This window comes from Conyzicola sp. (assembly GCF_057073975.1).
This window is the reverse complement of record NZ_JBXMIS010000032.1, coordinates 1-57,024: the sequence shown is the minus strand read 5'-3', so window position 1 is coordinate 57,024 and position 57,024 is coordinate 1. Positions and strand designations below refer to the sequence as shown.

Genomic DNA, 57,024 nt, shown 5'->3' with positions numbered 1-57,024 from the left:
ACGGGCACCGTGCTGCGGGTACGAGCGGGCATGAAGCCGATCTCCACCGTGCCCAACGCCCTCCGCACCGTGGATGTCGCGACCGGCGCCGCCGCGGAGGCCCACCACCAGCGCTCCGACGTCTGCGCCGTGCCTGCAGCGGGAGTCGTCGCAGAGGCGATTGTCGCCCTCGTGCTCGCCAACGCCGTGCTGGAGAAGTTCGGCGGCGACTCCGTCGAGGAGACGGCACGCAATTTGCGCGGCTACCTCGACGCCATCCCCGCCTCCCAGCGCACCGAGCTGCGCACCGACGATCGTGGCTGATCCGGTCGTCGTTCTCATCGGCGCTCCTGGTGCAGGCAAGAGCCGCATCGGAAAGCGCGTGGCCAGACTCCTCAAGGTGCCCTTCGTCGACACCGACAAGCGGATCGTGGCAGCCCACGGCCCGATCACCGAGATCTTCGCGCAGCACGGCGAGCCGCACTTCCGGGTGCTGGAGCGTGAGCAGGTAGCCATCGCCCTCCGCGAGCACGCGGTGGTCTCACTCGGTGGGGGTGCCGTGCTCGACCCCGATACCCGGGCCGACCTTGCCCCCCTCACCGTCGCCCAGCTGAGCGTCACAGAAGAGGCACTCGCCGGCCGCAACCTCGGTGCCAAGCGCCCGCTCCTCGTCAACGGCCTCGACTCCTGGCGCGCCCTCGTGGCCGTGCGGGCCCCGCTGTACGACGCCCTCGCCGACCGAACCTTCGACACCTCGGTGGTGCCGGCAGAACGAGTAGCTGAGCAGATTGCCGACTGGCTCAAGGAAGACACCAATGACTGACACCACGACGATCCCGGTTCCCGGCGTCGACCCCTACGACGTGATCATCGGCCGCGATCTGTTCGGCTCGATCGCCGACCGGCTCGGGCCGACGGTGTCGAAGGTGCTGATCGTGCACCCGCCGACTCTCGGGGCGAAGGCCAACGCGCTGCGGGAGCGGCTCCTCGACGCGAAGTACGAGGTGCTGCTCGCGGAGGTTCCCGATGCAGAGGACGCCAAGCGGGTCGAGGTCGCGGCGTTCTGCTGGCAGATCATGGGACAGACCGACTTCACGAGAACCGACGCCGTCATCGGCTTCGGCGGGGGAGCCACCACCGACCTGGCCGGCTTCGTCGCGAGCACGTGGCTGCGGGGGGTCACGCTCATCCAGGTGCCGACAAGCGTGGCAGGAATGGTGGATGCCGCCATCGGCGGCAAGACCGGCATCAACACCGCGGAGGGCAAGAACCTCGTCGGCGCCTTCTATGCGCCGGCCGCGGTCGTGGTGGACTTCGACACCCTGGATACCCTTCCGCGCAACGAGATCCTCGCCGGCTTCGCCGAGATCGCGAAGTGCGGGTTCATTGCCGAGCCGCGCATCCTCGATGTCATCGAGGCATCCGTCGAGCGGGTGATCGACCCGAGCACTGCGGAGTTCCGTGAGGTCGTCGAGCTCTCCATCGGCCTGAAGGCACGCGTCGTGGGGGAGGACTTCAAGGAGGCCGGACTTCGCGAGATCCTCAACTACGGCCACACCCTCGGCCATGCCATCGAGCACTACGAGCGCTACCGCTGGCGCCACGGTGCTGCGATCTCGGTCGGCATGGTGTTCGCGGCAGAGCTCGGGCGCCTCACCGGCCCGCTCAGCGACACGGCCGTCGACCGGCACCGCAGCATCCTCGAGTCGCTGACCCTGCCGATCGACTACCCGGTCGGCCGCTGGAAGAGCCTGCTCGCGACGATGCAGCGCGACAAGAAGGCCCGCGCGGGCATGCTGCGATTCATCGTGCTCGACGACATCGGACGCCCCTCCACCCTCACGGGGCCGGAGGAGCCGCTGCTCTTCGCCGCCTACCAGGAGGTCGGCGTCTAGATCGCCCCGAGGATGCGGATGCGGGCCGCCTCGCGCTCATCCGCGCTGATCGTGCCGGCCGCGAACAGACGCTCGACCTCAGCCAGCTTCTCCTCGGTAGAGCGCTCCGGCGCGAGAGCCTCGCTCGAGAGGGCCTTGAGGGCGAGGTCGTACTCCACCGTGAGGGGATTCTGCCCGGCCTCCACGGCCTTGGAGGCGTTGCGCACCGAGATGACGATGCCGACGATGAGCCCGATGACGACAAGGGCCGTCACGAGGCCGAACAGTCCGTCGAAGCCGGGCATCGCTGGGTTCACCGGTTCAGGAATCATGAGCAGACACTATCGGCTCGCTAGGGTGGTCGCATGGCTCGCATCCTCGTACTCAACGGACCCAACCTCGGCCGCCTCGGCAGCCGGGAGCCCGATGTCTACGGCAACCAGGACCTGCCGGCTCTGGCCGCGCTGCTCGAGTCGGAGGCTCCGGCAGGCACAGAGATCGACCTGCGCCAGACAGACGACGAGGCGACACTGCTCGGATGGCTGCACGAGGCCGTCGATACCCGCACCCCGGTCATCCTCAATCCCGCGGCCTTCACGCACTACTCCTACGCGCTGCGCGATGGTGCCGCCCAGGTGACCAAAGCGGGCATCCCGCTCATCGAGTTGCACATCTCCAACCCGCACGCGCGGGAGCAGTTTCGCCACACGAGCACGATCTCCGGTGTAGCCACCGGCGTCATCGCCGGCTTCGGATTCGACTCCTACGTGCTCGCCCTCGCCGCCATTGGTCGCCTGAAGAACTGAGCAGGTAGACTCACCGGGGCTCGAAAACGCCCATCGAACTTGAAAAAAGGACTACACGCATGGCTGACTCCACCGCCGACATCAAGAACGGCGTCGTTCTCAACATGGACGGCCAGCTCTGGACCGTCATCGACTTCCAGCACGTCAAGCCAGGCAAAGGCGGCGCCTTCGTGCGCACCAAGGTCAAGAACGTCATGAGCGGCAAGGTCGTCGACCGCACCTTCAACGCTGGCGCGAAGATCGAGACAGAGGTCGTCGACCGCGCCGACTACCAGTACCTCTACGCCGATGGCGAGAACTTCGTCTTCATGGACCTCGGCAACTACGACCAGATCACCCTCTCCGAGGCGCAGGTCGGCGATGCCAAGAACTTCATGCTCGAGAACCAGAACGTGACCATCGCGCTGCACAACGGCAACCCGCTCTACGTCGAGCTGCCCGCATCTGTCACGCTCGAGATCACGTACACCGAGCCTGGCCTGCAGGGCGATCGCTCGAACGCCGGCACCAAGCCGGCCACCGTCGAGACCGGCTACCAGATCCAGGTTCCGCTTTTCGTCGAGCAGGGCACGAAGGTCAAGGTCGACACCCGCGACGGCTCCTACCTGGGTCGCGTCAACGACTAGTGGGCGCTCGCACCAAGTCGCGCAAGCGCGCCCTCGACATCCTGTACGGAGCCGACGTGCGCGGGGAGTCGATCAACTCGGCTCTCGCCACAGAGACTGCCCGCGCTATCGCAGACACCAAGCGCGCGAGCTCCTGGGACTACGCCCGTGAGATCGTGGTCGGCATCACGGAGCACGGCGATGAGATCGACGAGCTCATCGAGACCTACTCGCAGGGCTGGAAGATCGACCGCATGCCCGCCGTCGACCGCGCTATCGTGCGCATCGGCATGTGGGAGATCCTCTACAACGAGAACGTGCCAGACGCCGTGGCGATCGCCGAGGCAGTGGAGTCGGCGACCGTGCTCAGCACCGAGGATTCGGCCGGATTCATCAACGGACTTCTCGGCACGGTGGCCCAGACCCGCGCCTGAGCGTCCCCAGGTTTCGCTACGTTACGACGCGTTCAATGACGCGGTGGCCCGGCCAATAGGTTCGATCTATGTCGATCACCGCCGCACCGGGCACAACGAGCGCGCCTGCGCTGTCGGTGACCCTCGACGGTGTCGGTCGCAGTTTCGGGGAACGCCGAGTTCTCCGCGATATCGATCTTGAGATCGGTGCCGGAGAGATCGTCGCGCTGCTCGGCCCCTCCGGCTGCGGCAAGTCGACGCTGCTTCGCCAGATTGCCGGACTCGACGCACCCGACGCCGGAGCCGTGCTGATCGACGGCACGCCCGTGCGCGGCATCGACCAGCGCTCCGCGGTGGCCTTCCAGGAGCCGCGACTGCTGCCGTGGCGCTCTGTCACCCGCAACGTCGAGGTCGGGCTGCGGCGCGGCACAGCGCGCGAGGACGGCAAGGCCAGAGTCGCAGAGCTGTTGAAGCTCGTTCAACTGTCCGATGCCGCATCCCTCCGTCCGCGGGAGATCTCCGGCGGCATGGCACAGCGCGCCTCCCTTGCGCGCGCCCTCGCCCGCGGCCCTGGCGTGCTGCTGCTCGACGAGCCCTTCGGTGCGCTCGACGCGCTCACGCGGTTGACAATGCAGGACCTGCTGCTCGACATCCACGCGACCGAGCCGGCCACCATCCTGTTCGTCACCCACGACGTCGAGGAGGCGCTGTACCTGGCCGACCGCGTCGTGCTGCTGGGCGTCGAGTCCGGCTACAAGGCGTCATCCGGAGCCGTTATCCGCTCCGTGATCACCGTTCCTGGCAAGCGCCCGCGCGACCGCGGTAACGCGGCTCTTGCCCACCTCCGCGCCGAGCTGCTCGAAGGGCTCGGCGTTTCCACCCATCACCCTGCACACACCCTCTGAGAGAAGAAATGACCCGCAAAATCACCCTCGCAGCAGTCGCCACAGCAGCGCTGCTCGTCCTCACCGGTTGCGTCGCCGGCGAAGGCTCCAACGTCGCACCAGAGCCAGAGCCGAAGGAGACCCTTCCGGGCAGCTGGAGCAGCGACGTGCTCAACATCGACTTCGCCACCTACAACCCGCTGAGCCTCATCATCAAGGACCAGGGCTGGCTCGAGGACACGTTCGGCGACAAGGTCACCGTCAACTGGATCCAGTCGGCCGGTTCCGCTGCGGCCAACGACGCCCTCCGCGCCGGCTCGATCGACGTCGGCTCCACTGCCGGCTCCGCGGCGCTGCTCGCCCGCTCGAACGGCTCGCCGATCCAGGCCATCGACATCTACTCGCAGCCGAACTGGGCCGCGATCCTCGTCGGCGCCAACTCCGGCATCAAGACGGTCGACGACCTCAAGGGCAAGAACATCGCTGCCAACGCCGGTACCGACCCCTACTTCTTCCTCCTGCAGTCGCTCGAAGAGGCCGGCGTCGGCCTCGACGAGGTCACCATCACGCAGCTCGCGCACGCGGATGGCAAGACGGCCCTCGAGGCCGGCACCGTCGACGCGTGGGCCGGTCTCGACCCGCTGCTCTCCGCGAGCGTGGTGAACGCTGGATCGAAGATCATCTACGACAACCCGGACTTCAACAGCTACGGGTTCCTCAATGCGACCGAGACCTTCCTCGAGGCGTCTCCGGACCTCGCGCAGGTCGTCGTGAGCGCCTACGAGAAGGCCCGCGCCTGGGCTGCGGAGAACCCGGATGAGGCCGCGCAGATACTCGCAGACGTTGCCGGCATCGACATCGCAATCGCCGAGTCCGTGCTGCTCGACCGCACCGCTCTCGACATCGACCCGAAGCCGGGAGCGAAGCAGGAGAAGGTGCTGAAGGTCATCGGCCCGGTATTCGTCGCCTCCGGTGCTGTCGCCTCGCAGGACCAGATCGACGACGCCCTCGCGTCGCTGTTCAACACCGACTACATCGACAACGCAAACCCCGACCTGATCGGCTGACTTGCTTTCCACTGAACCGCTTCGGACGGACGACCTCGCACTCGTGAGGTCGTCCGTTCCGGCGCGCCCGTCACGCTGGAAGCAGCTCCCGTTGGGAGCGCGTGTGGCGATCGGCGCCATCCTGCCGCTTGCAATCCTCGGTCTCTGGCAGTTCATCATCGTTCTCGATGTCGTCCCGTCGTACCGACTCCCGTCTCCGACCGCTGTCGTGTTGGCCGGCGTCGACCTGTACGAGCGCGGTCTGCTCGGCATTCACATCGCGATCTCGACCCAGCGCGTGCTCATCGGATTCGCGATCGGGTCGCTCATCGGACTCGTCGTCGCGTCGTTCGTTGGGCTGTCGCGTTTCGGAACACTGCTGCTCGCTCCGACGCTCAGCGGCATCCGGTCTATTCCGTCGCTGGCATGGGTTCCGCTCCTCGGCCTCTACATGGGCATCAACGAGGACTCGAAGGTCACCCTCATCGCGATCGGCGCCTTCTTCCCGGTCTACACCGTCGTCTCCCACGCCCTCCGCAACGTCGACCCCCAGCTTCTCGAGGCGGGACGCGCGTACGGCTACACGGGTCCACGGCTCCTCTCGCTCGTGCAGCTGCCCGCCGCCGTGCCATCGGTGATCTCCGGCCTCCGCCTCGCTCTCGCCCAGTCCTGGCTGTTCCTCGTGGCGGGTGAGCTTCTCGGGGCGTCGATGGGGCTCGGGTTCCTGCTGACGGACTCGAACAACAACGGCCGGATCGATCGCCTGTTCCTCACGATCCTGCTGCTCGGCATCCTCGGCATCCTGACGGACGCGCTCGTCGGTGTACTCGAGCGCTGGCTGCTGAAGCGCTGGGGCTGACCCGCTATAGTTGAGCCAACAGACACCCTTTAATTCCGTCCAGAGAGGCGGGGAAGGAGGTCAGAATGACTGCACGCACGGTCTTGCAGCAGGCTGATATCACCAGAGCGTTGACTCGCATCTCGCACGAGATCCTCGAGTCCGCGAAGGGGTCGACCGATCTCGTGCTCCTCGGCATCCCGACGCGCGGTGTGATTCTCGCGGAGCGCATCTCGGCGATCCTCAACGACATCGAGCCAGGATGCGCCCGCGCCGGAGCGCTCGACGTCACGATGTACCGAGACGATCTCTCCCGCAATCCCACGCGCACCCCGTCGCCGACGCAGATTCCCGACGGTGGCATCGACGGCACGACCGTCGTGCTGGTCGACGACGTGCTCTACTCCGGGCGCACCATCCGCTCGGCTCTCGACGCGATCAACGACATCGGGCGCCCCCGCGTCGTGCGTCTCGCCGCCCTCGTCGACCGCGGCCACCGCGAGCTGCCGATCCGCGCCGACTTCGTCGGCAAGAACCTCCCGAGCTCGACCGACGAGCGAATCAACGTGCGGCTCGTCGAGATCGACGGACTGGATGAGGTGACGATCGAATGAGGCACCTCCTGTCGACGAAAGACCTCAGCCGCGACGAGGCCATCGCGATCCTCGATCTCGCCGAGGACATGGCGCAGGCGCAGACCCGCGAGGTCAAGAAGCTGCCGGCACTGCGCGGCAAGACGATCGTCAACCTGTTCTTCGAGGACTCCACCCGCACCAAGACGAGCTTCGAGGCGGCGGCGAAGCGACTGAGCGCCGACGTCATCAACTTCAGCGCGAAGGGCTCGAGCGTCTCGAAGGGCGAGAGCCTCAAGGACACCGCGCAGACCCTCGCCGCGATCGGGGCTGACGGCGTCGTCATCCGCCACCACTCCTCTGGCGCCCCGCGCGTGCTCGCGACGAGTGGCTGGATCGACGCCGGTGTGGTCAACGCGGGCGACGGCACCCACGAGCACCCGACCCAGGGGCTGCTCGACGCCTACACGATGCGCAAGCGCCTGCACGGGGATGCGAGCCGCGGCAAGGCGCTCGACGGTGTGACCGTGACGATCGTTGGCGACATCCTGCACTCCCGCGTCGCGCGCTCGAACGTCTGGCTGCTCTCGACCCTTGGCGCCGACGTCAGCCTTGTCGCCCCCGGCACGCTGCTGCCGGTCGGCGTCGAGACCTGGCCAGTCACCGTCGGCTACGACCTCGACGCGGCGATCGCCGCGAAACCGCAGGTGCTCCTTATGATGCGCATCCAGAGCGAGCGCATGAACGCGGCCTTCTTCCCCAATGCCCGCGAGTACTCGCGCCAGTGGGGCTTCGACGACGAGCGGCTCGCGCGGCTGCCCGAGGATAGTCTGGTGATGCATCCTGGCCCGATGAACCGGGGACTCGAGATCTCGTCGGGGGCAGCCGACTCTGCTCGCTCGACGATCATCGAACAGGTTGCGAATGGTGTCTCGATAAGGATGGCTGTGCTGTATCTGCTACTGACCGGCGGTGCCGCATGAGCGCCTTCACCATCACGGGAGCAGCGCTTCCCGACGGAACACGCACTGACCTGTTCGTCAGCGACGGTGTCTTCGTCGACTCCGCGGTGTCGGGTGCACGCACCATCGACGCGGCGGGGCTCACCGCGCTTCCCGGCCTCGTCGACCTGCACACCCACCTTCGGGAGCCCGGCTTCGAGCAGAGCGAGACCGTGCTCACCGGCTCCCGCGCAGCCGCGATCGGCGGGTTCACCGCCGTGTTCGCGATGGCGAACACGAGTCCCGTCTCTGACACGGCCGGCGTCGTCGAGCAAGTCAAGGCGCTCGGCGACCAGCACGGCTACGTGACCGTGCGTCCGATCGGTGCGGTGACAGTCGGGCTCGAGGGCCAGCGCCTGAGCGAGATCGGCGCCATGGCGCAGTCCCGCGCACAGGTGCGCGTCTTCTCCGATGACGGCAAGTGCGTCTCTGACGCACTGCTCATGCGTCGTGCGCTCGAGTATGTGAAGACCTTCGGGGGAGTGATCGCCCAGCACTCGCAGGAGCCGCGACTCACCGAGAACGCCCAGATGAACGAGGGCGCCCTGAGCGGCGAGCTCGGACTCGCCGGTTGGCCCGCTGTCGCGGAAGAGGCGATCATCGCGAGGGATGTGCTGCTCGCCCAGCACGTCGGAGCGCGCCTCCACGTCTGCCACGTCTCGACCGCGGGCAGTGTGGATGTCATCCGCTGGGCGAAGGCCCGCGGCATCGATGTCACGGCCGAGGTCACCCCGCACCATCTGCTGCTCACCGAGCAGCTGGCATCCGGATACGACGCCCGGTTCAAGGTCAACCCGCCGCTGCGCCGCGATGAGGACGTGCTCGCTCTGCGCGCGGCCCTCGCCGACGGCACGATCGACATCGTCGCGACCGACCACGCACCGCACCCGCTCGAGGCGAAGGAGTGCGCGTGGGACGAGGCGGCCTTCGGCATGGTCGGCCTCGAGTCGGCGCTGAGCGTCGTGCAGGCCTCCGTTGTCGACACAGAGCTGCTGAGCTTCGCGGATGTCGCCCGCGTGCTGTCGACAAAGCCGGCGGAGATCGGCCTGCTGGCCGGCTACGCCACGCCATTCGCTCTGGGAAGCGCAGCGAACTTCACTCTCTACGACGCGGCCGCACGGTCGGTCTTCGGAACTGAGCATCTGCACGGCAAGAGCGTCAACTCGCCGTACCTCGGTCGCGAGCTGCCCGGTCGCGTGGTCGCGACGCTGCACGAAGGACGTGCAACCGTGCTCGACGGCGCGCTGCTGCCTCCCGCGGAGGTGGCACATGGATAAGGCGCTGCCGACCGTCGTCATCGTCGTGGCTGTTGCCGCCATCCTGTCGCTCCTCGCGCTCAGCTGGCGTCGACGTGGTCGCTCGCAGGCCCACCTGCCGGCGCTCGACGCGGCACCGGACCAGGTCGACACACTGCTGGGCAGCTTCGACGGCCTCTACCTTGCGACGACGCCACGGGGCGACCGCCTCAACCGCATCACCGTGCACGGGCTCGGATTCCGCCAGCGCGGGCCGATCGCCGTCACCACCGACGGCTTCGTGCTTCTCGACGACAGGTTCATCCCTCTCGGCGCGGTCGACAGCGTCTCCCGCGCGTCATGGACCATCGACCGCGGGGTCGAGCCCAACGGCCTCAGCGTCGTCTCGTGGACTCTCGGCGACACCGCCGTCGACTCGTACTTCCGCCTCGACGACCCAGAGGGATTCCTCTCGGTGGCGAGCAGCATCATTCAGCAGACAGGACAGAAGTGACTCAGACCGCGAAGGCCGTGCTCGTTCTCGAAGACGGCACCCGCTTCGAGGGCCGCGCCTACGGCGCCCTCGGAACAACCCTCGGCGAGGTCGTCTTCGCCACCGGCATGACCGGCTACCAGGAGACCCTCACCGACCCGAGCTACGCCGGGCAGATCGTCGTGATGACGGCACCGCACATCGGAAACACGGGAATGAACGACGAGGATCCGGAGTCGAGCCGCATCTGGGTCTCCGGCTACGTCGTGCGCGACCCCTCGCGCGTCGTCTCGAACCACCGTGCCACGCGCAGTCTGGATGACGACCTCGAGACCCAGGGCATCATCGGCATCAGCGGCATCGACACGCGCGCGGTCACGCGCCGGCTGCGCGACGCTGGCTCGATGCGCGGGGGCGTGTTCTCCGGCCCGGCGGCAGATCTGCCGGAGGCGGAGCAGCTGGCTGCGATCACCGCCGCCGCGCAGATGACGGGCCGCAATCTGTCCGGGCAGGTCTCGACGACAGAGGAGTACGTCATCGAGGCGAAGGGCGAACGCCTCGGCAACCTCGCCGTGCTCGACCTCGGCGTGAAGACCTCGACACTCAACTACCTCGCCGAACGGGGCTTCGAGGTGCACGTGCTGCCGCAGACCGCGACGCTCGAGCAGGTGCTCGCGCTCGAACCCGTCGGCGCCTTCTACTCGAACGGACCGGGCGACCCTGGCGCTTCTGATGCCCACGTGAGCCTGCTGCAGGAGATCCTGCGCAACGACGTTCCGTTCTTCGGCATCTGCTTCGGCAACCAACTGCTCGGCCGCGCTCTCGGCCTTGGCACCTACAAGCTGCCCTTCGGCCACCGCGGCATCAACCAGCCTGTTGTCGACAAGTCGACCGGCAGGGTCGAGGTCACGAGTCACAACCACGGGTTCGCCGTCGAGGCGCCGCTCGATGGCCCCTTCGACTCGCCAGCCGGCTTCGGCCGTGTCGAGGTCAGCCACGTCAACCTCAACGACAACGTTGTCGAAGGGCTGAACGCCCTCGACATCCCCGCGTTCTCTGTGCAGTACCACCCCGAGGCGGCCGCAGGCCCCCACGATGCCAACTACCTCTTCGACCGCTTCCGTGACCTCGTTGTCGCGAACCTGAAGGACAAGAACTAATGCCAAAGCGGCCAGACATCAACTCCGTGCTCGTGATCGGCTCCGGCCCGATCGTCATCGGTCAGGCGTGCGAGTTCGACTACTCGGGAACGCAGGCGTGCCGCGTGCTGCGCGAGGAGGGCGTGCGGGTCATCCTCGTCAACTCCAACCCGGCAACGATCATGACCGACCCCGACTTCGCCGACGCGACCTACATCGAGCCGATCACGTGGGAGGTCATCGAGACGATCATCGCCAAGGAGAAGCCCGACGCGATCCTGCCGACCCTCGGCGGCCAGACGGCACTCAACGCAGCGATCGACCTGCACAAGCACGGCATTCTCGAGAAGTACAACGTCGAGCTCATCGGCGCCAACTTCGAGGCGATCAACAAGGGCGAGGACCGCCAGATCTTCAAGCAGCTGGTGCTGGATGCCGGCGCCGACGTTGCGCGCAGCCACATCGCCCACACGGTCGAGGAGGCAATCGACTTCGCGGAGGACCTCGGCTACCCCCTCGTCATCCGCCCGAGCTTCACCATGGGCGGTCTTGGATCCGGTTTCGCCTACGACCGCAGCGAGCTCGTTCGCATGGTCACCGACGGCCTGCACCAGAGCCCGACGACAGAGGTGCTGCTCGAGGAGTCGATCCTCGGGTGGAAGGAGTACGAGCTAGAGCTCATGCGCGACACCTCCGACAACACAGTCGTCGTCTGCTCCATCGAGAACGTCGACCCTGTCGGCGTGCACACGGGCGACTCGATCACCGTTGCGCCCGCCCTGACGCTGACCGACCGCGAGTACCAGAACCTGCGCGACATCGGCATCGACATCATCCGCGCCGTCGGCGTCGACACCGGTGGATGCAACATCCAGTTCGCGATCGACCCGGCCACCGGCCGCGTCATCGTCATCGAGATGAACCCGCGTGTCTCCCGGTCGAGCGCCCTGGCCTCCAAGGCAACAGGATTCCCCATCGCCAAGATCGCCGCCAAGCTCGCGATCGGATACCGGCTCGACGAGATCCCGAACGACATCACGAAGGTGACTCCGGCATCCTTCGAGCCGACGCTCGACTACGTCGTCGTCAAGGTGCCGCGCTTCGCGTTCGAGAAGTTCCCTGCCGCCGACACGACGCTCACCACCACCATGAAGTCGGTCGGCGAGGCCATGGCGATCGGGCGCAACTACTCGACCGCTCTGCAGAAGGCGCTGCGCTCGCTCGAGAAGCGGGGCAGCAGCTTCCACTGGAACGGTGCAGTTGGCGACAAGGCAGCCCTGCTGGAGCTTGCAGCCACCCCGACCGACGGCCGTATCGTCACCGTGCAGCAGGCGCTGCGCGCGGGCGCGACCAACGCAGAGGTCTTCGAGAGCACGAAGATCGACCCGTGGTTCATCGACCAGATCATCCTCATCAACGAGGTGGCTGCCGAGATCGCGGCATCGAAGGAACTCGACGAGGCGATCCTGCGCCACGCGAAGGACCACGGCTTCAGCGACGTGCAGATCGCCGAGCTGCGCGGTCTCTCAGAGCAGGCGGTGCGCGACACCCGGCACGCGAAGGGAGTTCGCCCGGTCTTCAAGACGGTCGACACCTGCGCCGGCGAGTTCCCCGCGCTCACGCCGTACCACTACTCGAGCTACGACTTCGAGACAGAGGTGACGCCGAGCCAGAAGCGCAAGGTCGTCATCCTTGGCTCTGGCCCCAACCGCATCGGCCAGGGCGTGGAGTTCGACTACTCGTGCGTGCACGCGAGCTTCGCCCTGCACGACGCGGGCTACGAGACGATCATGATCAACTGCAACCCGGAGACGGTCTCGACCGACTACGACACGAGCGATCGGCTCTACTTCGAGCCGCTCACGCTCGAGGACGTGCTCGAGGTCATCCACGCGGAGTCGCAGTCGGGTGAGCTCGTCGGCGTCGTCGTGCAGCTCGGGGGCCAGACCGCCCTCGGGCTTGCCAAGGGGCTCAAGGCGGCCGGGGTCACCATCCTCGGAACGACTCCGGAGGCGATCGACCTCGCAGAGGAGCGCGGGCTGTTCTCCGAGATCCTGCAGAACGCGGGGCTCCTGTCGCCCAAGAACGGCACGGCGGTCGACGTCGACGAGGCTGTGCGCATCGCAGAGGACATCTCCTACCCGGTGCTCGTTCGCCCGAGCTACGTGCTCGGTGGCCGCGGCATGGAGATCGTCTACGACAGCGAGTCGATGCGCGACTACTTCGACCGGGTGAAGGACCAGGCGATCATCGCTCCCGGGTCGCCGCTCCTGGTCGACCGCTTCCTCGACGACGCGATCGAGATCGACGTCGACGCGCTCTTCGACGGAACAGAGCTCTACATCGGTGGGATCATGGAGCACATCGAGGAGGCCGGCGTTCACTCCGGCGACTCCGCGTGCACCCTCCCGCCCGTCACGCTCGGCCGTCACGTCATCGACCGCGTGCGCGAGGCGACACTCGCGATCGCCGAGGGCATCGGCGTTCGAGGCCTGCTCAACGTGCAGTTCGCGATCGGCCAGGGAATCCTCTACGTGCTCGAGGCAAACCCGCGGGCGTCGCGAACCGTGCCGTTCGTGGCAAAGGCCCTCGGCATCCCGATCGCCAAGGCAGCGTCGCTCATCATGGTCGGAACGTCGATCCGCGAGCTCGTTGCCTCCGGCATGCTGCCTGCACAGGACGGCTCGATCGTTCCGATGGACTCGCCCGTCGCGGTCAAGGAGGCCGTGCTGCCGTTCAAGCGCTTCCGCACCAAGGAGGGCCACGTCGTCGACTCCGTGCTCGGCCCGGAGATGCGCTCGACCGGCGAGGTCATGGGCATCGACTCCAACTTTCCCAAGGCCTTCGCGAAGTCGCAGTCTGCTGCCTACGGCGGGCTGCCGACGAGCGGAACGGTGTTCATCTCGGTGGCGGACCGCGACAAGCGGGCCATCATCCTTCCCGTGCTCCGCCTTCAGCAGCTCGGCTTCACGATTCTCGCGACAGAGGGCACAGCCGAGATCCTCAACCGCAACGGCATCGACGCCACGGTCGTGCAGAAGTACTTCATGGGCCAGGCTGCGACCGACCAGCCGACCATCGTCGATCTGATCAACCGCGGCGAGGTGGATGTCGTCATCAACACCCCGAGCGGCCGCAGCGCGCGCGCCGACGGCTACGAGATCCGCACCGCGACCGTCGCGGCAGACAAGCCGCTCTTCACCACGATCGCGCAGGTCGGTGCGGCTGTCGCATCCATCGAGGAGATCCAGCAGGGCTTCGATGTGCGGAGCCTGCAGGACTACGCGCTCGACCGGGCGGCCAGACTGGCGGCATCCGCGTGACATTCGGGCAGAGGCTGCTGAGCACGTTCGCCGACCGTGGCAACCTGTGCGTCGGCATCGACCCGCACTCATCGCTGCTGCAGCAGTGGGGGCTGCCCGTTTCCGCCGATGGCGCGCGGGACTTCGGGCTGCGGGTGGTCGATGCAGCCTCCGACCGCGTCGGCATCGTCAAGCCGCAGGTCGCCTTCTTCGAGGCCTACGGGTCCGCTGGCCTTGCCGCCCTCGAAGACGTCCTTGTCGCGGCACGCGCCGCCGGGCTCCTGGTCATCGGCGACGCCAAGCGCGGCGACATCGGCTCCACGATGGAGGGGTACACCGCCGCATGGCTCGGTGCAGCCAGCCCGCTGCGGGTCGACGCGGTGACCGTGAGCCCCTACCTCGGCATCGACTCGCTGCGCGACAGCAGGGCAGCGGCAGACGACCAGGATGCCGGGCTCTTCGTTCTCGCTGCGACGTCCAATCCAGAGGCAGCCGCCCTGCAGACCGCCGCAACGCCCAGCGGATCCACCGTTGCCGCGACTATCGTCGAGACTGTGAGCAACTGGAACGCAGGGGAGCCGCTCGGGTCGAGTGGAGTCGTCATCGGGGCGACCGTCGACCTCGAGGCCTACGGCATCGATTCGTCGCGCCTCGTCGGAATCCCCGTGCTCGCACCCGGGTTCGGGCACCAGGGAGCCAAGTTCTCCGACGTGCGCCGGCTGTTCGGCGAGGCCGCCGACACCGTGCTGCTGAGCGCCTCGCGCAGCATCCTCTCAGCGGGGCCAACGGGCGTCGCAGAGGCGATCTCACGACAGGCCGCCGAGGTTGCAGGAGCACTGGGCCGATGAGTCCGCGCCCTGATCCGCCAGAGGTCGACCGCATCGCCGCCGGTCGCGCTGCCGTGGCGGCTCGGCAGGCTCGCGCCGCGATCAAGCACGCGATCGCGACACGAACGCGTACGGCTCTCGATGCAGCCGCGACGGGATGGCGCGATGCCGACTCTGCCGAGGCGGGGCTGCGCGTGCGCGAGCTTCTCACGAGCATTCCGGGGCTCGGGCCGACCCGTGTCGCCCGCGTGCTCGAGGAGCTCGCGATCTCCGACAAGAAGCGCGTCGGCGGGCTCGGAATCCGTCAGCGCGCAAAGCTCGAGGACTATCTCCTCCGTCGCGAGGGCGACGGCCCGAGCCGCCTCGTCGTGCTCGCGGGCCCGACTGCTGTCGGCAAGGGCACGGTGTCGTCCTACATCCGCCAGAACTACCCCGACGTGCACTTCAGCGTCTCCGCGACCACGAGAGCGCCGCGACCGGGTGAGAAGCACGGGGAGCACTACTACTTCGTCTCCGATGAGGAATTCGACCGCATGATCGCGGATGGCGAGCTTCTCGAGTGGGCCGTCGTGCACAACTCCTACCGCTATGGCACACCGCGACCGCCCATCGAGGCCGCGCTGGCCGCGGGCAAGAGCGTGCTGCTCGAGATCGACCTGCAGGGTGCCCGCGCGGTTCGCGCGGTCATGCCAGAGGCCAGGCTCGTCTTCCTGCTGCCCCCGAGCTGGGACGAGCTCGTTCGCCGGCTCATCGGCCGCGGCACCGAGTCTCCCGCAGAGCAGCAGCGCCGGCTCGAGACCGCGAGGGTCGAGCTGGCGGCGCAAGACGAGTTCGATTTCAAGGTCGTGAACCACGACGTCGGCCAAGCAGCACAAGAGGTCGTAGAATTGATGGCAGTGAGCGCGCCCCGCGGCGCCTGAGTGCTTCACACACGCTCACGCCCTTTTCCCCAATCTGAAGGAGCAACACCATGGTCGACCGTCACAGTGGAATCATTGACCCGCCTATCGACGAGCTGCTCTCGAAGGTCGACTCCAAGTACCAGCTCGTGATCTTCGCCTCCAAGCGCGCCCGCCAGATCAACGACTACTACGCCGACCTGCACGAGGGCTCGCTCTTCGACAACGTCGGCCCGCTCGTCGACTCGACGATCGACGACAAGCCGCTCTCGGTCGCCCTCAAGGAGATCAACGAGGACAAGCTGGTTCTCAAGCGTCTGAGCGAAGACTAAGTTCCTCGCAGTCGCATGAACATCGTTGTCGGTGTCACGGGTGGCATCGCCGCCTATAAGGCCGTCAACGTCATCCGGGCTCTTGTGCTTGCCGGGCACGACGTGCACGTCATCCCCACGGAGGCGGCACTGCGCTTCGTCGGCCGGCCGACCCTCGAGGCCATCAGCCGCAATCCGGTGCACTCCGACCTCTACGAGGGCGTCGCCGAGGTTCGCCACGTGGCGATCGGACAGGCGGCCGACCTCATCGTCGTGGCTCCCGCAACGGCGAACACGATCGCCAAGCTTGCCAACGGCCTGGCCGATGACCTGCTCGGCAACTCCATCCTCGCCTCGACGGCGCCTGTCGTCATTGCGCCGGCCATGCACACCGAGATGTGGCAGAACCCGGCAACCGTCGCCAACATCCAGACCCTGCGCGATCGCGGCGTCACGGTCGTCGGCCCCGGCGTCGGGCAGCTGACGGGTTCGGATGCCGGACCTGGCCGCATGTCGGAGCCAGACGAGATAGTGGCAGCCGCCCTCGCAGCGGTCGGACCGAAGGACCTGGCCGGCCTGCGCATCCTGGTCACCGCTGGGGGAACGCGCGAGGCGCTCGACCCCGTGCGCTTCATCGGCAACCGGTCGAGTGGGCGCCAAGGTGTGGCCATCGCCCGCGCGGCGCAGGCACGCGGTGCCGACGTGACCCTGATCGGGGCAAACCTCGAGGTGGACGCGCCCGTCGGCATGACCGTCCACCACGTCTCATCGACCCTCGAGCTTCAGGCTGCGACGGAGTCTGCGGCGCTGCATGCTGACGTCGTCATCATGGCCGCCGCCGTGAGCGACTACCGCCCAGAGACCGTTGCCGACGCGAAGATCAAGAAGGAGTCGCAGGGCGACACCCTGCAGCTGACCCTCGTGAAGAACCCCGACATCCTGCAGTCTCTTGCCGCCACGCGTCCTGCCGGACAGCAGGTCATCGGCTTCGCCGCAGAGACGGAGCAGGATGCAGAGCGGCTGCTCGAGATCGGTCGCGCCAAGGCGGCCCGCAAGGGTGTCGACTACCTCGTCGTCAACAGGGTCGGCTGGACCGAGGGCTTCGCCTCCGAGCGTAACGAGGTCGTCATCATCACGGGGGCTGGCGTTATAGTGAGCGAGGCCAGCGGCAGCAAGAGCGCCGTGGCCCACAGCATCCTCGACCTGCTCGCGTAGGCTCCCGGCACCCGTTAGGCAATCCACATGAGTTCCCCGTTGCGTCTGTTCACGTCCGAGTCGGTCACCGAGGGCCACCCAGACAAGATCTGCGACCAGGTCTCCGACAGCATCCTCGACGCCCTTCTCGCCGTCGACCCTCACGCGCGCGTCGCGGTGGAGACCCTCGTGACTACGGGTCTCGTGCACGTCGCCGGCGAGGTGAGCACGACCGGCTACGTCGACATCCCCGGCATCGTGCGCAAGCGCATCACCGATATCGGCTACGACTCGTCTGACGTCTGGTTTGACGGCCGCTCGTGCGGCGTCTCCATCTCGATCGGCGGCCAGTCGCCCGACATCGCGCAGGGGGTCAACAGCGCGCTCGAGACGCGCGAGGGCACCAGCATCGACGCCGACGACGCCCAGGGCGCCGGTGACCAGGGCATCATGTTCGGCTACGCGACGGTCGAGACCCCAGAGCTCATGCCGCTTCCAATCTGGCTCGCGCACCGACTGGCTGAGAAGCTGGCGTCTGTGCGCAAGACCGGGCAGGTCGACTTCCTCCGACCCGACGGCAAGACGCAGGTGACGATCGGCTACGACGGAGTCGTTCCCCGCACCGTTGAGACCGTCGTCGTCTCGACGCAGCACTCGCCCGCCATCTCGACAGAAGACCTGCGCGATGTCATCCGCACGCTCGTCATCGATCCGGTGCTCTCCTCTGTCGACCTCGACTCGTCGAAGGTGACAGTGCTCATCAACCCGACGGGTGTGTTCCACATCGGCGGGCCGCAGGGCGACGCCGGACTCACCGGCCGCAAGATCATCGTCGACACCTACGGGGGCGCCGCGCGCCACGGCGGCGGCGCATTCTCTGGAAAAGACCCGTCGAAGGTCGACCGCTCTGCCGCCTACGCACTGCGCTGGGTGGCCAAGAACGCGGTCGCCGCCGGCTTCGCCGACCGTCTCGAGGTGCAGGTTGCCTATGCGATCGGCAAGGCGGCTCCCGTCGGGCTCTACGTGGAGACGTTCGGCACCGCTCACCTGCCAGAGGCGACCATCATCGATGCCATCCGCGAGTCGTTCGACCTTCGCCCGTCGTCGATCATCCGAGACCTCGACCTGCTGCGGCCGATCTACGCGCAGACGGCCACCTACGGCCACTTCGGCCGTGAGCTGCCCGACTTCACCTGGGAGCGACTCGACCGCGTCGACGCGCTCAGAACTGCCGCGAAGCTGTAGAGATGACAGCATCCGTCGCCAGGGTGCTCATCGACTCACCCCTGCCGCAGCTCGACCGGCTCTTCGACTACGGCATACCGGATGCGCTGCGCGAGTCTGCGAGGCCCGGGGTGCGGGTGCGGGTGCCGCTGCGATCCGCGGGGCGCGTCGCAGACGGCTACATCGTCGAGCTCGGGGAGCCGGGCGACTACACGGGCGCGCTCAGCGAGCTCGATGCCGTCACCTCGCCGGTTCCCGTGCTCGCGCCCGAGGTCTGGGCGCTTGCGAGGCGGGCGTCGGAGCGCGCCGCAGGCAACGCCAGCGACATCATCCGCCTCGCTGTGCCTGGCCGGCAGGTGCGGGTGGAGAAGGCCTACCTCGCGTCAGAGGCGGGCGACGCGCCAGCCCTGCCCGGCGCTGCCGCAATCGAGGGCTACCAGAGCGGGGTGTTCCACGGGCGGCTAGCGGTCGATGCGCTCCCGGGTGTGGAAGAGGTCGCCCCCGACGTGTGGGTTGGGCGCTGGGCGGTGACGATGGCTGCTGCCGCTCGGGAGGCGGTCGCGGGAAGCCGCTCTGCGATCCTCGCGGTTCCCGACTACCGTGACCAGGAGCAGCTCGAGGCGGCACTCGCCGCCGTGCTTCCCGCCGAGCTCGTCGTGCGTCTCGACGCGCGCCAGTCGAACGCGGACCGGTATCGCAACTTCCTCCGCTGCCTTCGCGGCGGGCCGCTCGTCATCGTCGGCAACCGCTCCGCCGTCTACGCGCCAGCGGGCAACCTCGGGCTCATCGCCATCTGGGACGACGGCGATCCCCTGCACGCCGAGCCGCTGAGCCCCTACGTGCACACGAGGGATGCCGCCCTGCTCCGCCAGGAGCAGCAGGAGACCGACCTGTTCTTCTTCTCCCACTCCCGCAGCACAGAGGTGGAGCGCCTGGTCGAGCTCGGCTGGCTCACGAGTGTCTCGCCGGTTCCCGCCGTGCGCCCGCGGGTGATCCCCACCGCCCAGCAGTCGAGCGACGACCGCCTGGCGGCACAGGCACGCATACCGACGGCCGCGTGGCGCGAGGCGAAAGCGGGACTCGAGTCGGGGCCTGTGCTCGTGCAGGTGGCAAGACCGGGGTATGCGCCGCGCCTCGCGTGCGCCGACTGCCGCCAGAGTGCTCGCTGTGGGCGCTGTGAGGGGCCGCTGACGCAGAAGGCGGCGCGCTCCATCCCGTCGTGTGTGTGGTGCGGCGCCATTGCGGCGAAGTGGACCTGCTCCAACTGCGGCAGCGACAAGCTGCGACTGGTCGGCCAGGGAGCCACGCGCACGGCAGAAGACCTCGGTCGGGCATTTCCCGGGGTGCGCATCATCATCGCCGATGGGGAGCGCCCCATCCTGCACGTCAGCGCGGAGCCGGCGCTCGTCATCGCCACCCGTGGGGCAGAGCCCGTCGCCGCGGGCGGGTATCGCGCCGTGCTTCTGCTCGACGGGGAGTCCCTGGTCGCGCGCGAGAGCCTCCGCGTGGGGGAGGACTGCCTTCGCACCTGGTCGAACGCCGCAGCGCTGGCAGCCCCGCGGGCTCCCGTGGTACTGGTCGGGGTCGGGGGTGCGCTCGCATCCGCCCTCGCGACGTGGCGCCAGGCCGACTACGCCCGCGCAGAGCTCGTCGATCGGCGTCAGCTGCGGTTCCCGCCGGCCGTGCGGGTCGCAACGGTCACCGGGTCGCTGCAGGCGGTCGCAGACGCGGTGGCCGCGGTGCAGGGCGAGGCCTCCGACATTCTCGGCCCGGTCGACATCCCGACGACAGACGGCTCAACGCCGAAGGTGCGAACCATCGTGCGGTTCGACTACGCGAAGGGCGGGGAGGTGGCGACGGCCCTGCGTGCAGAACTGGTGCGTAACGCCACGGGCAAGCGCCGGCCTCCGGTGAAGTCGCAGCAGTTCGTTCCCCGGCCGACGCTGCGCATCCGGTTCGACGACGTCGAGCCGTTCCTCGACAGCTAGGCGCCTCGCCTCGGCACCGTCACGATGAGGGCGTCGCCCTGCCCGCCACCACCGCACAGCGCCGCCGCCCCGATGCCACCGCCTCGTGCCGCGAGCTCAACGGCAAGGTGCAGCACGATTCGAGCGCCCGACATGCCGATCGGATGCCCGAGGGCGATCGCACCGCCGCTGACGTTGACCCGGTCGAGGGGAATGCCGAGGTCATTCGCGGATGCGATGCCCACCGCCGCGAATGCCTCGTTGATCTCGACGAGATCGAGATCGGCCGGGGTGATGCCGTGGCGCTCGCACGCGAGGCGGATGGCGTTGGCCGGCTGCAGTTGAAGCGACGAGTCAGGACCGGCCACCATGCCGTGCGCACCGATCTCGGCAAGCCAGGAGATACCCTCGCGCTCTGCCATCTCCTTGTCCATGACGACCATCGCGCACGCTCCGTCGGAGATCGGCGAGGCGTTTCCCGCGGTGATGGAGCCGCCGGGGCGGAAGGCGGCTGGCAGCGCGGAGAGAGTCGCCGCAGTGGTGTCGGGGCGCATGCCCTCGTCGCGCGTGATGACGACAGGGTCGCCCTTCGACTGGGCAACGGAGACAGGCACCACCTCGTCATCGAACAGACCGGACTCCCACGCCGCGGCGGCCAGCTGGTGCGACCGCGCCGCAAACGAATCCTGCTCCTCCCGCCCGATGGGCTGCGCGTCGTTGGTGTGCTCTGTGAGCAGCCCCATCGCCTCGTCGGTGTAGACATCGTGAAGTCCGTCGACCTGCATGTGGTCGAGCAGCGTGATCGCCCCGAACTTGGTGCCTCGCCGCGACCCAGGCAGCAGGTGGGGTGCCTGCGACATCGACTCCATGCCGCCGGCTACCAGCACGTCCAGGTCGCCGGAGCGCACGAACTGGTCGGCGAGGATCACCGCCTGGATGCCGGAGAGGCACACCTTGCCGACGGTGAGCGCTGGCACATCCATGCCGATCCCAGCGGCTGTCGCCGCCTGACGCGCGGGCAGCTGGCCAGCACCCGCGGTCAGCACCTGCCCCATGATCACGTACTGCACGCGCTCTGCACCGATGCCCGATCGCTCGAGCGCGCCGGCGATTGCGACGCCGCCGAGCTCTGCCGCTGAGAGCGTGGACAGGCCACCGAGCAGGCGCCCGATGGGAGTGCGTGCCCCGGCAACGATGACGGAGGATGGCATGACAGAACCAATCTCGAGAGAGAACCCTTCTGCTCGATGCTACGTCTCGATCGCCCGGCCGTCACGGGAGGGCCCGAAGTTAGGATGACCGCATGAAGATCGCGGGAGCACACGCCATCGTCACCGGGGGAGCATCGGGCCTCGGCCGTGCCACGGCATCGCGGCTGATAGCCAGGGGAGCCGAGGTCTTCCTGCTCGACCTCCCGTCGTCCGACGGCGAGGCGGTCGCGTCAGAGCTCGGGGACGCTGCGCACTTCGTGCCGACCAACGTGACCGACCAGGCTCAGGTCTCCTCTGCGGTTGCTGAGGCGTCGAGCACCGGATCCCTGCGCATCGTCGTGAACTGCGCTGGTGTGGCCACGCCGGGACGGCTGGTTGGCCGCGATGGACCGCTGCGGCTCGAGTCATTCATGCGGGTGGTCGCCATCAACCTTGGCGGAACCGTCACAGTAGCAGCCGAGGCCGCAGCGGTCATGCAGCACAACGATCCCGTCGACGACGAACGCGGCGTCATCGTCAACACCGCATCCGTTGCCGGCTACGAGGGCCAGATCGGGCAGGTCGCCTACGCCTCGTCAAAGGGCGGGGTGATCGCGGTGACTCTTCCGCTCGCCAGAGAGCTCGCCAGCTCTCTCATCCGGGTCGTGACGATCGCACCGGGGGTGTTCGAGACCCCGATGATGGCGGGCCTTCCACAGGCAGCGCAGGACGCGCTCGGCGGGAAGACGCCGCATCCGAGCCGACTTGGCCGTGCCGACGAGTTCGCGGCGCTCTGCGAGCACATCGTCGAGAACCCCATGCTCAATGGGGAGACCATTCGCCTCGACGGCGCCATTCGGCTGGAGCCGCGCTAGCGGGTGCTTGCCTTTGCCACTGCCGGTGGCTAGCGTCGTCTGCAACACCAGACACCGTCGTCTGGTTCAGCCTGTGGTTCACCAACCACGGCTGTGAGGATCGTCGCGTTCATGGCTCACCCGCCGGGAGCGTGTCGGATCGGAGATTCGTTGCGTATGACTATTGCCGACGACAGTCGCACCGCCCCGCCCGCTGCCCCTGAGGCAGCCGGCACCACCGAGATCGTGCAGCTGCTCGATTCGCAGGGGGTGCGCACGCAGCATCCGCAGTTCGACTCCCGGATTGCCGACCTCACCTCGAGCAGCATCCTCGCGCTGTACTCCGACATGGCGATGGTGCGCCGCATCGATACCGAGGCCACCGCCCTCCAGCGGCAAGGCGAGCTCGGCCTGTGGCCGCCGCTGCTCGGCCAGGAGGCAGCGCAGGTGGGCTCTGCCCGCGCCCTTCGGTCCGACGACTTCGCCTTCAGCAGCTATCGGGAGAACGCGGTCGCCTACTGCCGCGGGGTCGCCCTCGCCGACCTGGTGAAGGTCTGGCGTGGCACAGCGCAGTGCGGATGGAACCCCTACGAGGTCGGCATGGCCACGCCGTCGATCATCATCGGAGCGCAGACGCTGCATGCCACCGGCTACGCCATGGGCTGCGCCAAGGACGGCGTCGACTCGGTCGCGATCGCCTACTTCGGCGATGGGGCGACCAGCGAAGGCGACGTGAACGAGGCGATGGTCTTCGCGGCGTCGTTCTCGGCGCCCGTTGTCTTCTTCTGCCAGAACAACCACTGGGCGATCTCAGAGCCGGTCGGGCTGCAGGCACGGCGCTCGATTGCCGATCGGGCGCCGGGCTTCGGCATCCCGTCGGTGCGCGTGGATGGCAACGACGTGCTCGCCGTGATGGCCGTCACCCGCAGCGCCATCGCCCGCGCGCGCTCGGGAGGCGGCCCGACCTACATCGAGGCGGTGACCTATCGCATGGGGCCGCACACGACCTCCGACGACCCGACCCGCTACGTCGACCCGCCGCAGCGCGAGGAGTGGGCGGCGAAGGATCCGCTGGCGCGGGTGGAGGCCTACCTGTGGTCGGAGGGGGTGCTAGACGACGCCGTTGCGGCATCCATCAGCGCAGATGCCGACAGCCTTGCCTCCCGGTTCCGGGCCGCGTGCCTTGCGCTGCCAGACCCCGCACCGCTGAGCGTCTTCGACCACGCCTACGTCGAGCCGAACGCGGAGCTCGAGCGCCAGCGAAGCCAGTACGAGGCATACCTCGGGGGGTTCGGATCATGACGGAGCTCACGATGGCCAAGGCGCTCGGCTCGGGGCTTCGCCGCGCCATGGAGGACGACGAGCGTGTACTGCTCATGGGGGAGGACATCGGCCAGCTGGGCGGGGTGTTCCGCGTGACCGACGGGCTGCAGCGCGACTTCGGGCCCGGTCGCGTCATCGACACGCCGCTCGCCGAGTCGGCGATCATCGGAACGGCCGTCGGACTCGCGTACCGGGGATTCCGGCCGGTGTGTGAGATCCAGTTCGACGGGTTCATCTACCCGGGGTTCGACCAGATCGTCGCCCAGGTCGCGAAGATGCACTACAGGACCGCGGGCGCTGTGCGGATGCCACTGACCATTCGCGTGCCGTACGGCGGTGGCATCGGCGCGGTCGAACACCACTCCGAGTCGCCAGAGGCGTACTTCGCGCACACCGCCGGGCTGCGCGTCGTCACGTGCGCCACCCCGCAGGACGCCCATACGATGCTGCGGCAGGCGATCGCCTGCGATGACCCCGTGCTGTTCTTCGAGCCGAAGCGTCGGTACTGGACGAAGGGCGAGGTCGACGAGGGCTTCGACTTCCCGCTTGGCAGCGCCCGCGTCGTCACGCCGGGCACCGATGCGACCCTCGTGGCCTACGGTCCGCTCGTGGCAACCGCACTGGATGCCGCGACCGCCGCCTCCGACGAGGGCATCAGCATCGAGGTCGTCGACCTTCGCTCGCTCTCCCCGGTGGACTTCGCCACCGTCGAGGCGAGCGGGCGCAAGACGGGGCGGCTGGTGATCACCCACGAGGCACAGCAGTCCGGTGGTCTCGGCGCGGAACTCGCGGCAACGATCACCGACCGGTGCTTCCTCGACCTCGAAGCGCCGCCTCAGCGCGTCACCGGCTTCGACGTTCCCTACCCGGCTGCCCGGCTGGAGGAGCACTTCCTGCCCGATCTCGACCGCATCCTCGACGCCGTCGACCGGGTGCTCGGGCGAGCCAACTCGCTCTCGGGGTGGTCGGCATGATCCGCGACTTCGCGCTGCCAGACCTCGGCGAGGGCCTGACCGAGTCGGAGCTGGTCTCGTGGCACGTCGCCGTCGGCGATACGGTGACGCTCAACCAGCCGATCGCCGAGGTGGAGACCGCGAAGGCGATCGTTCAGCTGCCCTCGCCCTTCGCCGGCGTCATCGCGCGCCTGCATGTGGAGCCGGGTCAGACGGTCGCGGTCGGGTCACCCATCGCGTCGTTCGAGGTGACGGGGGCCGAGGTTGACGACGCGGAGGTTCAGGACAATCACAGGGCGGATGCGGTCACCAGAACCCCCGTGCTCGTTGGCTACGGCCCTGCCGTCGAGACCGGGAACCGCCCGAAGCGGCGGCCCCGCGATCACGCCACGCCTGGCACCATCGCGACCCCGACTCGGTCGACCCGGTGGCTCGCGGCCCCGCCCGTGCGCAAGCTCGCCCACGACCTCGGGGTCGAGCTCGACGGGATTGTCGGCTCCGGGGACGGCGGGGCGGTAACCCGCGACGACGTGCAGCGGGCCGCAGGGGAGCGTGGTCGACCGGAGCGATCGGAGCGATCGGAGAATCGCATCCCGATCACGGGCGTGCGCAAGGCAACGGCCGCCGCCATGGTGGCAAGCGCCTTCACGGCGCCCCACGTCACAGAGTTCCTCACCGTCGATGTGACCAGGACGCTGGAGCTGGTGAGCCGGCTGAAGGCCACCGGCGCCAGTGCGAGCCTGCTGGCAGTTGCAGCCAAGGCGATGTGCCTCGCCGCCGCCAGAACTCCGGAGGCGAACTCTCATTGGGATGAGGGCTCCCACGAGATCGTCCGGTTCGAGGCCGTGCACCTCGGGGTGGCCGTCGCCACTCCGCGGGGGCTCATGGTGCCCGTCGTCAGGGATGCCGACCGTCTGACCCTCGGTGCCCTCACCGACGCGATCGCCGCCGTCGCCGCCGATGCCCGCGCCGGAACGCTGGCTCCCGCCGCCCTGACCGGCAGCACGATCTCTGTCACCAATGTCGGGGTGTTCGGGGTCGACGCGGGAACCCCCATCCTCAATCCAGGGGAGGCCGCGATTCTCGCGATCGGTGCCGTGCGCCGACTCCCATGGGAGTACGACGACCAAGTGGCGCTGCGGGATGTGATGACGCTCAGCCTCTCGTTCGACCACCGGCTGATGGACGGCGAGCATGGCGCGCGGTTCCTCGTCGACGTCGGCGGCATCCTCCGCGATCCCGCGACCGTGCTCTCCCTGGTGTGACGTGACGGCGACGATGGAGTCTGCCGCTGGGCAGTTCGAGGCCGGAAGCATCGCGGAGCACTACCGTCGCTACCTCGAGCCCGTGCTCTTCGCCCCGTGGGCAGAGCGGCTGATCGCCCGCGCCGGCGTTCGAGTCGGCGATGTGGTCGTGGATGTCGCATCGGGAACGGGTGCCGTTGCGAGGGCCGCGGCGCATGCCGCCGGGCGCGGCGGTCTCGTGATCGCCACAGACATCAGTCGCCGCATGCTCTCCTACGCGAGCGCTGGTGTGCGGCCCGGTTTCGCTCCGATCGACGCACGTGTCTGCAGCGCGGCCGCGCTCGACGTCGACGACGGCAGTGCCGATGTCGTTCTCTGCCAGCAGGGCCTGCAGTTCATGGACGACCCGCTCGGCGCGCTGCGGGAGTGCCGTCGGGTACTGCGGCCCGGAGGGGTCGTAGCCGTCTCGGCGTGGGCGGCGGGGGAGCCTCTCGACCCCTTCGACTCCTTCGCGGCAGCCCTCAGCTCCGACGATCGCCCCCTCTCGAATGCATCGGTGACCATGTCGGTGGCATCGATCGTCGACGGCCTCTGCGTGGCTGGCTTCCACGAGATCGCCGTGCGGCAGGAGTCTCTCGCCGTGCGCTGGCCGACGCTCGACGCCGAGGTCTCCGGGGTTTTCGGCACGCCATTCGGCCCTCTCGTAGAGCGAATGGACGACGAATCGCGCGCCGACGTGCTTGCTCGGCTGCGCACGATGCTCGGCAACGGCGGTGACGGAACGCTCGGCCACCTGACCACGGCGGTGCTCGGCCGCGCGACGAAACCGCTCGACTAGTGCTGCTCAAGCACCGCGGTCTAGGCGGTGAGAGCCGCCATGGCCATGCGCTCGAGGATCGACGGCGTCTCCCGTGTGATTCCACTGTGCGTCGTGGAATTGATGAGCCCGAACGCGGCGTGCGCTCGCGTGCGCAGGGCGGCGCGCTCCTCCTCTGGTCGCAGCCGGTGGAGCACGTCGACCCAGAGCTCGACGTACGAGCGCTGCAGCGCACGCACCGAGTGGCGGTCGCCTTCGGTGAGGCTGTCGAGGTCGCGATCCTGCACACGGATCACGTCGGCGTTCGTGAGGGCGAATCGCACGTGGAACCGCACCAGCTCCGTCAGCGCCGCTTCAGCATCCGGTGCCGCATCGACAACGGCTCGCCCACCCGCCCAGAGTCCTTCGCTGACCCCGACCAGAAGTGCCCCGAGCACTGCCTGCTTGCCGGCGAAGTGCCGGTACACCGCCGGGCCGCTCACGCCGACGGCCGCACCAAGGTCCTCGAGGGATACCCGGGTGAAGCCACGCTGGGCGAACTGGGCTGCAGCGGCATCGAGCAGGGCCTGACGGCGATCGGCCTTGGCGATGCTGCGAAGAGTCGGCTGGGTCACACCCAGAGTCTAGACAGTCCAGTTAATTGCGGCTAACCTATTTTCAGTTAGTGATGACTAACCACGTGGGGACGATCAATGCAGATCCTGAGCAGCGAGGCTGACGTCGCAAACGACTCCTATCGCGCGAACGTCGCCGCACACCAGGCCCTCGTCTCCGATCTCCGCGAGCGCCTCGCAACGGCCGCCCTCGGTGGGCCAGAGCGCTCCCGCGAGCGCCACGTCGCTCGAGGAAAGCTCCTGCCACGCGAGCGCATCGACGAGCTGCTCGACGAGGGCAGTCCCTTTCTCGAGCTCGCCCCTCTCGCCGCGAGCGACCACTACGGCGGTGAGGCACCAGCCGCCGGTGTGATCGCCGGCGTCGGCCTCGTGCACGGCCGGCCGATCCTCGTCATCTCCAACGACGCGACGGTCAAGGGCGGCACGTACTTCCCACTCACCGTCAAGAAGCACCTTCGCGCCCAGGAGGTCGCGCTGGAGAACCGGCTGCCGTGCGTCTACCTCGTCGACTCCGGTGGGGCCTATCTGCCGATGCAGGACGAGGTCTTCCCCGACCGCGAGCACTTCGGTCGCATCTTCTTCAACCAGGCGCGCATGTCGGCCGCCGGCATTCCGCAGATCGCCTCGGTCATGGGATCGTGCACCGCCGGGGGTGCCTACGTGCCGGCGATGAGCGATGAGACGGTCATCGTGCGCGGACAGGGCACGATCTTCCTCGGCGGGCCGCCCCTCGTGAAGGCAGCCATCGGAGAAGAGGTCACCGCAGAGGAGCTCGGCGGGGGAGAGCTGCACTCGAAGGTCTCTGGCGTCACCGACCACCTTGCCGACGACGACCGCCATGCGCTCGGAATCGTGCGAGACATCATTTCCACCCTTCCAGCCGCTCCCGCACCGGCATGGGATGTCGTGGAGTCTCGCGAGCCTGCCGTCGCCGACAGCATCTACGGCGTCGTTCCCACCGACGTGCAGGCGCCGTACGACGTGCACGAGGTCATCGCGCGACTCGTCGATGCGAGCGAGTTCCACGAGTTCAAGAGCGAGTACGGCACTACCCTCGTGACCGGTTTCGCACGGCTGCACGGGCATCCCGTCGGCATCGTGGCCAACAACGGGGTGCTGTTCAGCAAGTCCTCGCTCAAGGGGGCTCACTTCATCGAGCTCTGCGACCAGCGGGGCATTCCGCTGCTGTTCCTTCAGAACATCTCCGGCTTCATGGTCGGCCGCGATGCCGAGGCCGGCGGCATTGCCAAGAACGGCGCGAAGATGGTGACGGCCGTTGCCACGACTCGAGTGCCGAAGCTGACCGTCGTGATCGGCGGATCCTTCGGCGCCGGCAACTACTCGATGTGCGGTCGCGCCTACTCGCCGCGATTCCTCTGGATGTGGCCGAACGCCCGCATCTCGGTCATGGGCGGGGCGCAGGCTGCCTCCGTCCTCTCTGCGGTCGGAACCTCCGACCCGCAGGCCATTCGCAAGCAGTACGAGTCGCAGGGCAGCCCGTACTACTCGACCGCCCGGCTCTGGGACGACGGTGTCATCGATCCAGCCGACACCAGAACGGTGCTCGGTCTCGCCTTGGACGTCTGCGCCGGCACGCCGCTGCCCGATCCAGCCTTCGGGCTGTTCCGGATGTGATGGCCATGTTCTCGAGAGTGCTTGTCGCCAACCGGGGCGAGATCGCCTGTCGCGTCATGCGCACGCTGCGGGAGCTGGGCATCCAGTCCGTCGCGGTGTACACCGAGGGGGATCGGGGCGCCCGCCACGTTGCCGAGGCCGACACCGCGCTGCTGGTCGGGTCGTACCTCGATGCGGCAGCGCTCGTGGGTGCCGCGGTGAGCTCGGGGGCGCAGGCGGTGCACCCCGGCTACGGATTCCTGTCGGAGAGCGCAGACTTCGCCATGGCCTGCGCAGAGGCTGGCCTCGTGTTCGTCGGGCCGGGCCCGCGGGCGATCGAGATCATGGGCGACAAGATCCGCGCGAAGCAGCACGTCGAGGCGTTCGGCGTCGCGACCACGCCAGGGGCGGGAACGGCGGGTATGTCCGATGACGAGCTCGTCACGGCGGCACAGACCGTCGGGTTCCCGTCGCTCATCAAACCGTCAGCCGGTGGTGGCGGCAAGGGCATGACCGTCGTCTCCGACCCGTCGGAGCTCCGCGGAGCCCTGATTGCCTCGCGACGCGTCGCACTCAAGTCGTTCGGCGACGACACGCTCCTGCTCGAGCGCTACATCGAGTCTCCTCGGCACATCGAGGTGCAGGTGCTCGCCGATACGCATGGCACGGTCGTCCACCTTGGCGAGCGCGAGTGCTCGCTGCAGCGCCGCCACCAGAAGATCGTCGAGGAGGCACCGTCGCCCCTGCTCGATGAGGCCACGCGCGCCGCGATCGGCGCGGCCGCATGCGCGGTCGCCCGCAGTGTCGACTATGTCGGAGCAGGCACGGTCGAGTTCCTGGTATCCGACCGCTCTCCTGGCGAGTTCTTCTTCATGGAGATGAACACCCGCCTGCAGGTGGAGCATCCCGTTACAGAGCTCGTCACGGGGGTCGACCTCGTCGAGTGGCAGCTGCGCATCGCCGCGGGAGAGCAGCTCGCCCTCGGCGAGATCGCGACGACAGGCCATGCGATCGAGGCACGGCTGTACTCGGAGGACCCCTCGGCGGGGTTCCTGCCGGCGACCGGGGTCGTCGTGGCTCTCGAGGAGGCCGTCGGCCCGGGCGTGCGCGTCGACAGCTCGCTCGTGCCCGGCCTCGTCATCTCCGCCGAGTACGACCCGATGCTCGCGAAGGTCATCGCTTGGGGCAGCACGCGCGCCGAGGCCATCGACCGGCTCGACCGTGCCATCGCCGACACCGTGGTGCTCGGAGTGCGCACGAACGCCGCCTTCCTTCGTGAGCTGCTCTGCAACGACGATGTGCGCGCCGGCCGAATCGACACGGGTCTCATCGAGCGACTTCCCACCGGCGGCACCCTGGAGCCGGATGTCGCAGCGCGGGCCGCGGCCGCCCTCCTCGAGCACTCCGCCGCGTGGCACTCCGGCTCACCGTGGCGGCAGCCGACGGGCTTCCGCATCGGCGTGGATCGCCCGCCCCGATACCTCGGGGTCGAGGTGTCCGGCCCGCCGAGCGCGGCGCTCGTCGATGGCGTGCCGACGCGGTTCGCGCACGATGCCGCGACGGCATCCATCGAGATCTTCGGCCGCACAACGGTGTTTCGCTGGGCGCGCACCGCCGACGCGCTGTGGCTGCACGGGGCGGGACGCACCCACGAGTTCGCGCTGCAGACCCGGGACCAGCGACTCGCGGTCCATCGGTCCACGCTCACTCGCGCGGCAGGGGCGATCGACCCAGAGGTGCGAACGGCACTGGCTGGCACGGTCGTCTCGGTTACAAGCGCAACAGGAACTGTCGTCGAGGCTGGCACCGCCCTCCTCACGATCGAGGCGATGAAGATGGAGCACACAATGCTCGCCTCCGTCGCCGGGGTGGTGACCCTCACCGTCGGCAATGGCGACCAGGTCAGAACGGGCCAGGTCGTTGCCCGCATCGATCCGCAGGGGATCGATGCTCGCGGCACACATCCTCACAAAGGAGCAGCAGCATGACCATGACCCTCGATCCTCGCCTCGATCTGACCGACCGACGCGACAGACTGCGCGCGCAGGTGCGCGACTTCGCCGACACCGTCGTCGCGCCCGCAGCATACGAGTACGACTCGAAGCGAGAGCTGCCATACGGGATCATCGCGCAGATGGGCGAGATGGGTCTCTTCGGGCTCCCGTTCCCGGTCGAGTACGGCGGCCAGGGCCGTGACTACATCGATCTCTGCATCGCGATAGAGGAGCTGAGCCGGGTCGACCAGTCCATCGGCGTCACGCTCGAGGCCGGCGTCGGGCTTGGCGCGATGCCCATCTTCCGCAACGGCACAGAGGAGCAGCGCCGTCAATGGCTGCCCGACCTCGCCAGCGGACGCGGCCTCGCCGCCTTCGGCCTCACCGAGGCAGACGCCGGGTCGGACGCGAGTGGCACGCAGACGACCGCGGAACTGTCGGACGGCAGCTGGACCATCACCGGCACGAAGCAGTTCATCACGAACTCCGGCAGCCGCATCACCCGACTCGTCACGGTGCTCGCCGTTACCGGGCGAACGGCAGACGGTCGGCCCGAGCTGAGCGCGATCATCGTTCCCAGCGGCACCCCCGGCTTCGTCGTCGAGCCGAGCTACGACAAGGTGGGGTGGCACACCTCCGACACCCACCCGCTCACCCTCACCGGCGTGCGTGTGCCAGAGGCCAACCTGCTCGGGGAGCGCGGTCGCGGCTACGCGAACTTCCTCGAGAGTCTCGACGAGGGCCGTGTGCTGTTCGCGGCGCTCTGCACGGGAGCCGCCCAGGGGTGCCTCGAGGAGTCCATGCGCTACGCGAAGTCGCGCAACGTCTTCGGGCGCGCCATCGGGTCAAACCAGCACATCGCCTTCATGATCGCCCGGATGCAGGCGCGGGTTCACACCGCGCGTCTCGCCACCTACGAGGCAGCCCGCAAGCTCGTGGCGGGCGAGCGCTTCAAGCTCGAGGCGAGCCTCGCCAAGCTCATCGCGAGCGGTGCCGCCATGGACAACGCACGCGACGCAACCCAGATCTTCGGCGGCTACGGCTTTCTCAACGAGAACCCGGTGGCACGCCACTACCGCGACTCGAAGATCCTCGAGATCGGCGAGGGAACCAACGAGGTGCAGCTCATGGTGATCTCGAGAGAGCTCGGCTTCTGATGTCTGGCCGCATCGAACAGCGCGGGCTGTGGTTCGAGGAGTTCGAGACGGGCGTGGTCTACGCGCACACGCCGGGACGCACGGTGACGGAGGCAGACAACGTGCTGTTCACGACCCTCACCATGAACACGCAGGCCCTGCACCTCGATGCGGCCTTTGCTGCGACCCAGCCCTTCGGCCAGCGCCTGGTCAACTCGATGTTCACGCTCGCGACGATCGTCGGCGCATCGGTCGCCCAGCTGACGCAGGGCACCATCGTCGCCAACCTCGGCTTCACCGAGGTCGGCTTCCCGCATCCGCTCTTCCACGGCGACACCCTGTACAGCGAGAGCGAGGTCGTCGAGAAGCGGCTGTCGGAGTCCCGGCCGGGGCAGGGAATCGTCGTGCTTCGCCACACCGGCCGCAATCAGGACGGCGTCGTTGTCGCCGTCGCCACGCGCTCCGTCATGGTCTGGACCGAGGGGAGCCGCCCATGAACTTCGATCTCGGCCCCGCCCTGCTGTTCTGCCCGGCCGATCGGTCGGAGCGCTACGGCACGGCCGCGAACCGAGCGGATGCCGTGATCCTCGACCTCGAGGACGCCGTGGCGCCGCAGCACAAGGCCGCCGCCCGGCAGGCGCTCGTCGACCATCCCCTCGACCCCGCCACGACGATCGTGCGGGTCAACGCGGCTGGCACCGATGACCATGCCCGCGACCTGGAGGCGCTCGGCGCCACCGCCTATCGGCTCGTCATGCTGGCGAAGGCAACCTCCGCGGCATCCCTCGCTGACTACGACGTCATTGCGCTGTGCGAGACCGCCGCCGGAGTGCTCGCAGCACCAGCCCTCGCCGCCGCTCCCAATGTCGTCGCGCTGATGTGGGGCGCAGAGGATCTCGTCGCCTCCCTCGGCGGCACCGACAGCCGGTTTCGCGACGGGCACTACCGTGCCGTGGCCCTGCACGCCCGCTCTGCCGTGCTTATCGCTGCCGGTGCCCACGGCAAGGCTGCGATCGACGCCGTGCACCTCGACATCGCCGACACTGCCGGGCTCGCAGCGGAGGCTCGCGACGCGGCGGCGAGCGGCTTCGCGGCGACCGCGTGCATCCATCCATTGCAGGTGGAGACGATCCGCGAGGCCTACGCGCCAACAGAGGACGAGCTGGAGTACGCGGCGGCACTCGTTGCGGCAGCACAGGGCGAGCGCGGGGTCTTCGTCTTCCGCGGCGGGATGGTCGACGGGCCGGTGCTGACGAAGGCGCGGCGGGTGCTCACGAGAGGAGGACGGGCATGACAGCGATCTACGAGACCGCCGCCGAGGCTATCGCGGGAACGGTGCGGGATGGCAGCGTCGTCGCCGTCGGCGGCTTCGGTCTCTGCGGAATCCCCAGCGACCTCATCGAGGCACTTCGGGACACCGGTGCTCGCGATCTCGTCATCGTCTCGAACAACATGGGCGTCGACGGCAAGGGCCTCGGAATCCTGCTGGAGAACCACCAGGTCGGCAAGGTGATCGCCTCCTACGTCGGAGAGAACAAGCTGTTCGCGCAGCAGTACCTCGACGGGGTGCTGGAGGTGGAGTTCGTGCCGCAGGGCACGCTGGCTGAGCGCCTGCGCGCTGGCGGGGCGGGAATCCCCGGCTTCTACACGGCCACGGGGGTCGGCACCCTCGTCGCCGAGGGAAAGGAGCACGCCGCCTTCGACGGACGCACCTACATCCTCGAGCGCGGCATCGTCGCCGACGTGGCGCTGGTTCACGCGCACACTGCCGACGCCGCCGGCAACCTCGCCTACCGGCACACGGCGCGCAACTTCAACCCGCTGGTCGCCACGGCCGCTCTCGTCACGATCGCCGAGGCAGAGGTCGTTCTCTCCGACTCCTTCATCGATCCAGACACGGTCGTCACGCCGGGCATCTTCGTCAACCGACTCGTGCGCTCGACCCCTCGAGTCAAAGACATCGAGCAGCGAACCACGAGGCCGAGAGCGGAGGCAACGGCATGAGCTGGACGCGAGACGAGATGGCGGCGATCGCGGCGCGCGAGCTGCAGGACGGCCAGTACGTGAACCTAGGCATCGGCATCCCCACGCTCGTCGCCAACCACCTACCCGACGGGGTACGCGTCATTCTCCAGAGCGAGAACGGCCTTCTCGGCATGGGCCCGTTCCCGTTCGAGGGCGAGGAGGATGCCGACCTCATCAACGCGGGCAAGCAGACGGTGACGCTCGAGCCCGGCGGCAGCTACTTCGACTCCGCCACCTCGTTCGGCATGATCCGCGGAGGGCACGTGCGCACCGCCATCCTCGGTGCGATGCAGGTCTCTGCAACAGGAGACCTGGCCAACTGGAGTATTCCCGGCAAGCTCGTCAAGGGCATGGGAGGAGCGATGGACCTCGTCGCCGGCACACCCATGGTCATCGTCATCACAGAGCACACCGCGAAAGACGGCAGCCCGAAGATCGTGGACCGCTGCGACCTTCCGCTGACCGGTGCCGGCGTGGTGCAGATGATCGTCACCGACCTCGCCGTCTTCGACATCGTGGATTCGGCGCTCGTGCTGCGAACCACCGCGCCAGGCGTCACGGTCGAGGAGGTGCGGGAGCGCACCGGCGCACCGTTCTCGCTGGCGGGGCAGGCCTAGGCATTCACGAGAGAATGGGGGAGTGAAACCTCTCCGCCTCGTCTTCGCCGGCAGCCCCGCCGCCGCCGTTCCCAGCCTCGAGGCGCTGCTCGCGAGCGACCACGATGTCGTCGCCGTGCTGACGAGAGAGGACTCGCCCCAGGGTCGCAAGGCGATCCTCACGCCGACACCTGTTGCCGCCGCCACTGCCGCAGGCGCAGCCGACACCGAGCTCATCAAGGCGAACAGGCTCGCCGGCTTTGCCACAGAGCGCATCGCCGAACTCGCTCCCGACCTCGGCGTGATCGTCGCCTACGGCGGGCTCGTGCGGGAGCCATTGCTCTCGACCCCTCGCCTCGGCTGGATCAACCTGCACTTCTCCCTCCTACCGCGGTGGCGCGGTGCGGCGCCCGTGCAGAGGGCGATCCTCGCTGGCGACGACGTGACAGGGGCATCCGTGTTCCAGCTGGTGCCAGAGCTGGATGCCGGTGACGTCTACGCCCAGCTCACCGAGCCGATCGGCCGCCACCAGACTGCGGGCAGCCTGCTCGAATCCCTGAGCGTCTCCGGCGCAGAGTTGCTGCTGCGCGTCGTCGACAGCCTCGCCGACGGCTCGGCGACGGCGACGCCGCAGGCAGGCGACGTAACGCTCGCTCCGAAGCTCGGCCTGGCCGACGGCCAGCTCGACTGGTGGCAGGATGCCGTCACGGTGGCCAACCACATCCGCGGCGTCACACCGGAGCCTGGCGCATTCACAACGGTGGACGGCTCCAGACTCAAGGTGCTCGACGCCACCATCGCCCGCGATATTGCGCGCCGTGCTCCCGGTCACCTCGACATCGTCAACCGGTCTCTGCTCATCGGCACGGCGACGGATCCGATCGAGCTCGTGACCGTGCAGCCAGCCGGCAAGAAGCCCATGGCCGCCGCAGACTGGTGGCGCGGCCGCCCCACGACCTCGAGCGGAGTCGCAGAGTGAGCGTTCAGCCGGCACGGCGCATAGCGCTCGACGTCATCCTCGCGGTGCGGGACTCGGATGCCTACGCCAACCTCCTCCTGCCCGTGCGCCTCGAGCGCGCCAAGCTCTCGACTGCTGATGCCGGTCTCGCCACAGAGCTCACGTACGGAACCCTGCGCATGCAGGGCTACTACGACGCCGTCATTGCGATCGCCGCGGGGCGATCGGTGGAGAAGATCGACCCAGCCGTGCTCGATGTGCTGCGGCTCGCGTGCCACCAGCTGCTCTCGCTGCGGGTTGCCAACCACGCGGCGGTCGACGAGTCCGTCGAGCTCGCGAAGACGGTCGGCTCACGCTCTGCTGTCGGGTTCGTCAACGGAGTGCTGCGCACGATCACCCGCACGCCCGCCGAGGAATGGCGCGCGCGCGTGCTCGCGGGCGTGGCGGGAGACAACGCTCTGGCGATCGAGTCGTCGCATCCGCTCTGGATTCTGCGCGCCTTCAAGGCAGCACTGGCCACCGAGGGGCGGGAGAGCGAGCTCGGCAACCTGCTCGACGCCGACAACGTGCCGCCGCGCGTGAGTGTGGCCGCCCTGCCCGGGCACGCAACCGTCGATGAGCTGGATGCCTACCGTGCCGCCTTCTCACCGGTCGGAGCGACCATCGACAGTGGTGACCCGCTTCAGCTTCCCGCGGTGCGCGAGGGCCGCGCCCGTGTGCAGGACGAGGGATCCCAGCTCGCGGCCCTTGCGCTCAGCCGCGCACGGCCGATCCGTGCGGGGGAGCGCTGGCTCGACCTGTGCGCCGGCCCCGGCGGCAAGGCCGCCCTTCTGACCGCAGAGGCGAAGGCGGGCGGCGCCGTCATGACCGCGAACGAGCTGGTTCCTGCACGCGCTCAGCTCGTGCGCAACGCGCTTGCCGTCTTCGACGACGCGCCGGAGGTGTGGGAGCTCGACGGCACGACCGTCGGAGACTCGCATCCGGGGGAGTTCGACCGCATCCTGCTCGATGCGCCATGCACCGGTCTCGGCGCGCTGCGTCGGCGTCCGGAGGCTCGGTGGCGCAAGGCCCCCCGCGACGTCGCGGAGCTCGCGGGGCTGCAGGCGCGACTCCTCGACTCCGCGATCGCCGCGCTGAAGCCCGGCGGAATCCTCGCCTATGTCACCTGCTCTCCTCACCTCGCCGAGAAGAAGGTCATCGTCGAGGGGGCACTCAAGCGCGCCGGCGGTGCCGTGACGCGGCTCGACACGCAATCCGTGCTGCGCGCGCTCACCACCGAGCCCCTCGACCTTCCAGAGGGTACGCACGTTCAGCTATGGCCGCACCGCCACTCGACCGATGCGATGTTCATCCAGCTGCTGCAGGTAGGACCTTCGGCCTAGCGCGAGAGTGGGCTTTTCTCATTGACTGGCGGAGGAAAGGCACCAACTACATGTTCGAACAGCCCCTCGCCCCGATCTTCGGCTCGATCGTCCTCTCGGCTCTTCTGGCGGCACTCCCGCTCGTCGTGCTCTTCGTGCTTCTGGGGGTGTTCAAGGTACGCGCACCGATTGCCGCCGGCGTGGCACTCGCCCTCTCACTCCTCCTAGCGATTGTGGGGTGGAGGATGCCAGCCGTGCAGGCGCTCAGCGCCGTCGGGGCCGGGGTGTTCTACGGACTGTTCCCGATCCTCTGGATCCTCGTCAACGCGCTGTGGATCTACCGGCTGTCGGTGGCAACGGAGTGGTTCGCGATGCTTGGCAGGACCATCCGCTCGATCAGCAGCGACCTCCGCATCCTCTCGCTCCTCGTCGCGTTCTGCTTCGGCGCTCTTCTCGAGTCGCTCGCGGGCTTCGGCGCCCCCGTCGCCATCTCTGCGGCAATGCTCATCGCCGCGGGAATGAAGCCGGTCAAGGCAGCGCTAGCGTCCTTGCTTGCCAACACCGCTCCCGTGGCCTTCGGCGCCCTGTCGGCGCCGATCGTGGCGCTCTCCGGCGTCACCGGCATCCCTGCACCAGAGCTTGCCGCGATGGTCGGTCGCCAGACGCCGTTCATGGCCCTCCTCGTTCCTCTGCTTCTCGTCGTTCTGGTCGACGGCCGTCGCGGCCTGCGCGAGACCTGGCCAGTCGCCCTCGTCGCCGGTATCGTCTTCGGGCTCTCGCAGTTCGTCACATCCAACTTCCTCGCCTTCGAGCTCACGGATGTCGTCGCCGCCGTCGCGACTACCGTCGCCATTCTCGTGATGCTCCGCGTCTGGCAGCCGTCAGAGACGATCACGGGCGACGAGGTTGCCGACGCCGAGCACCGCTCGCTCCCCGCGGAGGTGCGACCACCGCTTCGCCAGGTGCTCATGGCCGTTGCGCCGTACGCCACCATCATCGTGGTGTTCTCCATTGCACAGATCCCGGCGATCAAGGCGTGGCTCGCCGAATTCGGCACCGTCACCTTCGACTGGCCCGGGCTCGATGTCGTCACCGCCAGCGGGGATCGCGCGGGCGGCCAGGAGTTCCACTTCGACCACATCAAGGCGACCGGCACGCTGCTGTTCCTCTCCGGCCTCATCACCATGGCGATCTACCGGCTCGGCGCTCGCGCTGCGCTCAAGGAGTACCGCGGCACCGTGTTCCAGCTGCGCTGGACCATCGTGACGGTCTCGACAGTGCTCGCGCTCTCCTTCGTGATGAACCTCTCCGGACAGACGGCGTCCCTCGGCTTCGCGCTGGCATCGGCCGGCCTCTTCTTCGCGGTGCTATCGCCGGTGATCGGCTGGGTCGGCGTCGCCATCACCGGCTCTGACACCGCATCCAACTCGCTGTTCGGCAACCTGCAGGTCACGGCGGCCGCGGCAACAGGACTGCCGCCGCTCGTGATGGCGGCAGCCAACACCTCGGCTGGCGTGCTCGGCAAGATGCTCTCGCTGCAGAACCTTGCGGTCGCCTCTGCTGCCGTCGGCCTTGAGCACGGCGAGAACATGCTGCTGCGCAAGCTGATCGGGTGGAGTGTCGGCCTTCTCGCTCTGCTGACGATCATCATCGTGCTGCAGACGACCCCGGTGCTCGGGTGGATGGTGCCTCGCTAAGGTCGTTACATGCCCGTGCGAATCAACCCAAGCATCCTCGCCGCCGACTTCGCCAACTTCGAGCGGGAGCTTGGGCGCATCGCCACAGCCGACCTCGTGCACGTCGATGTCATGGACAACCATTTCGTGCCGAACCTCACCTTCGGGCCGCCGATGGTGTCACGGCTGCAAGAGGTATCGCCGATCCCGCTCGACGTGCACCTCATGATCGACGACCCGGATCGGTGGGCGCCCGGGTACGCGGAGCTCGGTGCGTACTCCGTCACCTTTCACGCGGAAGCGGCGAGGGATGCCGTCGGGCTCGCCCGCACGCTCCGTCGCCTCGGTGCGCGCGCTGGCATCGCCCTCAAGCCGGGCACGAGTGCCGACGACTACCTCGAGCTGCTGCCGGAGTTCGACCAGGTGCTCGTGATGACGGTCGAGCCGGGCTTCGGCGGCCAGGGCTTCATGGAGTCGACGATGCCGAAGCTCGCCTCCCTCCGCCGAGCAATCGACGCGACGGGACTGGATGTGTGGCTTCAGGTCGACGGCGGAGTCACCACGGAGACCATCGGCATCGCTCGCGAGAACGGAGCCGACACCTTCGTCGCCGGATCGAGCGTCTTCCGCGGAGAGCCGAGAGAGCAGATCGCGGCGCTCCGCACGGCCGCCGCCGCACACGAGCACCAGGCATGAGCCGCTGGGCGGCCGCGTTCCCGATCCTCGGAGCTCTCGCCGCTCTCCTCGTGCTTGCACCCAACTCCCTCGCCGACGTTCCCCGCGCGCTCACGAGCCTTGCCATTGCCGCAACCGTCGCGATCATCAGCGTCGTCTACGTCTGGCTTCGCTCTCGCCCTTCTCGGCACAGGGCACGTGAGCTGGGCGCGATAGCGACGGTGGGCTCCGACCCCGACTCGCTTGAGCTCGCTGCGCACATCGCGGGAGTGGAGGCTCCTCGGAGTGGAACCTTCGCACTCGTCGGCACCTCTGCCGGCATCCAGCTGTGGTCCTCGCAGTCGAAACTGGATGTCGAGCTGCCGTGGAGCGCGATCCGCTCGGTCGATGTCGACCCCGGCCTCACTCCCGGATCGCGCGCCCGCCCCGCGATCCTCGTCTACACCACGGTCTCACCACGCATAGCCATCCGGTTCGACCCGCACGGTCGCTTCGAAGTGATGCGCCCGGGTCTCGATGCCGTCGGATCCATCGTCGCGCAGCTGAGAGAGCTCCAGCCCGGCGCATCTGCTTGACTGGTCGCATGACTGAAACACCACGCACCAAGCCAGAGGTCGAGTTCTACGAGGGCCCGGAGCCCACCGAGCTCGTCATCATCGACATCGAAGAGGGCACGGGAGCCGTCGCCACCGCCGGCGCGACCGTCGACGTGCACTACCTGGGCGTCGACTTCGAGTCTGGCGAGGAGTTCGACTCCAGCTGGAGCCGCAACTCGTCGATCAACTTCCCCCTCAACAACCTCATCAAGGGCTGGCAGGACGGCATCCCCGGCATGAAGGTCGGCGGCCGCCGCCAGCTCATCTGCCCGCCCCACCTCGCCTACGGCCCCGCTGGCGGAGGTCACCGCCTCTCTGGCCGCACCCTCACGTTCGTCATCGACCTGCTCGGCGTCTCCTAGACCCGTTCGTCGGCGATGCCCCGCTGCTCCTCGGAGTCGCGGGGCATCGCTGTCTGCGGGGTGGCCGAATGCTGCCGGTCCGCCGTAGTGGGCCCGCGGCATCCGCTACCGTTGACCCGTGAAGACTTTCGACGAGCTATTCGCTGAGATCAGCGAGAAGGCCGTGTCGCGCCCCGAGGGCAGCGGCACCGTCGCAGAGCTCGACCGGGGAGTTCACGGCATCGGCAAGAAGGTCGTCGAAGAGGCCGCCGAGGTCTGGATGGCGGCCGAGTACCAGTCGAACGACGAGCTGGCGGAGGAGATCTCCCAGCTCGTGTACCACCTGCAGGTCATGATGGTCGCGAAGGGGCTGACCCCCGCGGACATCTGGCGACATCTGTGAATCGGATGCCCAGACACCGCCCATCTCCTGACCTGAGAGCAGAACAATGCTGAGAATCGCAGTGCCCAACAAGGGCTCGCTGAGCGAGACCGCCGCCGACATGCTGGTGGAGGCCGGATACACCGGTCGCCGCGACCCGCGCGCGCTGAGCGCCCTCGACGCCCGCAACGACGTCGAGTTCTTCTACCTCCGACCACGCGACATCGCCACCTATGTTGGCTCTGGCGCGCTCGACGTCGGAATCACCGGCCGCGATCTGCTGCTCGACTCGCGCAGCAGCGCGAAGGAGATCGCCAGTCTCGACTTCGGCGACTCGACGTTCCGGTTCGCCGGCGCCCCTGGCCGCTTTCACGAGCTCTCCGATCTCGCCGGCCTCCGGGTCGCAACGAGCTACCCCGCCCTTGTCGGCGACTTCCTCGCCCGCAGCGGCGTGCAGGTCTCCATGGTCGCCCTCGATGGCGCCGTCGAGTCGGCGGTCAAGCTCGGTGTCGCGGATGCCGTCGCCGACGTGGTGAGCACCGGATCCACGCTGCGCGCCCAGGGTCTGGAGATCTTCGGCCCGGTCATCCTCGAGTCGTCTGCTGTGCTCATCAGCGCCAACGCCGACATCTCCGGCATCGCAACTCTCCAGCGTCGGCTTACGGGGGTCCTCGTTGCCCGTCAGTACGTGCTCATGGACTACGACGTCGAGACGAAGAACCTCGCCGCTGCCTCTGCCGTCACGCCGGGGCTCGAGAGCCCGACGATCTCGCCGCTGCAAGACCCGGAGTGGGTTGCGGTGCGGGCCATGGTGCCGCGAGCCGACACCAACCACGTCATGGACGAGCTGTACGAGCTCGGCGCGCGGGCCATCCTCGTCAGTGCGATCCACGCAGCACGGATCTGACCATGTCCGTGGTTGTCAGAGTCATCCCGTGCCTCGATGTGGCTGCGGGGCGGGTCGTCAAGGGCGTCAACTTCCTCAACCTCCGCGACGCGGGGGATCCGGTCGAGCTCGCACGCACCTACTACGAGCAGGGCGCTGACGAGGTCACCTTTCTCGACGTGAAGGCAACGGTCGACAATCGCGACACGATGTTCGACATGGTGCAGAAGACCGCGGAGCAGGTCTTCATCCCGCTCACGGTCGGCGGTGGAGTGCGCAGCACAGAGGATGTGGCCAAGCTCCTCGGCCACGGAGCCGACAAGATCGGCGTCAACAGCGCCGCCATCGCCCGTCCAGACCTGATCGGCGAGATCGCCGACCGCTTTGGAGCACAGGTGCTCGTGCTCAGCCTCGACGTCAAGCGCAGCAACGGCCGTTTCGTCGTCACGACCCATGGCGGCCGCACCGAGACCGACCTCGACGCCCTCGAATGGGCACGTGAGGCGATCGAGCGGGGTGCGGGGGAGCTCCTCGTCAACTCCATCGACGCGGACGGCACGAAGCAGGGCTTCGACCTTGAGCTCGTCGCCGCGATGCGCGAGCTGTCTCGAGTGCCAGTGATCGCCAGCGGCGGAGCCGGACGACTCGCGGACTTCGCACCCGCGGTGGCCGCCGGTGCGGATGCGGTGCTGGCGGCATCCGTGTTCCACAACGGCGAGCTGACCGTTGGCCAGGTCAAGGCCGCACTGAACGAGGCGGGGGTACCGACACGATGAACGTCGACGAGGTCATTGCCAGAACTACCTTCAAAGACGACGGGCTGCTCCCGGCGATCATCCAGGAGGAGAGCACCCGGCAGGTGCTCATGCTCGGCTACATGGACGAGGAGGCGCTCCGCCGCACCCTCACGACCGGGCGCGTGACATTCTGGTCGCGCAGCAGGCAGGAGTACTGGCGCAAAGGCGACACGAGCGGGCACATCCAGCTCGTCAAGGCCGCCGCACTCGACTGCGATGGCGACACGATCCTTGTGACGGTCGACCAGGTCGGACCCGCCTGCCACACCGGCGCCCACGCCTGCTTCGACGTCGACCCGCTAGAGCCCGTGATTGGAACGGCAGAATGAGCAACACCACCTCCCGCGACGACTTCGATGCGCGCCTCGCCGAGGGCCACCGGGTCGTTCCCGTCATTCGCGAGCTCTTCGCCGATGGCGAGACGCCGGTCGGCATCTACCGCAAGCTCGCCAAGGGCAAGCCGGGCACCTTCCTCCTCGAGTCCGCGGAGCAGGGCGGCATCTGGTCGCGCTTCAGCTTCGTCGGCGTCGCGAGCTTCGGCGTGCTGACGCAGCACGCGGACTCGGTCGCATGGCTCGACTACGGCATCGACGCAGAGCGCGCCCTCGGCGCTGACCACGCGACAACGGGTCTCGCAGCCCTCGGCGAGCTCTACTCTCGGTGGGCAACGCCGCGCGTGCCAGGTCACCCGCCGCTCACCGGGGGTCTGGTCGGATTCATCGGGTGGGAGGCGATCCGCCAGATCGAGAACCTGCCGGCCGTTCCGCCCGCCGACTTCAGCGTGCCGGGCCAGGCCCACAGCTTCGTCTCCGAGCTCATCGTGCTCGACCACCGCGACGGCACCGTGCTGCTCGTGGCGAGCGTGCTCAACGACGGTGTGGATGTCGACCTGTGGCAGTCGGCGCAGGCACGCCTCGACGCCCTCCAGTCGCGTCTCGCCGAGCCGACCGAGGCGTGGCTCGCCGAGGTCGACCTGTCGATCCAGGCCACTCCGGTGCCGCGAACGACGCCCGCCGACTACCAGGCCGCCGTCGAGCGGTCGAAGCAGTACATCCGCGACGGCGACGTCTTCCAGGTCGTCGTGTCCCAGCGCTTCGACCACGAGATCACCGCAGACCCGATCGACGTCTACCGGGTGCTGCGCACGCTCAACCCGAGCCCGTATATGTACCTGCTGAGCCTCGAGGACACATCTGGCGAGGCGTACCACATCGTCGGCTCGAGCCCGGAGGCGCTCGTCAAGGTCGACGACAAGCGCGTCTACATGCATCCGATCGCCGGCTCGCGCCCCCGGGGTTCCAGTCCGGAGCACGACCTCGAGCTCGCCGACGAGCTTCTCGCCGACGACAAGGAGAAGTCAGAGCACCTCATGCTGGTCGACCTCGCCCGCAACGACCTCTTGAAGGTCTGCGTTCCCGGCACGCTCGAGGTCACCGAGTTCATGCTCGTCGAGCGATTCAGCCACATCATGCACCTCGTCTCCAGCGTCGAGGGCAACCTCCGACCCGATGCCAGCCCCATCGAGGTGTTCAACGCGACGTTCCCCGCCGGCACCCTCTCCGGTGCGCCGAAGCCGCGGGCGCTCGAGATCATCGACGAACTGGAGCCGGCGCAGCGGGGCGTCTACGGGGGAGTGGTCGGGTACTTCGACTTCGCCGGAGACCTCGATCTCGCGATTGCCATCCGCACGGCGACGATCGTCGGAGGGCTCGCGCGCGTGCAGGCCGGCGCAGGACTCGTCGCCGACTCCGACCCGGCCGCAGAGCACCTCGAGTCGCAGAACAAGGCCGCTGCCCCGCTGCGGGCCGTGGCGATAGCCAACGGCATGCGGCGGGTGCGATGAACGCTCGCCGCCTCCGGCTCCTGATCCTGCTCTCCGGCATCCTGCTCAACGGCGTGATCTTCCTCGCCTGGACGCAGGAGTGGATCGCGGTCGTACTCGATGACGGAACCGCCCTGTCGGCATCCGGCGACACTGCAGCGCCCGCAGTGTCGGCCCTCGCCCTCAGCGGTCTCGTGCTCATCGGCGCGCTGGCGATTGCCGGACCGTTCTTCCGCGTCGTGCTCGGCGTGCTCCAGTCCGCTCTCGGAGCGACGATCGTGCTCTCCGGGCTCATCGCCATTCTCGGGCCTGTCGCGGCATCCATGTCGGTCGTCACAGCGGCAACGGGTGTCTCTGGTGCCGAGACGACCGCGCAGCTCGTCGAGTCGGCCTCGCTCGTGTTCTGGCCGTACGCCTCGACGGCCGCCGGAGCGCTGCTCGTGGCCGTGGGAGTCGTGACCGTCGTCACTGCGCGCCGCTGGCCCGGATCGCCGCGAAAGTACTCGGCTCTTCGCACCGAGGCGGTAGACGGAGGCGACCCCGTGCAGCACTGGGACGCCCTCTCGTCGGGTGACGACCCGACCGCGCCCCACCCGCCGTCCCCTTAGAATGGCTTCGAACGCAACGAAGGAGCACCTCTTGGCACACGACGACAACGACCCCGGCCACGGAAACTCGCCGGCCGCCTGGACCGCCGTCATCATCATGCTTGTCGCCTTCGCGATCGGCACCCTCGCGTTCTGGTTCGACCAGCCCGTTGTCGTCTGGGCGTCGGCCGGCCTCCTCGTTGTCGGTGCTCTCACCGGTGCCGTGCTGGCGAAGATGGGCTACGGCGTCGGCGGATCCCGCTGGTCGCCGAAGGCACACGACTAGGGTGCTCGACTCACTCGTAGCCGGAGCCCTCCACGACGCTTCGGAGCGTCGAGGCCTGCGCTCCCTCGCCACCGTCGAGGCAGAGGCGCTCGCGCGCCCCGCGGCCCTCGACGTCCTCGCTGCCCTTGCGCCAGCAGACCGCGTGAAGATCATTGCGGAGGTCAAGCGTGCGAGCCCGTCTCGCGGCCCGCTTGCCGACATCCCCGACCCCGCGGCGCTCGCCTCGTCCTACGAGACCGGGGGAGCGAGCGCCATCAGCGTGCTCACCGAGGGCCGAAGGTTCGGCGGCTCCCTTGCCGACCTCGAGGCCGTTCGCGCGGTCGTCACCATCCCCGTGCTGCGCAAGGACTTCATCGCGGACCCGTACCAGGTCTTCGAGGCACGCGCCGCTGGTGCAGACCTCGTGCTCCTCATCGCCGCCGCCCTCGAGCAGCCGCTCATGCAGCAGCTCTTCGACCTCATCGGCTCGCTCGGCATGACGGCACTGGTCGAGACCCACAACTCTGACGAGGTGGCACGGGCACTGGATGTCGGTGCCAGCGTCGTCGGCGTCAACGCCCGCGACCTGAGCACCTTCGAACTCGACCAGGACCTCTTCGGGTCGCTGGCCGACCAGATTCCCTCCGGCGTCATCCGCGTCGCGGAGTCGGCGGTCAAGACGGCGGCCGATGTCGCCCACTACCGCGCTGCCGGCGCCGATGTCGTGCTCGTCGGCGAGGCCCTCGTCACCAACGACCCGATCGTCACCCTCAGGGAGTTCCTCGCATCATGACCAATCTCCGAGACGAGTCAGGGCCGTACTTCGGCGAGTTCGGCGGGCGCTTTGTGCCAGAGAGCCTCATCGCCGCCCTCGACGAGCTGAGCGCCGCCTACGAGCTCACCAAGACCGACCCTGCCTTCGCCGCGCAGCTGAGCGAGCTGCACCGCAGCTACACCGGTCGCCCGAGCATCATCACCGAGGTGCCGCGGTTCGCTGAGCACGCCGGCGGCGCCCGCATCATCCTCAAGCGCGAAGACCTCAACCACACCGGATCGCACAAGATCAACAACGTGCTCGGCCAGGCGCTTCTCACCAAGCGCATCGGCAAGACCCGGGTGATCGCAGAGACCGGCGCTGGCCAGCACGGCGTCGCCACGGCGACCGCCGCAGCGCTCTTCGGCCTCGACTGCGTGGTCTACATGGGCGAGGTCGACACAGAGCGCCAGGCGCTCAACGTCGCCCGCATGCGCCTTCTCGGTGCAGAGGTCGTGCCGGTCACGACCGGCTCCCGCACCCTCAAGGACACCATCAACGACGCCATGCGCGACTGGGTGACCAACGTCGAGACCACCAACTACATCTTCGGCACGGTCGCCGGGCCGCATCCCTTCCCCGCTATGGTGCGCGACTTCCAGAAGATCATCGGCGAGGAGGCGCGCCAGCAGGTGCTCGACCTCACGGGACGGCTCCCGGATGCCGTGACCGCCTGCGTTGGCGGCGGCAGCAACGCCATGGGCATCTTCCACGCCTTCCTCGACGACGAGTCGGTGGCCCTCTACGGCTACGAGGCCGCCGGAGACGGACACGAGACGCTTCGCCACGCCGCGACGATCACCAAGGGCCGTCCCGGCGTTCTGCACGGCGCCCGCAGCTACCTCCTCCAGGACGAGGACGGGCAGACCGTCGAGAGCCACTCGATCTCTGCCGGCCTCGACTACCCTGGCGTCGGTCCGGAGCACGCGTGGCTCAACGACATCGGTCGAGCGACCTACGTCCCGATCACGGATGACGAGGCGATGCAGGCGCTGCGCCTCCTCAGCCGCACCGAGGGCATCATCCCCGCCATCGAGTCCTCGCACGCCCTGGCCGGAACAATGAAGCTTGGCCGGGAGCTCGGACCAGAGGCCACCATCCTGGTCAACCTCTCCGGTCGCGGCGACAAGGACATGGAGACGGCCGGCAGGTACTTCGACATCCTCGACGCGGGAGAGCCGGCATGAGCAGTGCGGTACAGACTCTGATCGCAGAGAAGAAGGCGGCGGGCTCCGGCGCACTGATCGGCTACCTGCCTGTCGGTTTCCCGAACCTGCAGGGCAGCATCGATGCGGCCGTCGCGCTCGTCGAGAACGGCGTCGACATCCTCGAGCTCGGGCTTCCATACTCCGACCCCGTCATGGACGGCACGGTCATCCAGAAGGCGACCCAGGCCGCCCTCGCCGAGGGCTTCAAGCTGCGCCACGGGTTCGAGGCCGTCGAGGCCATCACCGCACGCGTGAGCGCCCCGGTGCTCGTCATGACCTACTGGAACCCCGTCGTGCAGTTCGGCATCGAGAAGTTCGCGACAGAGCTCAAGGGCGTCGGGGGAGCCGGTCTCATCACCCCAGACCTCATCCCCGACGAGGGAGCGGACTGGCTCGAGATCTCTGACAAGTTCGCTCTCGACCGGGTCTTCCTCGCGGCTCCGTCGTCGACGGACGCACGGCTTCGACAGGCAATCGAGCGCAGTCGCGGCTTCGTCTACGCCGTCTCGACCATGGGGATCACCGGCGCGCGATCCGATGTGGATGCCGCCGCACGCGGCCTCGTCGGCCGCCTTCGCGAGCAAGGCGCCACCAGCGCGTGCGTCGGAGTCGGCATCTCGACGGCAGAGCAGGTGCGCGAAGTACTCGCCTACGCCGATGGCGCGATCGTCGGATCCGCGCTCGTGAGCGCCCTCGCCGACGGCGGTATCGACGCCGTCGCCCGCACCGCGGCAGCGCTGTCCACTGGCACTAGGCTTGCCTAGTCCTCTCCCCGAAAGGTGATCACTGACGTGTTCGCACCCCTCAGCATTCCGAGCCCGCCCGAGGACTGGGACTCGATCCCGCTTGGCGACTGGCTGCGCGACCTCGGTCTCACGTTCATCACCGCACCTCTCGACATCCGCTTCTACGCGCTGGCGATCCTCGCCGGCATCGTTGCCGCGGTCATCCTCACCGGCCGTCGCCTGACCGCTCGCGGGGTAGAGCCGGGGCTCGTGCTCGACATCTCGCTGTTCGCCGTTCCGCTCGGCATCATCGGAGCGCGGGTCTTCCACGTGCTCACCCACCCGGCCGACTACTTCGGCGCGGGCAAGGAGCTCATCAAGGTGCTCTACATCTGGGAGGGCGGCATCGCCATCTTCGGCGGCCTCATCGGCGGCGCGATCGGCGTGTACATCGCCTGCCGCATCACCGGCCTTCGCTTCTGGACCTTCGCCGATGCGGTCGCTCCCGGCCTTCTCCTCGCACAGGCCTTCGGCCGCCTCGGCAACTGGTTCAACCACGAGCTCTACGGCTGGCCGACGGACCTGCCGTGGGGCCTCGAGATCGAGAAGACGAATCCCGCGTGGCCGGTGGGCCTGCCGGAGGGAACGCTATTCCATCCGACCTTCCTGTACGAGATCATCTGGAACCTGCTCGGTGTCTTCGTACTGCTGTACCTCGAGCGCAAGTGGTCGGTCGGCCGAAAGGCCATCGCCGGACTCAGCGTTCCCGTGCTGGTTCCCGGCCGCATCACGCTCCAGTGGGGCAAGATGCTCGGCCTCTACCTCATCTGGTACGGCGCTGGCCGCATCGTGTGGGAGACCATCCGCGTCGACCCGTCGGTGATCTTCTTCGGCATCCGCACCAACGTGTGGGCCGCGATCTTCGCTGTCGTCGTCGGAATCGCGATCATCGTTATCCAGTCACGCAGGCACTATGGAACGCCACCCTCGCCGTACCGTCGAGGTCACAAGGGATATGCCGTAGTAGACTCTCAGGAGACCTATTCGGACACACCTGACATCGCGGAGTCACGCGATTCAGTTCCAGGCAATGACGCCGTCGTTTCATCCGAAGAACCCGTGAAGATCGAGTCCGCCACAAGCGGCCCTGCATCCAGCGGTTCAGGCGCGTCCTAAGCAAGGGCCTCACTCAACTACCCGGGCCGTCGACGTCCCACACCACCACAGCTCCATCGTGAGGACGGTACCTCATGGCTCTCACGCCACCCTTCGAACGCTTCAGCTCCGTGCCATCGGCAACGGGTCTCTACGACCCGCGTCGTGAGCGCGATGCCTGCGGGCTCGCCATGGTCGCTACCCTGCGCGGAACCGCGGGCCACGACATCATCAGCGCTGCCCTCGGGGCTCTGCGCAACCTCGAGCACCGCGGTGCTATCGGGTCGGATGCCGGAACCGGCGACGGTGCCGGCATCATCACCCAGATCCCCGACGCCTTCCTTCGCGCCGTCGCGGGATTCGAACTGCCGCCAGTCGGCCGCTACGCCGTCGGCATGGCGTTCCTTCCCGTCGACGACGAGGAGCGCGCGGCCACCAAGAACGGCGTCGAGGCGCTTGCAGTCGAGGAGGGCCTCCAGGTGCTCGGGTGGCGCGACGTCCCCGTGCGCCCAGACCAGGTCGGCGACCTGGCCCGTGGCGCCATGCCCGTGTTCGAGCAGGTGTTCATCGGCTCCGACCGCACCGGCTCCGACGGCGCACCGGTTGCCGGCATCGAGCTCGACCGCATCGTCTTCCGCCTCCGCAAGCGCGCGGAGCGCGAGTTCGGCGCATACTTCCCGTCACTGTCGAGCCGCACCCTCGTCTACAAGGGCATGGTCACGACGCTCCAGCTGGAGCCGTTCTACCCCGACCTGAGCGACGAGCGCTTTGCATCCAAGCTCGCCCTCGTGCACTCGCGGTACTCGACCAACACCTTCCCGTCATGGCCGCTTGCCCAGCCGTTCCGCATGATCGCGCACAACGGTGAGATCAACACGGTGCAGGGCAACCGCAACTGGATGCGGGCACGCCAGTCCCAGCTCGAATCGGAGCTCCTCGGCGACCTCGCTCCCATCCTGCCGATCAACACCCCGGGAGCGAGCGACTCCGCGAGCTTCGACGAGGTCGTCGAGCTGCTGAGCCTGAGCGGCCGGTCGCTGCCGCACTCGATCATGATGATGGTGCCGGAGGCGTGGGAGAACCACGTCGACATCGACCCCAAGCGCCGTGACTTCTACGAGTACCACTCCATGCTCATGGAGCCGTGGGACGGCCCGGCCGCCCTCGTCTTCACCGACGGCACCGTCGTCGGCGCAACGCTCGACCGCAACGGCCTCCGACCCGGTCGCTTCCTCGTGACCGACGACGGCCTCGTCGTGCTCGCGAGCGAGATCGGCGTCATCGACGTCGACCCGAGCACGGTCGTGCGCAAGGGCCGACTGAGCCCCGGCAAGATGTTCCTCGTCGACACCGAACGCGGCGAGATCATCGAGGACGACGACATCAAGGCGGAGCTCGCCGCGGCGGAGCCGTACGGCGAGTGGCTGGAGAAGGGCCGCATCCACCTCAAGGACCTTCCCGACCGCGAGCACATCGTGCACACGCCAGCGTCGGTCACCCGTCGCCAGCGCACGTTCGGATACACGGAGGAGGAGGTTCGCATCCTGCTCATGCCTATGGCACAGAACGGTGCAGAACCGCTCGGCGCCATGGGATCGGACACCCCGATCGCCGTGCTCTCGCAGCGCCCCCGGCTGCTGTTCGACTACTTCGCCCAGCAGTTCGCGCAGGTCACCAATCCGCCGCTCGACTCCATCCGCGAAGAGGTCGTCACCTCCATGAAGCTCGCGCTTGGGCCGGAGCGCAACCTCCTGACCGCGACGCCGGAGCACGCGCACAGCGTCATCCTCGACTTCCCTGTGATCGACAACGACGAGCTGGCCAAGATCCAGCACATCGACCCGCGCCCCGGCAGCAGCCTCACCAAGACGATCCGCGGCCTGTACCGCGTCGACGAGGGGCCGAAGGCCATGGAGGAGCGCATCGCCGCGATGTGCGTCGAAGTCGACGAGGCGATCGAGAACGGCGCGCAGTACATCGTGCTGAGCGACCGCGACTCCAACCGCGACTACGCACCAGTGCCGTCACTGCTGATGCTCGCTGCGGTTCACCACCACCTGATCCGCAACGAGAACCGCATGAAGGTCGGACTCATCGTGGAGGCGGGCGACGTTCGCGAGGTTCACCACGTCGCGCTCCTCGTCGGCTACGGTGCATCGGCAATCAACCCGTACCTGGCGATGGAGACGGTGGAGGAGCTCGTTCGCAGCGGCATGATCACGGGTCTCACCCCCGAGAAGGCCGTCAAGAACCTGATCAAGGCGCTCGGCAAGGGCGTGCTCAAGATCATGTCGAAGATGGGCATCTCTGTCGTCGGCTCGTACGCCGGAGCCCAGGCCTTCGAGGCGCTGGGACTCAGCGACGAGCTCGTCGAGAAGTACTTCACCGGCACCTCGACCCTGCTCGGCGGCGTCGGCATCGACGTCATCGCGGCAGAGAGCGCATCACGCCACGAGGCTGCCTACCCTGAGGACGGCGCTGTCAGCGTGCACGAGCGCCTCGGCGTCGGCGGCGAGTACCAGTGGCGCCGCGAGGGTCCTCCCCACCTGTTCAACCCAGACACGGTCTTCCGTCTGCAGCACGCTACTCGCGCGCGCCGCTACGACATCTTCCGCGACTACACCAAGCTCGTGGACGACCAGGCCGAGGGCCTCATGACCATGCGCGGGCTCTTCGGATTCAAGAAGGGCCTTCGCCCCGCTGTTCCGATCGACGAGGTCGAACCGGTCTCCTCGATCGTCAAGCGGTTCTCCACCGGTGCGATGAGCTACGGCTCCATCAGCGAGGAGGCGCACACGACGCTTGCGATCGCGATGAACAGCATCGGCGCGAAGAGCAACACCGGCGAGGGCGGAGAGGACACCGACCGCCTTCTCGACCCGGAGCGCCGCAGCGCGATCAAGCAGGTCGCATCCGGTCGTTTCGGCGTGACGAGCATGTACCTGACGCACGCCACCGACATCCAGATCAAGATGGCGCAGGGCGCGAAGCCCGGCGAGGGCGGCCAGCTGATGGCCACCAAGGTGTACCCGTGGGTTGCGCGCACGCGCCACTCGACCGCGGGCGTCGGCCTCATCTCGCCGCCGCCGCACCACGACATCTACTCGATCGAAGACCTCAAGCAGCTCATCTTCGACCTCAAGCGGGCCAACCCGGATGCACGTGTGCACGTCAAGCTCGTGAGCCAGTCCGGCATCGGCGCTGTCGCTGCCGGCGTGACGAAGGCGCTTGCCGACGTCGTGCTGGTCTCCGGCCACGACGGCGGAACCGGCGCAAGCCCGCTCAACTCGCTCAAGCACGCCGGAACCCCATGGGAGCTTGGTCTCGCAGAGACCCAGCAGACGCTCATGCTGAACGGCATGCGCGACCGCGTGGTGGTGCAGGTCGACGGCCAGATGAAGACGGGCCGCGATGTCATCATCGGTGCGCTGCTCGGGGCGGAGGAGTTCGGCTTCGCCACGGCACCGCTCGTTGTCTCCGGCTGCATCATGATGCGCGTGTGCCACCTCGACACCTGCCCCGTCGGTGTCGCGACCCAGAACCCTGAGCTGCGCAAGCGCTTCACGGGCAAGCCGGAGTTCGTCGTCAACTTCTTCGAGTTCCTCGCGCAGGAGGTGCGTGAGTACCTCGCCGAGCTCGGCTTCCGCTCGATCGAGGAGGCGGTCGGCCACGCCGAGGTTCTCGACGTCAACCGCGCTATCGAGCACTGGAAGGCCGACGGCCTCGACCTGTCGCCCATCCTGATCGGACCGGATTTTGACGACAGCGAGCCACGCAGCAACCGCATCCAGCAGAAGCACGAGCTAGAGGAGCACTTCGACCAGGAGCTCATCCGCCTCGCGCACGGCGCTCTCGAGCGCGCCGAGCCGGTCGTCATCGAGCGAACGGTGCGCAACACCGAGCGTGCGGTCGGAACGATGCTCGGACACCACGTGACCCTCAAGCACGGCGAGAACGGCCTTCCGGCTGGAACCATCGACGTGCGTCTAACCGGTACCGCCGGACAGTCGTTCGGCGCCTTCCTCCCCAACGGCATCACGCTGCGCCTTGAGGGCGACAGCAACGACTACGTTGGAAAGGGCCTGTGCGGCGGCGAGATCGTCGTGCGCCCCGACCGCAACAGCGTGTTCCCGGCAGAGCGCAATGTCATCGCCGGCAACGTGATCGGCTACGGGGCGACCCAGGGCACCATGTTCCTCCGCGGCATCGTGGGGGAGCGGTTCCTGGTTCGCAACTCCGGCGCCACCGCCGTCGTCGAGGGCGTTGGCGACCACGCGCTCGAGTACATGACCGGCGGGCTCGCCGTCATCCTCGGCGCCACTGGCCGCAATCTCGGTGCCGGCATGTCTGGTGGCACCGCGTACATCCACGATCTCCGCACGGAACGGGTCAACCCCGATTCCCTCGCGAGTGGAGAGCTGACGCTCTCACCGCTCGGGAGCGCGGATGTCGTCATTCTGACCGACCTGCTGACTCGCCACCGCGACGAGACGGACTCCGCCCTCGCCGCGAGCATGCTGGAGAACATGGATGAGACCGTCACGCGTTTCACCAAGGTGCTTCCGAGGGACTACGCGGCAGTTCTCGAAACCCGCAAGACGGCCGCCGACGAGGGTCTCGACCCCGACGGCGACGTGGTGTGGAAGCGCATCCTGGAGGTGACTGGTGGCTGACCCGAAGGGCTTCCTCAAGACGACGGAGCGCGAGCTTCCCCCGCGGCGACCCGTCGCACTGCGGCTCATGGACTGGAAAGAGGTCTACGAGCAGGGTGATGCGGCGACGGTGCGCCGTCAGGCCGGCCGCTGCATGGACTGCGGCATCCCGTTCTGCCATCAGGGCTGCCCGCTCGGCAACCTGATTCCAGAGTGGAACGACCTGACCTGGCGCGGCGAGGGCCGACAGGCCATCGAGCGGCTGCACGCGACCAACAACTTCCCGGAGTTCACCGGACGGCTCTGCCCGGCTCCGTGTGAGTCGTCGTGCGTGCTCGGCATCAACCAGCCAGCTGTCACGATCAAGAACGTCGAGGTCTCGATCATCGACGAGGCGTTCGCCAACGACTGGGTGCAGCCGCACCCGCCCGAGCGCCTCACCGGCAAGACGGTCGCCGTCGTCGGCTCTGGGCCCGCAGGCCTCGCTGCTGCCCAGCAGCTCACCCGGGCCGGACACACCGTCGCTGTCTTCGAGCGCGACGACCGTATCGGCGGGCTCCTGCGCTACGGAATCCCTGACTTCAAGATGGAGAAGAAGCACCTCGAGCGTCGGCTCGCGCAGATGCTGGCAGAGGGCACCCGCTTCCGTGCCGGCGTCAACATCGGCGTCGACATCACGTGGGCAGACCTCCGCTCTCGCTACGACGCGGTGATCGTGGCCACGGGTGCGACGGTTCCCCGTGACCTCCCGATCCCCGGTCGCGACCTGCTCGGCGTGCACTTCGCCATGGACTACCTCGTGCAGCAGAACAAGCTCGGAGCCGGAGACACGGTTCCCAACCAGATCGTCGCGGAGGGCAAGCACGTCGTCGTCCTCGGCGGTGGCGACACGGGAGCGGACTGCATCGGAACCGCGCACCGTCAGGGCGCACTGTCGGTCACCAACCTCGCCATCGGCATCCAGCCTCCGAACGAGCGTCCGGAGACCCAGCCGTGGCCGACCACGCCGACGCTGTTCGAGGTGTCGAGCGCGCACGAAGAGGGCGGAGAGCGGGTCTTCCTCGCCTCGACCGTCGAGTTCCTGCGCAACGAGGCGGGAGAGGTTCGCGCCATCCGCGTCGCTGAGACCGAGTACCTCGACGGCCGCCGCGTGCCGAAGGCCGGAACGGAGCGAGAGATCCCCGCCGACCTGGTGCTGCTCGCGCTCGGCTTCACCGGAGCGGAGCACGAGCTCATCGACGGCCAGCTGCCGATCCCCGTCGACGCGCGCGGCAACATCGAGCGCGACGCGACCTACGAGACCAGCGAGTCCGGCGTCTTCGTCGCCGGCGACGCCGGTCGCGGACAGTCGCTCATCGTCTGGGCTATCGCCGAGGGCCGTGCCGCAGCATCGGCCGTCGATCGCTTCCTCGAAGGCGAGACGCAGCTGCCTTTCCCCGTCAAGCCGACCGATCACGCCATCGCGCTGTAGTCTCGACTGGCCCGACGGCACACCTACTTTCCTGCCCCACCACTACCACCAGAAGGAACACATGAGACGCGCGAAAATCGTCGCAACGCTCGGCCCGGCAACCTCGAGCTACGAGAACCTCCGGGCGATCATCGACGCAGGCGTTGACGTCGCGAGAATGAACCTCAGCCACGGAACCTATGCCGTGCACGAGGAGGTCTATGCGAACGTCCGCAAGGCAGCAGAGGACAGCGGCCGCTCGGTCGCCGTGCTCGTCGACCTCCAGGGGCCGAAGATCCGCCTCGGCAAGTTCGAGAACGGGCCGCACGACCTTGCTGTCGGCGACATCTTCAAGATCACCATCGAGGACATCCTCGGCACGAAGGACATCGTCGGCACCACCTACAAGGGCCTGCCCGGCGATGTCTCGCCCGGTGACTTCCTCCTTATCGACGACGGCAAGGTCAAGGTCGAGGTCGTGGAGGCAGACGACACTGTCGTCACCACCAAGGTCATCGTGGCCGGCCCCGTCTCGAACAACAAGGGCATCAACCTTCCCGGCGTCGCGGTCAACGTGCCAGCGCTGTCGGAGAAGGACGAGGACGACCTGCGCTGGGGCCTCCGCCTCGGTGTCGACCTCATCGCCCTGAGCTTCGTTCGTAACGCGGAAGACATCGTGCGCGTTCACGAGATCATGGCGGAAGAGGGCGTCAAGCTCCCCGTGATCGCCAAGATCGAGAAGCCGCAGGCAGTCGACAACCTCGAGGCCATCATCGACGCATTCGACTCGATCATGGTCGCCCGCGGCGACCTCGGCGTCGAGCTGCCGCTGGAGGCCGTGCCGATCGTGCAGAAGCGCGCCGTCGAACTGTCGCGCCGCATGGCCAAGCCGGTCATCGTCGCAACGCAGATGCTCGAGTCGATGATCTCTAGCCCGGTGCCAACGCGTGCAGAGACGTCGGATGTCGCAAACGCCGTTCTCGATGGAGCGGACGCCGTCATGCTCTCTGGCGAGACCAGCGTCGGCGCATACCCGGTCATCACAGTGCAGACCATGGCTCGCATCATCGAGTCGACGGAGGACCACGGTCTCGAGCGCATTCCCGCGCTGGGAACGAAGCCGCGTACGCAGGGTGGTGCGATCACCCTCGCCGCCGCCGAGGTCGCCGACTTCGTCGACGCGAAGTTCGTCTGCGTGTTCACTGAGACCGGCGACGCCGCGCGCCGCATGTCGCGACTCCGCTTCCGCATTCCGATGAAGGCGTTCACGCCGCACCCGGAGATCCAGCGTCGCATGGCGCTGTTCTGGGGCATCGAGTCCTTCCTCGTCGACCCGGTCACCCACACCGACGCGATGTTCAAGCAGGTCGACGAGCAGCTCATGAGCCACGGCCTCGCCCAGGTCGGCGACAAGGTGGTCGTGATCTCCGGATCGCCTCCCGGACTCGCTGGCTCGACGAACGACCTGCGCGTTCACGTCATCGGCGACGCAGCGAACGGCCAGGCTCCCGCCTACCGCTAGCCGTCGCTGCGATGGGCCCGACCGTTCGGTCGGGCCCATCGTGCGTTAAGCGAGCTGCGCGCGCCAGTAGGAGAGGAAGGCGGCGCCTGCCTCGTCGTGGATGAGATCGCCTTCGACGATCACGCGGTAGGGCTTGTCGAGGATGCCATCGGCGGGGGGGGGGGGGGGGGGGGGGGGGGGGGG

Annotated in this window: 56 protein-coding genes (1 of these 56 only partly in view); 53 read left to right on the top strand and 3 right to left on the bottom strand. The window is 68.0% G+C overall.

The window, feature by feature from the left end:
* The 3 genes in view from aroC to aroB are tightly spaced (each overlapping or abutting the next) and all read left to right on the top strand, a layout consistent with a single transcriptional unit that may run on beyond the window.
* Positions 1–303 carry the end of a chorismate synthase gene (gene aroC / locus AC14A7_RS02965; protein ID WP_484006397.1) on the top strand. 906 nt of this gene lie to the left of the window's left edge, so 303 of the gene's 1,209 nt are visible here — the last part of the coding sequence; its start codon lies beyond the left edge, outside the window; the stop codon is at positions 301–303.
* Positions 296–802, top strand: coding sequence for a shikimate kinase (locus tag AC14A7_RS02960; protein ID WP_484006396.1), 507 nt, complete (start codon positions 296–298; stop codon positions 800–802). The genes aroC and AC14A7_RS02960 overlap by 8 nt, the downstream gene beginning before the upstream one ends.
* Positions 795–1,874, top strand: coding sequence for a 3-dehydroquinate synthase (gene aroB, locus AC14A7_RS02955; RefSeq protein WP_484006395.1), 1,080 nt, complete (start codon positions 795–797; stop codon positions 1,872–1,874). The genes AC14A7_RS02960 and aroB overlap by 8 nt, the downstream gene beginning before the upstream one ends.
* On the opposite strand, the gene AC14A7_RS02950 is transcribed toward aroB, so the two are convergent.
* On the bottom strand, positions 1,871–2,185 hold the full coding sequence (locus AC14A7_RS02950; protein ID WP_484006394.1) for a hypothetical protein: 315 nt from the start codon (positions 2,183–2,185) through the stop codon (positions 1,871–1,873). The two genes, aroB and AC14A7_RS02950, sit on opposite strands and share 4 nt — an antisense overlap.
* Positions 2,186–2,218: 33 nt before the next feature.
* Here AC14A7_RS02950 and AC14A7_RS02945 point away from each other — a divergent pair, with 33 nt between their 5' ends.
* The 18 genes from AC14A7_RS02945 (at position 2,219) to AC14A7_RS02860 (ending at position 20,630) form a co-directional block, all read left to right on the top strand.
* Complete coding sequence (locus tag AC14A7_RS02945) at positions 2,219–2,659, top strand: type II 3-dehydroquinate dehydratase (protein ID WP_484006393.1); 441 nt, start codon at positions 2,219–2,221, stop codon at positions 2,657–2,659.
* A 59-nt stretch (positions 2,660–2,718) separates the two neighbouring features.
* Positions 2,719–3,285, top strand: a complete 567-nt coding sequence (gene efp, locus AC14A7_RS02940; protein ID WP_484006392.1) for an elongation factor P — start codon at positions 2,719–2,721, stop codon at positions 3,283–3,285.
* The gene (nusB, locus tag AC14A7_RS02935) at positions 3,285–3,698 is read left to right on the top strand and encodes a transcription antitermination factor NusB (RefSeq protein WP_484006391.1); all 414 of its coding nucleotides are present in this window, start codon (positions 3,285–3,287) and stop codon (positions 3,696–3,698) included. The genes efp and nusB overlap by 1 nt, the downstream gene beginning before the upstream one ends.
* Positions 3,699–3,766: 68 nt before the next feature.
* Positions 3,767–4,582, top strand: a complete 816-nt coding sequence (locus AC14A7_RS02930) for an ABC transporter ATP-binding protein (protein ID WP_484006390.1) — start codon at positions 3,767–3,769, stop codon at positions 4,580–4,582.
* A gap of 8 nt (positions 4,583–4,590) precedes the next feature.
* Positions 4,591–5,628, top strand: coding sequence for an aliphatic sulfonate ABC transporter substrate-binding protein (locus tag AC14A7_RS02925; RefSeq protein ID WP_484006389.1), 1,038 nt, complete (start codon positions 4,591–4,593; stop codon positions 5,626–5,628).
* A 103-nt stretch (positions 5,629–5,731) separates the two neighbouring features.
* A complete protein-coding gene (locus AC14A7_RS02920; RefSeq protein ID WP_484006388.1) occupies positions 5,732–6,466 on the top strand; it encodes an ABC transporter permease in 735 nt (244 codons plus the stop codon).
* 65 nt (positions 6,467–6,531) lie between these two features.
* Entirely contained in the window at positions 6,532–7,059 is a 528-nt protein-coding gene (gene pyrR / locus AC14A7_RS02915) for a bifunctional pyr operon transcriptional regulator/uracil phosphoribosyltransferase PyrR (RefSeq protein ID WP_484006387.1), read from the top strand.
* Entirely contained in the window at positions 7,056–8,000 is a 945-nt protein-coding gene (locus tag AC14A7_RS02910) for an aspartate carbamoyltransferase catalytic subunit (RefSeq protein ID WP_484006386.1), read from the top strand. The genes pyrR and AC14A7_RS02910 overlap by 4 nt, the downstream gene beginning before the upstream one ends.
* On the top strand, positions 7,997–9,295 hold the full coding sequence (locus AC14A7_RS02905; protein WP_484006385.1) for a dihydroorotase: 1,299 nt from the start codon (positions 7,997–7,999) through the stop codon (positions 9,293–9,295). Before AC14A7_RS02910 ends, AC14A7_RS02905 begins: the two co-directional genes overlap by 4 nt.
* Positions 9,288–9,767 (top strand): PH-like domain-containing protein, encoded by a 480-nt coding sequence (locus tag AC14A7_RS02900; protein ID WP_484006384.1) that lies wholly within the window; start codon positions 9,288–9,290, stop codon positions 9,765–9,767. The genes AC14A7_RS02905 and AC14A7_RS02900 overlap by 8 nt, the downstream gene beginning before the upstream one ends.
* Positions 9,764–10,906, top strand: a complete 1,143-nt coding sequence (carA, locus tag AC14A7_RS02895) for a glutamine-hydrolyzing carbamoyl-phosphate synthase small subunit (protein ID WP_484006383.1) — start codon at positions 9,764–9,766, stop codon at positions 10,904–10,906. Before AC14A7_RS02900 ends, carA begins: the two co-directional genes overlap by 4 nt.
* Positions 10,906–14,208 carry a carbamoyl-phosphate synthase large subunit gene (carB, locus tag AC14A7_RS02890; protein WP_484006382.1) on the top strand — a complete coding sequence of 1,101 codons (3,303 nt, stop codon included), beginning with the start codon at positions 10,906–10,908 and terminating at the stop codon, positions 14,206–14,208. The genes carA and carB overlap by 1 nt, the downstream gene beginning before the upstream one ends.
* On the top strand, positions 14,199–15,035 hold the full coding sequence (pyrF, locus tag AC14A7_RS02885) for an orotidine-5'-phosphate decarboxylase (protein ID WP_484006427.1): 837 nt from the start codon (positions 14,199–14,201) through the stop codon (positions 15,033–15,035). Before carB ends, pyrF begins: the two co-directional genes overlap by 10 nt.
* Positions 15,032–15,934, top strand: coding sequence for a guanylate kinase (gene gmk / locus AC14A7_RS02880; RefSeq protein ID WP_484006381.1), 903 nt, complete (start codon positions 15,032–15,034; stop codon positions 15,932–15,934). The genes pyrF and gmk overlap by 4 nt, the downstream gene beginning before the upstream one ends.
* A 50-nt stretch (positions 15,935–15,984) precedes the next feature.
* The gene (rpoZ, locus tag AC14A7_RS02875; protein WP_484006380.1) at positions 15,985–16,245 is read left to right on the top strand and encodes a DNA-directed RNA polymerase subunit omega; all 261 of its coding nucleotides are present in this window, start codon (positions 15,985–15,987) and stop codon (positions 16,243–16,245) included.
* A gap of 15 nt (positions 16,246–16,260) precedes the next feature.
* Positions 16,261–17,439: a bifunctional phosphopantothenoylcysteine decarboxylase/phosphopantothenate--cysteine ligase CoaBC gene (coaBC, locus tag AC14A7_RS02870; RefSeq protein WP_484006379.1), complete on the top strand. Its 1,179-nt coding sequence runs from the start codon at positions 16,261–16,263 to the stop codon at positions 17,437–17,439.
* A 27-nt stretch (positions 17,440–17,466) separates the two neighbouring features.
* The gene (gene metK / locus AC14A7_RS02865; RefSeq protein ID WP_484006378.1) at positions 17,467–18,663 is read left to right on the top strand and encodes a methionine adenosyltransferase; all 1,197 of its coding nucleotides are present in this window, start codon (positions 17,467–17,469) and stop codon (positions 18,661–18,663) included.
* A 2-nt stretch (positions 18,664–18,665) separates the two neighbouring features.
* Positions 18,666–20,630, top strand: a complete 1,965-nt coding sequence (locus AC14A7_RS02860) for a primosomal protein N' family DNA-binding protein (protein WP_484006377.1) — start codon at positions 18,666–18,668, stop codon at positions 20,628–20,630.
* On the opposite strand, the gene AC14A7_RS02855 is transcribed toward AC14A7_RS02860, so the two are convergent.
* Positions 20,627–21,820 (bottom strand): acetyl-CoA C-acetyltransferase, encoded by a 1,194-nt coding sequence (locus AC14A7_RS02855; protein WP_484006376.1) that lies wholly within the window; start codon positions 21,818–21,820, stop codon positions 20,627–20,629. The genes AC14A7_RS02860 and AC14A7_RS02855 overlap by 4 nt on opposite strands.
* 92 nt (positions 21,821–21,912) lie before the next feature.
* On the opposite strand from AC14A7_RS02855, the gene AC14A7_RS02850 reads away from it, so the two are divergent.
* The 5 genes from AC14A7_RS02850 (at position 21,913) to AC14A7_RS02830 (ending at position 27,011) form a co-directional block, all read left to right on the top strand.
* A complete protein-coding gene (locus AC14A7_RS02850; protein WP_484006375.1) occupies positions 21,913–22,674 on the top strand; it encodes an SDR family NAD(P)-dependent oxidoreductase in 762 nt (253 codons plus the stop codon).
* Positions 22,675–22,830: 156 nt separating this feature from the next.
* On the top strand, positions 22,831–23,955 hold the full coding sequence (gene pdhA, locus AC14A7_RS02845) for a pyruvate dehydrogenase (acetyl-transferring) E1 component subunit alpha (protein WP_484006374.1): 1,125 nt from the start codon (positions 22,831–22,833) through the stop codon (positions 23,953–23,955).
* A complete protein-coding gene (locus tag AC14A7_RS02840) occupies positions 23,952–24,950 on the top strand; it encodes an alpha-ketoacid dehydrogenase subunit beta (protein ID WP_484006373.1) in 999 nt (332 codons plus the stop codon). Before pdhA ends, AC14A7_RS02840 begins: the two co-directional genes overlap by 4 nt.
* Positions 24,947–26,194 carry a dihydrolipoamide acetyltransferase family protein gene (locus AC14A7_RS02835; protein WP_484006372.1) on the top strand — a complete coding sequence of 416 codons (1,248 nt, stop codon included), beginning with the start codon at positions 24,947–24,949 and terminating at the stop codon, positions 26,192–26,194. The genes AC14A7_RS02840 and AC14A7_RS02835 overlap by 4 nt, the downstream gene beginning before the upstream one ends.
* Positions 26,124–27,011, top strand: a complete 888-nt coding sequence (locus AC14A7_RS02830; RefSeq protein WP_484006371.1) for a class I SAM-dependent methyltransferase — start codon at positions 26,124–26,126, stop codon at positions 27,009–27,011. The genes AC14A7_RS02835 and AC14A7_RS02830 overlap by 71 nt, the downstream gene beginning before the upstream one ends.
* 20 nt (positions 27,012–27,031) lie before the next feature.
* Here AC14A7_RS02830 and AC14A7_RS02825 read toward each other — a convergent pair whose 3' ends face one another.
* Positions 27,032–27,604: a TetR/AcrR family transcriptional regulator gene (locus AC14A7_RS02825; RefSeq protein ID WP_484006370.1), complete on the bottom strand. Its 573-nt coding sequence runs from the start codon at positions 27,602–27,604 to the stop codon at positions 27,032–27,034.
* A 78-nt stretch (positions 27,605–27,682) separates the two neighbouring features.
* On the opposite strand from AC14A7_RS02825, the gene AC14A7_RS02820 reads away from it, so the two are divergent.
* The 27 genes from AC14A7_RS02820 to pyk all read left to right on the top strand — a co-directional run bounded on the left by AC14A7_RS02820 (position 27,683) and on the right by pyk (position 56,841).
* Positions 27,683–29,239, top strand: a complete 1,557-nt coding sequence (locus AC14A7_RS02820; RefSeq protein ID WP_484006369.1) for a carboxyl transferase domain-containing protein — start codon at positions 27,683–27,685, stop codon at positions 29,237–29,239.
* Positions 29,239–31,206, top strand: coding sequence for an acetyl/propionyl/methylcrotonyl-CoA carboxylase subunit alpha (locus tag AC14A7_RS02815; RefSeq protein WP_484006368.1), 1,968 nt, complete (start codon positions 29,239–29,241; stop codon positions 31,204–31,206). The genes AC14A7_RS02820 and AC14A7_RS02815 overlap by 1 nt, the downstream gene beginning before the upstream one ends.
* Entirely contained in the window at positions 31,203–32,369 is a 1,167-nt protein-coding gene (locus tag AC14A7_RS02810) for an acyl-CoA dehydrogenase family protein (RefSeq protein WP_484006367.1), read from the top strand. The genes AC14A7_RS02815 and AC14A7_RS02810 overlap by 4 nt, the downstream gene beginning before the upstream one ends.
* Complete coding sequence (locus tag AC14A7_RS02805) at positions 32,369–32,845, top strand: MaoC family dehydratase (RefSeq protein WP_484006366.1); 477 nt, start codon at positions 32,369–32,371, stop codon at positions 32,843–32,845. The genes AC14A7_RS02810 and AC14A7_RS02805 overlap by 1 nt, the downstream gene beginning before the upstream one ends.
* On the top strand, positions 32,842–33,642 hold the full coding sequence (locus AC14A7_RS02800) for an HpcH/HpaI aldolase/citrate lyase family protein (RefSeq protein ID WP_484006365.1): 801 nt from the start codon (positions 32,842–32,844) through the stop codon (positions 33,640–33,642). The genes AC14A7_RS02805 and AC14A7_RS02800 overlap by 4 nt, the downstream gene beginning before the upstream one ends.
* Complete coding sequence (locus AC14A7_RS02795) at positions 33,639–34,352, top strand: CoA transferase subunit A (RefSeq protein WP_484006364.1); 714 nt, start codon at positions 33,639–33,641, stop codon at positions 34,350–34,352. Before AC14A7_RS02800 ends, AC14A7_RS02795 begins: the two co-directional genes overlap by 4 nt.
* Entirely contained in the window at positions 34,349–34,990 is a 642-nt protein-coding gene (locus AC14A7_RS02790) for a CoA transferase subunit B (protein WP_484006363.1), read from the top strand. The genes AC14A7_RS02795 and AC14A7_RS02790 overlap by 4 nt, the downstream gene beginning before the upstream one ends.
* A gap of 22 nt (positions 34,991–35,012) precedes the next feature.
* Positions 35,013–35,948 carry a methionyl-tRNA formyltransferase gene (fmt, locus tag AC14A7_RS02785; protein WP_484006362.1) on the top strand — a complete coding sequence of 312 codons (936 nt, stop codon included), beginning with the start codon at positions 35,013–35,015 and terminating at the stop codon, positions 35,946–35,948.
* The gene (locus tag AC14A7_RS02780) at positions 35,945–37,309 is read left to right on the top strand and encodes an RsmB/NOP family class I SAM-dependent RNA methyltransferase (RefSeq protein ID WP_484006361.1); all 1,365 of its coding nucleotides are present in this window, start codon (positions 35,945–35,947) and stop codon (positions 37,307–37,309) included. Before fmt ends, AC14A7_RS02780 begins: the two co-directional genes overlap by 4 nt.
* Positions 37,310–37,359: 50 nt before the next feature.
* Positions 37,360–38,985, top strand: coding sequence for an L-lactate permease (locus AC14A7_RS02775; RefSeq protein WP_484006360.1), 1,626 nt, complete (start codon positions 37,360–37,362; stop codon positions 38,983–38,985).
* A 9-nt stretch (positions 38,986–38,994) separates the two neighbouring features.
* The gene (rpe, locus tag AC14A7_RS02770; RefSeq protein WP_484006359.1) at positions 38,995–39,660 is read left to right on the top strand and encodes a ribulose-phosphate 3-epimerase; all 666 of its coding nucleotides are present in this window, start codon (positions 38,995–38,997) and stop codon (positions 39,658–39,660) included.
* On the top strand, positions 39,657–40,214 hold the full coding sequence (locus AC14A7_RS02765) for a hypothetical protein (protein WP_484006358.1): 558 nt from the start codon (positions 39,657–39,659) through the stop codon (positions 40,212–40,214). Before rpe ends, AC14A7_RS02765 begins: the two co-directional genes overlap by 4 nt.
* Before the next feature lie 8 nt (positions 40,215–40,222).
* Positions 40,223–40,597 carry an FKBP-type peptidyl-prolyl cis-trans isomerase gene (locus AC14A7_RS02760; protein ID WP_484006357.1) on the top strand — a complete coding sequence of 125 codons (375 nt, stop codon included), beginning with the start codon at positions 40,223–40,225 and terminating at the stop codon, positions 40,595–40,597.
* Positions 40,598–40,715: 118 nt separating this feature from the next.
* Positions 40,716–40,979: a phosphoribosyl-ATP diphosphatase gene (locus AC14A7_RS02755; RefSeq protein WP_484006356.1), complete on the top strand. Its 264-nt coding sequence runs from the start codon at positions 40,716–40,718 to the stop codon at positions 40,977–40,979.
* Between the two features lie 46 nt (positions 40,980–41,025).
* Positions 41,026–41,865, top strand: a complete 840-nt coding sequence (gene hisG, locus AC14A7_RS02750; RefSeq protein WP_484006355.1) for an ATP phosphoribosyltransferase — start codon at positions 41,026–41,028, stop codon at positions 41,863–41,865.
* 2 nt (positions 41,866–41,867) lie between these two features.
* On the top strand, positions 41,868–42,620 hold the full coding sequence (gene hisF, locus AC14A7_RS02745) for an imidazole glycerol phosphate synthase subunit HisF (protein WP_484006354.1): 753 nt from the start codon (positions 41,868–41,870) through the stop codon (positions 42,618–42,620).
* The gene (gene hisI, locus AC14A7_RS02740; RefSeq protein ID WP_484006353.1) at positions 42,617–42,970 is read left to right on the top strand and encodes a phosphoribosyl-AMP cyclohydrolase; all 354 of its coding nucleotides are present in this window, start codon (positions 42,617–42,619) and stop codon (positions 42,968–42,970) included. The genes hisF and hisI overlap by 4 nt, the downstream gene beginning before the upstream one ends.
* Positions 42,967–44,484, top strand: a complete 1,518-nt coding sequence (locus AC14A7_RS02735; protein WP_484006352.1) for an anthranilate synthase component I — start codon at positions 42,967–42,969, stop codon at positions 44,482–44,484. The genes hisI and AC14A7_RS02735 overlap by 4 nt, the downstream gene beginning before the upstream one ends.
* On the top strand, positions 44,481–45,071 hold the full coding sequence (locus tag AC14A7_RS02730) for a Trp biosynthesis-associated membrane protein (protein ID WP_484006351.1): 591 nt from the start codon (positions 44,481–44,483) through the stop codon (positions 45,069–45,071). The genes AC14A7_RS02735 and AC14A7_RS02730 overlap by 4 nt, the downstream gene beginning before the upstream one ends.
* 31 nt (positions 45,072–45,102) lie before the next feature.
* Positions 45,103–45,336 carry a DUF6704 family protein gene (locus tag AC14A7_RS02725; protein WP_484006350.1) on the top strand — a complete coding sequence of 78 codons (234 nt, stop codon included), beginning with the start codon at positions 45,103–45,105 and terminating at the stop codon, positions 45,334–45,336.
* A gap of 1 nt (position 45,337) precedes the next feature.
* Positions 45,338–46,108, top strand: a complete 771-nt coding sequence (gene trpC, locus AC14A7_RS02720) for an indole-3-glycerol phosphate synthase TrpC (RefSeq protein WP_484006349.1) — start codon at positions 45,338–45,340, stop codon at positions 46,106–46,108.
* Complete coding sequence (gene trpB, locus AC14A7_RS02715; RefSeq protein ID WP_484006348.1) at positions 46,105–47,316, top strand: tryptophan synthase subunit beta; 1,212 nt, start codon at positions 46,105–46,107, stop codon at positions 47,314–47,316. Before trpC ends, trpB begins: the two co-directional genes overlap by 4 nt.
* Complete coding sequence (gene trpA / locus AC14A7_RS02710) at positions 47,313–48,101, top strand: tryptophan synthase subunit alpha (RefSeq protein ID WP_484006347.1); 789 nt, start codon at positions 47,313–47,315, stop codon at positions 48,099–48,101. Before trpB ends, trpA begins: the two co-directional genes overlap by 4 nt.
* Before the next feature lie 27 nt (positions 48,102–48,128).
* Complete coding sequence (gene lgt / locus AC14A7_RS02705; RefSeq protein WP_484006346.1) at positions 48,129–49,238, top strand: prolipoprotein diacylglyceryl transferase; 1,110 nt, start codon at positions 48,129–48,131, stop codon at positions 49,236–49,238.
* 74 nt (positions 49,239–49,312) lie between these two features.
* Complete coding sequence (gltB, locus tag AC14A7_RS02700) at positions 49,313–53,890, top strand: glutamate synthase large subunit (RefSeq protein ID WP_484006345.1); 4,578 nt, start codon at positions 49,313–49,315, stop codon at positions 53,888–53,890.
* Positions 53,883–55,340 carry a glutamate synthase subunit beta gene (locus AC14A7_RS02695; protein WP_484006344.1) on the top strand — a complete coding sequence of 486 codons (1,458 nt, stop codon included), beginning with the start codon at positions 53,883–53,885 and terminating at the stop codon, positions 55,338–55,340. Before gltB ends, AC14A7_RS02695 begins: the two co-directional genes overlap by 8 nt.
* Positions 55,341–55,401: 61 nt before the next feature.
* Positions 55,402–56,841 carry a pyruvate kinase gene (gene pyk / locus AC14A7_RS02690; protein ID WP_484006343.1) on the top strand — a complete coding sequence of 480 codons (1,440 nt, stop codon included), beginning with the start codon at positions 55,402–55,404 and terminating at the stop codon, positions 56,839–56,841.
* The last annotated feature ends 183 nt before the right edge of the window (positions 56,842–57,024 follow it).

Coding starts and splice junctions, on each gene's coding strand:
- aroB (WP_484006395.1), top strand. CDS start 795: ATGACTGACACCACGACGATCCCGGTTCCCGGCGTCGACCCCTACGAC.
- AC14A7_RS02950 (WP_484006394.1), bottom strand. CDS start 2,185: ATGATTCCTGAACCGGTGAACCCAGCGATGCCCGGCTTCGACGGACTG.
- AC14A7_RS02945 (WP_484006393.1), top strand. CDS start 2,219: ATGGCTCGCATCCTCGTACTCAACGGACCCAACCTCGGCCGCCTCGGC.
- efp (WP_484006392.1), top strand. CDS start 2,719: ATGGCTGACTCCACCGCCGACATCAAGAACGGCGTCGTTCTCAACATG.
- AC14A7_RS02930 (WP_484006390.1), top strand. CDS start 3,767: ATGTCGATCACCGCCGCACCGGGCACAACGAGCGCGCCTGCGCTGTCG.
- AC14A7_RS02925 (WP_484006389.1), top strand. CDS start 4,591: ATGACCCGCAAAATCACCCTCGCAGCAGTCGCCACAGCAGCGCTGCTC.
- pyrR (WP_484006387.1), top strand. CDS start 6,532: ATGACTGCACGCACGGTCTTGCAGCAGGCTGATATCACCAGAGCGTTG.
- AC14A7_RS02910 (WP_484006386.1), top strand. CDS start 7,056: ATGAGGCACCTCCTGTCGACGAAAGACCTCAGCCGCGACGAGGCCATC.
- AC14A7_RS02905 (WP_484006385.1), top strand. CDS start 7,997: ATGAGCGCCTTCACCATCACGGGAGCAGCGCTTCCCGACGGAACACGC.
- AC14A7_RS02900 (WP_484006384.1), top strand. CDS start 9,288: ATGGATAAGGCGCTGCCGACCGTCGTCATCGTCGTGGCTGTTGCCGCC.
- carB (WP_484006382.1), top strand. CDS start 10,906: ATGCCAAAGCGGCCAGACATCAACTCCGTGCTCGTGATCGGCTCCGGC.
- gmk (WP_484006381.1), top strand. CDS start 15,032: ATGAGTCCGCGCCCTGATCCGCCAGAGGTCGACCGCATCGCCGCCGGT.
- rpoZ (WP_484006380.1), top strand. CDS start 15,985: ATGGTCGACCGTCACAGTGGAATCATTGACCCGCCTATCGACGAGCTG.
- coaBC (WP_484006379.1), top strand. CDS start 16,261: ATGAACATCGTTGTCGGTGTCACGGGTGGCATCGCCGCCTATAAGGCC.
- metK (WP_484006378.1), top strand. CDS start 17,467: ATGAGTTCCCCGTTGCGTCTGTTCACGTCCGAGTCGGTCACCGAGGGC.
- AC14A7_RS02860 (WP_484006377.1), top strand. CDS start 18,666: ATGACAGCATCCGTCGCCAGGGTGCTCATCGACTCACCCCTGCCGCAG.
- AC14A7_RS02855 (WP_484006376.1), bottom strand. CDS start 21,820: ATGCCATCCTCCGTCATCGTTGCCGGGGCACGCACTCCCATCGGGCGC.
- AC14A7_RS02850 (WP_484006375.1), top strand. CDS start 21,913: ATGAAGATCGCGGGAGCACACGCCATCGTCACCGGGGGAGCATCGGGC.
- pdhA (WP_484006374.1), top strand. CDS start 22,831: ATGACTATTGCCGACGACAGTCGCACCGCCCCGCCCGCTGCCCCTGAG.
- AC14A7_RS02840 (WP_484006373.1), top strand. CDS start 23,952: ATGACGGAGCTCACGATGGCCAAGGCGCTCGGCTCGGGGCTTCGCCGC.
- AC14A7_RS02835 (WP_484006372.1), top strand. CDS start 24,947: ATGATCCGCGACTTCGCGCTGCCAGACCTCGGCGAGGGCCTGACCGAG.
- AC14A7_RS02830 (WP_484006371.1), top strand. CDS start 26,124: ATGGCGCGCGGTTCCTCGTCGACGTCGGCGGCATCCTCCGCGATCCCG.
- AC14A7_RS02820 (WP_484006369.1), top strand. CDS start 27,683: ATGCAGATCCTGAGCAGCGAGGCTGACGTCGCAAACGACTCCTATCGC.
- AC14A7_RS02815 (WP_484006368.1), top strand. CDS start 29,239: ATGGCCATGTTCTCGAGAGTGCTTGTCGCCAACCGGGGCGAGATCGCC.
- AC14A7_RS02810 (WP_484006367.1), top strand. CDS start 31,203: ATGACCATGACCCTCGATCCTCGCCTCGATCTGACCGACCGACGCGAC.
- AC14A7_RS02805 (WP_484006366.1), top strand. CDS start 32,369: ATGTCTGGCCGCATCGAACAGCGCGGGCTGTGGTTCGAGGAGTTCGAG.
- AC14A7_RS02800 (WP_484006365.1), top strand. CDS start 32,842: ATGAACTTCGATCTCGGCCCCGCCCTGCTGTTCTGCCCGGCCGATCGG.
- AC14A7_RS02795 (WP_484006364.1), top strand. CDS start 33,639: ATGACAGCGATCTACGAGACCGCCGCCGAGGCTATCGCGGGAACGGTG.
- AC14A7_RS02790 (WP_484006363.1), top strand. CDS start 34,349: ATGAGCTGGACGCGAGACGAGATGGCGGCGATCGCGGCGCGCGAGCTG.
- AC14A7_RS02775 (WP_484006360.1), top strand. CDS start 37,360: ATGTTCGAACAGCCCCTCGCCCCGATCTTCGGCTCGATCGTCCTCTCG.
- rpe (WP_484006359.1), top strand. CDS start 38,995: ATGCCCGTGCGAATCAACCCAAGCATCCTCGCCGCCGACTTCGCCAAC.
- AC14A7_RS02765 (WP_484006358.1), top strand. CDS start 39,657: ATGAGCCGCTGGGCGGCCGCGTTCCCGATCCTCGGAGCTCTCGCCGCT.
- AC14A7_RS02760 (WP_484006357.1), top strand. CDS start 40,223: ATGACTGAAACACCACGCACCAAGCCAGAGGTCGAGTTCTACGAGGGC.
- hisG (WP_484006355.1), top strand. CDS start 41,026: ATGCTGAGAATCGCAGTGCCCAACAAGGGCTCGCTGAGCGAGACCGCC.
- hisF (WP_484006354.1), top strand. CDS start 41,868: ATGTCCGTGGTTGTCAGAGTCATCCCGTGCCTCGATGTGGCTGCGGGG.
- hisI (WP_484006353.1), top strand. CDS start 42,617: ATGAACGTCGACGAGGTCATTGCCAGAACTACCTTCAAAGACGACGGG.
- AC14A7_RS02735 (WP_484006352.1), top strand. CDS start 42,967: ATGAGCAACACCACCTCCCGCGACGACTTCGATGCGCGCCTCGCCGAG.
- AC14A7_RS02730 (WP_484006351.1), top strand. CDS start 44,481: ATGAACGCTCGCCGCCTCCGGCTCCTGATCCTGCTCTCCGGCATCCTG.
- trpB (WP_484006348.1), top strand. CDS start 46,105: ATGACCAATCTCCGAGACGAGTCAGGGCCGTACTTCGGCGAGTTCGGC.
- trpA (WP_484006347.1), top strand. CDS start 47,313: ATGAGCAGTGCGGTACAGACTCTGATCGCAGAGAAGAAGGCGGCGGGC.
- gltB (WP_484006345.1), top strand. CDS start 49,313: ATGGCTCTCACGCCACCCTTCGAACGCTTCAGCTCCGTGCCATCGGCA.
- pyk (WP_484006343.1), top strand. CDS start 55,402: ATGAGACGCGCGAAAATCGTCGCAACGCTCGGCCCGGCAACCTCGAGC.